This window comes from Peribacillus alkalitolerans (assembly GCF_010882125.1).
Taxonomy (GTDB): Bacteria; Bacillota; Bacilli; order Bacillales; family DSM-1321; genus Bacillus_BN; species Bacillus_BN alkalitolerans.
Window position 1 is genome coordinate 1 of sequence record NZ_JAAGVZ010000025.1, and the last position, 45,785, is coordinate 45,785.

At 37.9% G+C, this 45,785-nt stretch carries 43 protein-coding genes, 1 pseudogene and 2 riboswitches; of the genes and pseudogenes, 19 read left to right on the plus strand and 25 right to left on the minus strand.

The window, feature by feature from the left end; translation table 11 throughout:
• Positions 1-131: 131 nt before the first annotated feature.
• The 3 genes from G3O09_RS19335 to G3O09_RS19345 form a co-directional block, all read right to left on the minus strand.
• Positions 132-371 carry a DUF2164 domain-containing protein gene (locus G3O09_RS19335; protein ID WP_163103083.1) on the minus strand — a complete coding sequence of 80 codons (240 nt, stop codon included), beginning with the start codon at positions 369-371 and terminating at the stop codon, positions 132-134.
• Between the two features lie 97 nt (positions 372-468).
• Positions 469-1,779, minus strand: a complete 1,311-nt coding sequence (locus tag G3O09_RS19340; protein ID WP_163103084.1) for an NCS2 family permease — start codon at positions 1,777-1,779, stop codon at positions 469-471.
• Between the two features lie 285 nt (positions 1,780-2,064).
• Complete coding sequence (locus tag G3O09_RS19345) at positions 2,065-2,544, minus strand: GNAT family N-acetyltransferase (protein WP_163103085.1); 480 nt, start codon at positions 2,542-2,544, stop codon at positions 2,065-2,067.
• Positions 2,545-2,614: 70 nt separating this feature from the next.
• On the opposite strand from G3O09_RS19345, the gene G3O09_RS19350 reads away from it, so the two are divergent.
• On the plus strand, positions 2,615-2,827 hold the full coding sequence (locus tag G3O09_RS19350; protein ID WP_163103086.1) for a DUF3951 domain-containing protein: 213 nt from the start codon (positions 2,615-2,617) through the stop codon (positions 2,825-2,827).
• Positions 2,828-2,950: 123 nt separating this feature from the next.
• Here the strand turns inward: G3O09_RS19350 and G3O09_RS19355 are convergent, their stop codons facing one another.
• The 5 genes from G3O09_RS19355 to G3O09_RS19375 form a co-directional block, all read right to left on the minus strand.
• Positions 2,951-3,367, minus strand: coding sequence for a VOC family protein (locus tag G3O09_RS19355; RefSeq protein ID WP_163103087.1), 417 nt, complete (start codon positions 3,365-3,367; stop codon positions 2,951-2,953).
• A 187-nt stretch (positions 3,368-3,554) separates the two neighbouring features.
• Entirely contained in the window at positions 3,555-4,076 is a 522-nt protein-coding gene (locus G3O09_RS19360; protein WP_163103088.1) for an RNA polymerase sigma factor, read from the minus strand.
• A gap of 24 nt (positions 4,077-4,100) precedes the next feature.
• A complete protein-coding gene (locus tag G3O09_RS19365) occupies positions 4,101-6,074 on the minus strand; it encodes a DUF6449 domain-containing protein (protein ID WP_163103089.1) in 1,974 nt (657 codons plus the stop codon).
• Entirely contained in the window at positions 6,049-6,945 is an 897-nt protein-coding gene (locus tag G3O09_RS19370) for an ABC transporter ATP-binding protein (protein ID WP_163103090.1), read from the minus strand. The genes G3O09_RS19365 and G3O09_RS19370 overlap by 26 nt, the downstream gene beginning before the upstream one ends.
• Positions 6,942-7,328 carry a GntR family transcriptional regulator gene (locus G3O09_RS19375; RefSeq protein WP_163103091.1) on the minus strand — a complete coding sequence of 129 codons (387 nt, stop codon included), beginning with the start codon at positions 7,326-7,328 and terminating at the stop codon, positions 6,942-6,944. Before G3O09_RS19375 ends, G3O09_RS19370 begins: the two co-directional genes overlap by 4 nt.
• Positions 7,329-7,849: 521 nt before the next feature.
• Positions 7,850-7,953: riboswitch (purine riboswitch) on the plus strand.
• 180 nt (positions 7,954-8,133) lie between these two features.
• Between G3O09_RS19375 and G3O09_RS19380 the strand changes: the two genes are divergently transcribed.
• On the plus strand, positions 8,134-9,015 hold the full coding sequence (locus G3O09_RS19380) for a 5'-methylthioadenosine/S-adenosylhomocysteine nucleosidase (protein ID WP_163103092.1): 882 nt from the start codon (positions 8,134-8,136) through the stop codon (positions 9,013-9,015).
• 289 nt (positions 9,016-9,304) lie between these two features.
• Here the strand turns inward: G3O09_RS19380 and G3O09_RS19385 are convergent, their stop codons facing one another.
• Positions 9,305-10,519: an ammonium transporter gene (locus tag G3O09_RS19385; RefSeq protein ID WP_163103093.1), complete on the minus strand. Its 1,215-nt coding sequence runs from the start codon at positions 10,517-10,519 to the stop codon at positions 9,305-9,307.
• 222 nt (positions 10,520-10,741) lie between these two features.
• Here G3O09_RS19385 and G3O09_RS19390 point away from each other — a divergent pair, with 222 nt between their 5' ends.
• Positions 10,742-11,512 (plus strand): potassium channel family protein, encoded by a 771-nt coding sequence (locus G3O09_RS19390; RefSeq protein ID WP_163103094.1) that lies wholly within the window; start codon positions 10,742-10,744, stop codon positions 11,510-11,512.
• Between the two features lie 48 nt (positions 11,513-11,560).
• On the opposite strand, the gene G3O09_RS19395 is transcribed toward G3O09_RS19390, so the two are convergent.
• The 3 genes from G3O09_RS19395 to G3O09_RS19405 all read right to left on the minus strand — a co-directional run bounded on the left by G3O09_RS19395 (position 11,561) and on the right by G3O09_RS19405 (position 14,915).
• A complete protein-coding gene (locus tag G3O09_RS19395; RefSeq protein ID WP_163103095.1) occupies positions 11,561-11,965 on the minus strand; it encodes a YugN-like family protein in 405 nt (134 codons plus the stop codon).
• Positions 11,966-12,262: 297 nt separating this feature from the next.
• Positions 12,263-13,609 carry a glucose-6-phosphate isomerase gene (locus G3O09_RS19400; RefSeq protein WP_163103096.1) on the minus strand — a complete coding sequence of 449 codons (1,347 nt, stop codon included), beginning with the start codon at positions 13,607-13,609 and terminating at the stop codon, positions 12,263-12,265.
• A gap of 142 nt (positions 13,610-13,751) precedes the next feature.
• Complete coding sequence (locus G3O09_RS19405; protein ID WP_163103097.1) at positions 13,752-14,915, minus strand: iron-containing alcohol dehydrogenase; 1,164 nt, start codon at positions 14,913-14,915, stop codon at positions 13,752-13,754.
• A 150-nt stretch (positions 14,916-15,065) separates the two neighbouring features.
• On the opposite strand from G3O09_RS19405, the gene G3O09_RS19410 reads away from it, so the two are divergent.
• Positions 15,066-15,299: a DUF378 domain-containing protein gene (locus tag G3O09_RS19410; protein ID WP_163103098.1), complete on the plus strand. Its 234-nt coding sequence runs from the start codon at positions 15,066-15,068 to the stop codon at positions 15,297-15,299.
• A gap of 43 nt (positions 15,300-15,342) precedes the next feature.
• On the opposite strand, the gene G3O09_RS19415 is transcribed toward G3O09_RS19410, so the two are convergent.
• The 4 genes from G3O09_RS19415 to pruA form a co-directional block, all read right to left on the minus strand.
• Entirely contained in the window at positions 15,343-17,199 is a 1,857-nt protein-coding gene (locus G3O09_RS19415) for a S41 family peptidase (RefSeq protein ID WP_163103099.1), read from the minus strand.
• A 120-nt stretch (positions 17,200-17,319) separates the two neighbouring features.
• Complete coding sequence (locus G3O09_RS19420; protein WP_163103100.1) at positions 17,320-20,364, minus strand: efflux RND transporter permease subunit; 3,045 nt, start codon at positions 20,362-20,364, stop codon at positions 17,320-17,322.
• A 1,129-nt stretch (positions 20,365-21,493) separates the two neighbouring features.
• Complete coding sequence (locus G3O09_RS19425; RefSeq protein WP_163103101.1) at positions 21,494-22,684, minus strand: ornithine--oxo-acid transaminase; 1,191 nt, start codon at positions 22,682-22,684, stop codon at positions 21,494-21,496.
• 21 nt (positions 22,685-22,705) lie between these two features.
• Positions 22,706-24,253: an L-glutamate gamma-semialdehyde dehydrogenase gene (gene pruA, locus G3O09_RS19430; RefSeq protein ID WP_163103102.1), complete on the minus strand. Its 1,548-nt coding sequence runs from the start codon at positions 24,251-24,253 to the stop codon at positions 22,706-22,708.
• A 269-nt stretch (positions 24,254-24,522) separates the two neighbouring features.
• On the opposite strand from pruA, the gene G3O09_RS19435 reads away from it, so the two are divergent.
• The gene (locus G3O09_RS19435) at positions 24,523-25,932 is read left to right on the plus strand and encodes a sigma-54 interaction domain-containing protein (protein ID WP_163103103.1); all 1,410 of its coding nucleotides are present in this window, start codon (positions 24,523-24,525) and stop codon (positions 25,930-25,932) included.
• A 42-nt stretch (positions 25,933-25,974) separates the two neighbouring features.
• Here the strand turns inward: G3O09_RS19435 and yugI are convergent, their stop codons facing one another.
• Positions 25,975-26,385 carry a S1 domain-containing post-transcriptional regulator GSP13 gene (yugI, locus tag G3O09_RS19440; protein ID WP_163103104.1) on the minus strand — a complete coding sequence of 137 codons (411 nt, stop codon included), beginning with the start codon at positions 26,383-26,385 and terminating at the stop codon, positions 25,975-25,977.
• Between the two features lie 526 nt (positions 26,386-26,911).
• Positions 26,912-27,019, plus strand: a riboswitch (TPP riboswitch).
• Positions 27,020-27,145: 126 nt separating this feature from the next.
• On the opposite strand from yugI, the gene tenA reads away from it, so the two are divergent.
• From tenA to thiE, 11 genes are read left to right on the plus strand one after another with little or no spacing between them, the layout of a single operon-like run.
• On the plus strand, positions 27,146-27,859 hold the full coding sequence (gene tenA / locus G3O09_RS19445) for a thiaminase II (protein ID WP_163103105.1): 714 nt from the start codon (positions 27,146-27,148) through the stop codon (positions 27,857-27,859).
• Positions 27,852-28,430, plus strand: a complete 579-nt coding sequence (locus tag G3O09_RS19450) for an ECF transporter S component (protein WP_163103106.1) — start codon at positions 27,852-27,854, stop codon at positions 28,428-28,430. Before tenA ends, G3O09_RS19450 begins: the two co-directional genes overlap by 8 nt.
• 17 nt (positions 28,431-28,447) lie before the next feature.
• Positions 28,448-29,890 carry an ABC transporter ATP-binding protein gene (locus G3O09_RS19455; RefSeq protein ID WP_163103107.1) on the plus strand — a complete coding sequence of 481 codons (1,443 nt, stop codon included), beginning with the start codon at positions 28,448-28,450 and terminating at the stop codon, positions 29,888-29,890.
• Positions 29,891-29,892: 2 nt separating this feature from the next.
• Positions 29,893-30,690: an energy-coupling factor transporter transmembrane component T family protein gene (locus G3O09_RS19460; protein WP_163103124.1), complete on the plus strand. Its 798-nt coding sequence runs from the start codon at positions 29,893-29,895 to the stop codon at positions 30,688-30,690.
• A complete protein-coding gene (gene tenI / locus G3O09_RS19465) occupies positions 30,680-31,336 on the plus strand; it encodes a thiazole tautomerase TenI (RefSeq protein ID WP_163103108.1) in 657 nt (218 codons plus the stop codon). The genes G3O09_RS19460 and tenI overlap by 11 nt, the downstream gene beginning before the upstream one ends.
• Entirely contained in the window at positions 31,320-32,441 is a 1,122-nt protein-coding gene (thiO, locus tag G3O09_RS19470) for a glycine oxidase ThiO (protein ID WP_163103109.1), read from the plus strand. Before tenI ends, thiO begins: the two co-directional genes overlap by 17 nt.
• Positions 32,425-32,628, plus strand: coding sequence for a sulfur carrier protein ThiS (gene thiS / locus G3O09_RS19475; protein WP_163103110.1), 204 nt, complete (start codon positions 32,425-32,427; stop codon positions 32,626-32,628). The genes thiO and thiS overlap by 17 nt, the downstream gene beginning before the upstream one ends.
• Before the next feature lies 1 nt (position 32,629).
• Positions 32,630-33,394: a thiazole synthase gene (locus G3O09_RS19480; RefSeq protein WP_163103111.1), complete on the plus strand. Its 765-nt coding sequence runs from the start codon at positions 32,630-32,632 to the stop codon at positions 33,392-33,394.
• Complete coding sequence (locus G3O09_RS19485) at positions 33,391-34,413, plus strand: thiazole biosynthesis adenylyltransferase ThiF (protein WP_163103112.1); 1,023 nt, start codon at positions 33,391-33,393, stop codon at positions 34,411-34,413. Before G3O09_RS19480 ends, G3O09_RS19485 begins: the two co-directional genes overlap by 4 nt.
• A gap of 15 nt (positions 34,414-34,428) precedes the next feature.
• Positions 34,429-35,241 (plus strand): bifunctional hydroxymethylpyrimidine kinase/phosphomethylpyrimidine kinase, encoded by an 813-nt coding sequence (thiD, locus tag G3O09_RS19490; RefSeq protein WP_163103113.1) that lies wholly within the window; start codon positions 34,429-34,431, stop codon positions 35,239-35,241.
• Positions 35,242-35,276: 35 nt separating this feature from the next.
• Positions 35,277-35,882, plus strand: a complete 606-nt coding sequence (thiE, locus tag G3O09_RS19495; protein WP_240338499.1) for a thiamine phosphate synthase — start codon at positions 35,277-35,279, stop codon at positions 35,880-35,882.
• Between the two features lie 114 nt (positions 35,883-35,996).
• Here thiE and G3O09_RS19500 read toward each other — a convergent pair whose 3' ends face one another.
• The 4 genes from G3O09_RS19500 to G3O09_RS19515 all read right to left on the minus strand — a co-directional run bounded on the left by G3O09_RS19500 (position 35,997) and on the right by G3O09_RS19515 (position 40,551).
• Complete coding sequence (locus tag G3O09_RS19500; RefSeq protein ID WP_163103115.1) at positions 35,997-37,655, minus strand: hypothetical protein; 1,659 nt, start codon at positions 37,653-37,655, stop codon at positions 35,997-35,999.
• Positions 37,645-38,205 (minus strand): RNA polymerase sigma factor, encoded by a 561-nt coding sequence (locus G3O09_RS19505; RefSeq protein ID WP_163103116.1) that lies wholly within the window; start codon positions 38,203-38,205, stop codon positions 37,645-37,647. Before G3O09_RS19505 ends, G3O09_RS19500 begins: the two co-directional genes overlap by 11 nt.
• Positions 38,206-38,884: 679 nt before the next feature.
• Positions 38,885-40,054 carry an aminotransferase gene (locus G3O09_RS19510; protein ID WP_163103117.1) on the minus strand — a complete coding sequence of 390 codons (1,170 nt, stop codon included), beginning with the start codon at positions 40,052-40,054 and terminating at the stop codon, positions 38,885-38,887.
• The gene (locus tag G3O09_RS19515; protein WP_163103118.1) at positions 40,051-40,551 is read right to left on the minus strand and encodes an Lrp/AsnC family transcriptional regulator; all 501 of its coding nucleotides are present in this window, start codon (positions 40,549-40,551) and stop codon (positions 40,051-40,053) included. Before G3O09_RS19515 ends, G3O09_RS19510 begins: the two co-directional genes overlap by 4 nt.
• A 170-nt stretch (positions 40,552-40,721) precedes the next feature.
• Here G3O09_RS19515 and G3O09_RS19520 point away from each other — a divergent pair, with 170 nt between their 5' ends.
• Positions 40,722-41,549 carry an alpha/beta fold hydrolase gene (locus tag G3O09_RS19520; protein ID WP_163103119.1) on the plus strand — a complete coding sequence of 276 codons (828 nt, stop codon included), beginning with the start codon at positions 40,722-40,724 and terminating at the stop codon, positions 41,547-41,549.
• 35 nt (positions 41,550-41,584) lie between these two features.
• On the opposite strand, the gene G3O09_RS19525 is transcribed toward G3O09_RS19520, so the two are convergent.
• Positions 41,585-41,839 (minus strand): DUF1871 family protein, encoded by a 255-nt coding sequence (locus tag G3O09_RS19525; protein ID WP_163103120.1) that lies wholly within the window; start codon positions 41,837-41,839, stop codon positions 41,585-41,587.
• Between the two features lie 118 nt (positions 41,840-41,957).
• Between G3O09_RS19525 and G3O09_RS19530 the strand changes: the two genes are divergently transcribed.
• The gene (locus G3O09_RS19530; RefSeq protein WP_163103121.1) at positions 41,958-43,133 is read left to right on the plus strand and encodes a MalY/PatB family protein; all 1,176 of its coding nucleotides are present in this window, start codon (positions 41,958-41,960) and stop codon (positions 43,131-43,133) included.
• A 59-nt stretch (positions 43,134-43,192) separates the two neighbouring features.
• Here the strand turns inward: G3O09_RS19530 and G3O09_RS19535 are convergent, their stop codons facing one another.
• The 3 genes from G3O09_RS19535 to G3O09_RS19545 form a co-directional block, all read right to left on the minus strand.
• Positions 43,193-43,684, minus strand: a complete 492-nt coding sequence (locus tag G3O09_RS19535; RefSeq protein WP_163103125.1) for a superoxide dismutase family protein — start codon at positions 43,682-43,684, stop codon at positions 43,193-43,195.
• A 126-nt stretch (positions 43,685-43,810) separates the two neighbouring features.
• Positions 43,811-44,029: a hypothetical protein gene (locus tag G3O09_RS19540; RefSeq protein WP_163103122.1), complete on the minus strand. Its 219-nt coding sequence runs from the start codon at positions 44,027-44,029 to the stop codon at positions 43,811-43,813.
• Between the two features lie 162 nt (positions 44,030-44,191).
• Entirely contained in the window at positions 44,192-44,869 is a 678-nt protein-coding gene (locus G3O09_RS19545; protein ID WP_163103123.1) for a YdeI/OmpD-associated family protein, read from the minus strand.
• A gap of 507 nt (positions 44,870-45,376) precedes the next feature.
• Here G3O09_RS19545 and G3O09_RS19550 point away from each other — a divergent pair.
• Positions 45,377-45,618 (plus strand): annotated as a pseudogene (locus G3O09_RS19550) (transposase); the annotation flags it as partial.
• Positions 45,619-45,785 lie beyond the last annotated feature (167 nt).

Consider the following 45,785-nt stretch of genomic DNA (forward strand, 5'->3'; position numbering starts at 1 on the left):
TAACATATTTATCACCTAAGCACATTTTGTAGTACCTTCATTATACAAAAAAAGACCGCAGACAAATCCCCTTTTTGGGGGATTTGTCTACAGTCTGAAAGGAGATCCTTTAAAGGATCTCCTTTTTACATTTATCGAATTGGTCTTTTAAGTGAATGTAGATCCTCTTCTATCCCTACCATTCTATCTTCTACAAGTTTTTGGGAATCCCTTATGCCAGCGTTATAATAATGAGGAGCGATCGTTTCCTTGAAGAAATCCAGGATGTTTTCTGCTACAAATCTAGATAGTTCTTCGTCTCTTTCATGTAAAAAGAAAGTTTGAATATCAGAAATCATTTTTTCATTTTCTTCCCGAGTAATTTTGTACATAATTCCCCTCCTATAAATAAATTTTAACATAATTTTTATTAATAAATGAAAAGGGTGCCCAAGCATGTCTATTGACTGTACTTGAACACCCTAATTGTTATGAAAATGAATGCAGAATAAAGTTTAGTAAGAACAATCCTGCTATCAAGATAAGCGGTAAAGATACTTGTTTTCTTTTTCCAAGTAATAGTTTAATGATTGGGTAAGTGATGAACCCAAATGCGATTCCATCCGCTATGCTATAAGTGAAAGGAATCATCACAATGATTAAGAATGCCGGAAAGGCTTCTGTAAAATCATTAAAGTCAATATGCTTCACATTCTGCAACATTAATGCCCCAATAATAATAAGGATCGGTGCAATCGCACTACCAGGAATGATCTTAATGACTGGAATAAAGAAAAGTGAAACTAAAAACAGCAAACCAGTTGTAACTGCTGTCAAACCTGTTCGACCACCTGCTGCAATTCCAGACGCAGTTTCAACTGTTGCAACAGATGGGCTAGAGCCAAATAGTCCACATAGAATGGAAGAAATTGCAGTTGATCTGTAACCAGATACAAACTTCTCTGGTTTATTGATCATAGATGTATGTCCATGAACTAGGCCGATGTTTTCAAATACTAACACCATGGCAAAAGAGAATGAAGCAACCCAAAATGCCGTCGACCAAATGTTAGACAATGAAAAAGCAAAGAATACATCTTGAAAATCTTTAAATCCAGCAGTGGCTTCTGAAAACGTCCCGAATCCTTCCCATGTCACTAGACCAAACAATGCAGCAATAGCCGTTCCTATCAGCATACTGATTAAAAAATTGCCAGGTACATTTTTAATAAAAAGCGTAACAGTTACAATTAAAGTCAGGATCGTGGCAAGTACAATGGGATTGTTAAATTGACCAATCATAAGGATGGAATGCTCACCAGTTTGGATTAATCCTCCCTTTTCCAAACCAATCATAGTTAGGAATAAACCCAATCCAACGGTAATCGCTTCTTTCAATGATTGTGGAATCGCATCAGACAATAGTGTCACAAGTGGTGTAAATGCAACAATTGCGAACAGTATTCCTGATACAGTCACTACTCCTAAAGCTTGTTGCCAAGAAAAGCCCATGTTCTGGACAATGGTATAAGTGAACATCGCATTTAATCCCATACCAGGCACTAAAATGATTGGCGTGTTCGACCATAATCCAACTAACACACAGCTAATAAAACTAACTAATGCTGTTGCAATAATACCAGCTTCTCTTGGAATACCCGCTTCTGCCAAAATGGATGAGTTGACAGCAATGATATAGACAATTGTAAAAAACGAAACAGCACCGGCAAGGATCTCCTTCTTTAAAGTGGTTTGGTTTTCTACAAGACTAAAGCGCTGTTGAATCCAATGCTGTAGCAAGTAAATCTCCTCTATTCAATTTATCCCTCGCCCACCCAAGTAACTCCTAAGAGGTACGTACCTCCAAAAGCCCTCAAGTTCTCATTATAGAGCCATCAGACCTATTTTTCAATATCCGTATAGGATATAAATGTTGGTAAGGATAGTGAAGGACTATCTTATTGTATACTCTCCACTATTTTGTTCAATAAAGCCTGCGATATTCCTATAGACTGTCAAAAAGCATTAAAAAAAGGTTCGAACAAATTTCTTGTCCGATAATCTTGAATTCATTCATCTCTCTTTTTAATCTCTATATAAATGGTTGATAGATTCCAAGTTCATCGGACGAACCATCCTTTTTTCTGCATCAGTAATACGTTCAAATCCAAATTGACTGTATAATCCATGGGCATCCTTCGTGCTCAGGTTGAAGGATACGCCTTTTAGTTGAGGATGTTCAAAGATGGAGGCGATCAACCATTTACTTAATCCCTTTCCTCTGTATTCAGGTAGTATAAAGACGTCGCCTAACCATGCATATCGTACAAAATCAGTAACCACGCGAGCAAAACCTATTTGTTTAGCTTCCTTTTGTTCTGGATTTCCATCAAACACCCCGTAGCAAATAGGGGTATAATGAACAGTTGCTTCAACTGCTTTTTTAGAAATTCCTTTTGCCCAATATGAATCATCACTTAAAAACTTATGTATTGTTAATACATCAAGATAATCTTTATTTGTCGAAATATAGTACTTACCATTTGAAATAATATGATTCTCCATTAAAATACTCCCTATATTAAAATTAAGTATCATGACATAATAGATAAAAAAGTAGAATAGGAGATTTTCCATGAATCCACTCTCACTAGCTGCCATTTCATTTCCGGTTTGTATCATTCTTCTAGTTCTAATTGGATTTTACAAAGTCTTTATCAAGAAAAAAACGGTTGTAAATTTCTACACACCATTTGACCAAATCACTGGACAAAGTAACGTTGAATTCCATGAAGAACAAGAAGTTTTGGAAGAAGAAAAAGACCAAGGAGACAAGCCTTGGCAATAGTTCCATCTTTTTTATCACTAATCTATAAGACGATACATAAAAGTTTCCGTTTCATTGTTCAACCTTCATTATATGTGAAAATAAAAAGCACAATTCCGTTATGGTTTGTGCCCTTTTTTACAATTATTCTTGATTAACAGCACTTTCTTCCATATAAAATAACTCCCAAATATGTCCGTCTAAATCCTGAAAACTCCAACCGTACATAAAACCATGGTCTATCGGATCATTTGAAGGCTTAGCTCCTGCTTCCAGAGCTTTGTTTACAATCTCATTCACTTGGTCTCTACTGTTTGCTGACAACGCTAGAATAACTTCTTTGCTGTTGGAGGTATCAGGGATATCTTTCTTAGTAAAGCTCTTAAAATAACTTTCCACTAATAGCATTACAAAAATATTTTCACTAACAATCATGCATGTTGCATTTTCATCTGTAAATTGGGGATTAAATTCAAAGCCTAGTTGAGTGAAAAATTCAATAGATTGGTTTAGATTTTCTACAGGTAAGTTAACAAAAATCTTATCAAATTGAGTTCCCATTTTATTCTCCTTTTCCTATAAAAATTATTGCTCTACATACTATTCTCTAATGTTTTCTATTTTCCTTCGATCAAACAATCATTTTGTCTATTAAACACTGAGCTTTAACAAAGCCATCTATTAAATGAACGTATTTTTCTATCCAATAGTCTTAACAAATAGGTAAAATAAAATAAACCAATTAGCATTAAGCTAACTGGCGTTGATGGTTCACAAGTTCTGTTTTTAGTAATCTTCTTGAACGATGGATCCACGTTTTCACAGTACCCAATTTAATATGCAACTGATTAGAAATGTCTTCATCTTTCATGCCATGAAAGGCTTTTAACAAAAACACTTGTCGCCTTGCATCATCCCATTCATTCACACAATCATACATTTTTTCAATGAGTTCTGCATTATCTACAATTTGATCAATGGAGGGTTGTGGAGAAGCTGTATATTCATAGAAATTTTCTATAAGATATGCCTCATTCTTTTTTTCCTTCCTCAAATAATCTATCGCAGTTCGTCTGGCAATCATAGACAGCCATGCACCTGCCCTGTCTGAATGGGTGAGCGTCTCCAATTTTTGATACGCTTTTACAAACGTATCCTGTACAATATCCTCCGTTAAAAAAGGGTCATGAATGATGGAGCGGACAATTCCTTTTAACATCTTTTCATACCGAACATACAGCCCTTCAAAGTCTATTTCAAGTTGATTCATCCGTCATCCTCCATCCTTCATGTTTTATTTCGCGAAATGATTTTTTATAAATTCTGGTGCATATTCCTCTGAAATTGCTTTAACTTCATAATTTTCTTTTCCTTTGTAACGGTATAAAAGCAAATATGGTCCTTTTTCCAGATCCCAATTATCTAGAGTTAAGCATTCATTAATTGGATCCTTATCGGTGATTTTCAATGCTGAACCGTGTTTTATAATCTGTTTTTGTACCTCTTCGTATTCAAAATAACCTCTTTCATCTTTGCTAACTTGATCATTTGGAAGAATAAAAATTTCTTCGATATCATCAGCAGTGATGATCGCTTTGTCAAGTTCCCCTTGCTTTTTGAGTAATGATTGAAGTTCTTCAAAGTACGGGTACATATCTGTATATACTCGTTTTCCATTACTCAACAATAGTTCAATATTAGAAGAGGGCTCAATATTACTTGTCATATTTTCGTATGTCATACCGTACATGTCATTTTTTAACGCATCTAAGACTGCTTCTATCTTTGGTCCTTCTGTTACATTCAAGCGTTTATCGACAGGTCCATTAGGCATGATGGTAATTTTATCAACTTTATCCGTGTTTACCTTCAAGATTGGGTATTGCATTTCTTTATATTCTTTGGATTCATAAATTGGTTTGTTATAGGCGGCGAGATTCCTACTATCCTCTACTCGATACTGTCGAACAAATCTATCACCATTCTTCATCTCGTAAATGAAAAATTTATTAGAATAGTATTGATAATTTGATTGTTTAATAGGATCTAGTTTAGCAACCTCTTTATGAAGGGCTATTACATTTTCAATGCTTTCCTTGCTAGAAAGTAAGGAAAGTTTGCCATGCTCTGTCCCCTCCATGTAGGCTTGGACATTATCACCCATATAAACCTTTTCCACCTCGCTTAATGGAGGCACTTTTTTCTCAAAGCCTGTAAAATCAATTAGGAAAAGTCCATATAGTACTGCAATAGCCACTAAGAAGACGGAATATCTCTTCCATTCTCCAAAATTGAATACACGCCATGTTTTTTCGATGACGCTACGAGCGACAAAATATCCGATCAATGAACCGAAAAAGTATCCAAACATGAGCCATCCAGCACTGTTCTCAGATTCCCCAAAGTACAGGCCTCCCGTTAGCATAAAACAAAATGCTACACCATACGTGAAGATTGGTCTAAGGATTGGATAAGCCAATGCTTGGGATGCACTTTCGATATTTCTCTTTTGGTATAACCAAAGAGCTAATCCGTAAAATACTATAATGGCAATCCCAAACATCCATGCAGCTTGTGTCCCTAAATTCTTATGCCCTAAGTTTGATGCATAGAGGATAGGAGAATATTCATAGACCTTTGCAGACAAATAATAATCATAGGCAAAACCATTTAAGAAATATTTAAGTGAATATACCACCAACATAAATATTCCAGTCGGGAACAACAAAAAAATAGTTGTAAGAACGCCTTGGAATACTGCGATCCCTGTAATGGTTGCGACTAATACCCCTGAAAAGAAGATAAATAATCCAAATAAAATTGTTACACCCATCCACGAAAAAACTTCGTTAATTGTAATGAATTCTTGCAATGATAATGTTGACCTTAAAACTAAAACTAGGATTCCATTAAAAAGTACTGGAACTATGTAAAGCATTACACCCATCATGATGTATTGGTTAAACAATCTAGAACGCTTCACTGGAAGACTGTGAATAAAATCTGCTGCTTGTTTATTATGAAGATACGAAAATAAGAAAATACTTAGAAGGAGTGGTACCACAAGCATCATTACATATTGGATTTCGTACAAGTATGAAAAAGGATTTCGTATATTGTCATAGTAATAGGGTTCTGAGTCCATCATGATCATCTTTAAAGGTACTGAAAAGAACAATCCTATAAAGTAGATAATTCCTACCCAGCCGCTACTCCTAATGACTTGTTTGGCTATTTCTTTATTAAACGAGAAGGTTGCCGATGGCATATCCTGCTTCCCCCATTTCGTAAATGAATATTTCTTCTAACGTTAAAGGAAGCATGTCAAACAAAACTGGATGGAGAGATCGGAAATGTTTTTCAATCTCTTCCTCTTTGCCTCGCACCACACATAATATGACACTTCCTCTTTTCTCTTGATGAAGGACTTTTAGTCCTTCGAAAATTTGCGTTGGGTCCTCTTTAAATGCAATTTGAATTTTATGAACATCCGATTTTAAATCGTCTAGATCTTTTTCTAACATCATTTGCCCTTTATGTAAAATTCCGATGTGGTCACAAATATCCTCGACTTCCCGTAAGTTGTGAGAAGATATTATGACCGTCATTTCACGATCGGCTACATCCTGGACGAGCATATTCTTAACTTTTTTCCTTATTACTGGATCTAAACCATCGAAAGGCTCATCAAGAAGCACTACATCCGGCATAGAGGAAAATGCCAACCAAAACGCCACTTGTCTTTGCATTCCTTTTGAAAAACGTTGAACCTTTTTATCTACATCAATATCAAACATTGCTTTTAATTTCTCGAATCTTTCCCAGTCCCAATGCGGGTAAATCGTTGAATAATAATCCGCCATTTGCTTAACGGTGTAATGGGAGAAGAAGAAAGGGATGTCAGGCATAAAGATTAGCTTATTTTTTATAGCTAAATTTTCAAATACAGTTTCACCATTTATTTCTGCTTGACCTGTATCTTGCTTATAAATACCGGTAAGCATCTTCAATAGCGTTGTTTTTCCTGCACCATTTGATCCTAGCAGACCGTAGATTGACCCTTTTTGTACAGAGAAAGAAACATTATCCACCACAATATTATCTTCAAACTTTTTCGATAACTGATAGATTTCGATCATACTTCCTGTGTCCCTCCCAGGGAAGCATCGAGCTCCCGTACGATAGAAATCACATCTTCCGCTTTCAATCCAAGATACATAGCTTCAGACAATACTTTTACGAGTTCTTTCTTCACCGTTTCTAACTTCTCTGAATTTATGACAAGACTATTTGGGTTCACAAAACTTCCCCTCCCTTTCACGGAGTATATATATCCTTGCACTTCTAATTCTCGGTATGCCTTTTGTATGGTATTGGGATTAATCGTCAACTGCTGTGCCAATGTCCGTACAGAAGGTAGCTGTTCATCTACTTTCAATACTTCACTGATGATTAGTTCCTTAAGCTTATCCACAAGCTGCTCATATATTGGCTGCCGGCTTCTCATATCTAATTCAAACAACCGTTATCACCCTCACTCTGTACTGTGTGTATTACGAGTATTAGTACACTTAAATCATATTACATTCATTTGAAAAAAGAAAGCATTTTTTTCCATTATTTTTCTACTATCCAAAAATCATATTCCCACTAGAAAAAGCACCGTTTAATACCGGTGCTTTGGAGTAGTTGCTTTATTTTAACTCCCTCTGTTGATCTCTTTATTTAAGAGAACAAAAGAAGCAGATTTCTTTTTCTCAGGATTGGAGTTTTCTTTTTCCATTTGAGGAAACTTTTCGTTGGAAGCGCAATTACAACAAGAATAATAATTTGTGTAAATATGATTTTGGAATTATCTACATTTATATACGAACTAATGATAGGACCTGTCAAGAACATGGTAAGTATAATGGCCGGAATATAATTAAAGGGAAGGGAAAAGGCTTCACGTTTACCTAAAACACGAACATTAATTAAACATTTTTAATTAATGTTCATACTTTAGTTGATTATCTATTATTATTCTGCTATATTAATAAAGTAATAATCATAAATAACATTACTCGTATATACTCGGTAATATGGTCTGAGTGTCTCTACCTGGTTCCCAATGAAAGAACTAGACTACGAGTTAAAGTATTCGATTGTTCGGCTTTTTTAGCCGTTACCATTTTTAATTTAGCATTTCCTTCATTTTTTGCTAAATTATCGATACTTTAACTTTCGTAGGTCTAGGAGGTAGAAATCATTCTACATTTTCTAGACCTTTTTCATTGGGCCAAGTTTTCGAGTGTATCAAACAACAAGAGAAAAGGGGAGTTTAATTTATGAAAAACAACATGCTAAAGAAATACACTTTATTAGCAGCGCTTGCTGTACTGTTAATATCTGTATTTGCAGGATTTAATTCAACTTTTCTAAATGAAACAGAAGTAGAAGGTGCACAAAGACCTATTATCATTCAAGGTCCGATGCCTATTGAAGCTGAAAAATTTGCACAAAAATTGGAAAATGTTAAAGTGGAGAAATCAGGAACTTTTGTCTTTTACAAAGGTAAGCTGAACAACTATCCTGTCATCGTTGCTAAAACTGGTAAGGGAATGGAAAACACAGCAGCTGCTACAGCAGTCGCGATTGAAAAATATAATCCTATCGCTATCATCAACCAAGGTACATCAGGCGGACATGATCCAAGTTTAAACGTATATGATATTGTTTTAGGTAAAAGAACTACAAATCTAGGTTCATTAAAAACAGCAAGCATGGAAGAAAACCAAGGAATTGATCCAACGAAATGGATCCCAATGGACTTAATGGCTTCTGAAGGAAGTGCGGGAGAAGATCCTAATGCTGAAAAAATCCGTTACTACGAAGGAGATAAGGATTTGCTCGCTGCTGCTAATGCAGTAAAAGATAAATACACTAAGGGTAAGGTCGTCGAAGGTACTATCGGTTCAGCAGACGTTTGGAATAATGAAGTGGATCGAATTAAATGGTTCCATACTAAGTACGGTACATCTGTAGAAGAAATGGAAGGTGCCGCAGCAGCACAAATTGCCAAAGCTTATGATATAAAATTCCTAGGTATTAGAGTACTGTCTAATAATAAAACCAATGGCGGTAAATACGATCCTAATACAGCAGCAGCAAATCAAGATTATGTTTTTGAAGTAGTTAACAAATATATATCTACGATACAAAGCAAATAACACGGAACAATTTTTTGTTCCCTATTAAACTAAAAAAATAATTAACCCCCAACGCCATAACCTCGGATTCGACCATCTGTAGGTAAAAAAAGTGCCCTCAATTTCGGCGGCTTTAGTTGGGGAACCTAAGAGCTGTTTATACAGCTCTTTTTTTATGGAACATGACTGCAAGCAGTCTATTCTATTAAACAAATATCAACATTAAAGTTTATCAGACCCAATAATAAAAAAGCAGAGCAATCTCTATTGAGAGTCTCCCTGCTTTCCTTGAACCTTTATGGGCTATATTTTAATGATATGCCTTCTCGCCATGCAGAGTAAGGTCAAGACCAACCTTCTCCTCTTCTTCGTTCACTCGAATTGGAACAAATACATGGATTACTTTCACGATTACATATGTTACTACCGCTACAAATACGTAAGTTGCAAGCATCGCAACAAGCTGTTTCCATATAAGGCTTGCATCCCCATAAAACAAACCATTTGCACCAGCTTCGTTCACCGTGGTTGTTGCAAATAAACCGGTCGCGATCCCTCCCCATGTACCTCCAATCCCATGAAGTCCGAATGCGTCTAGTGCATCATCGTACCCTAATTTCTTCTTTAAGAAAATGACACCCCAGAAACAAACAGCTCCACTGATCAAACCGATAATTATAGAAGATGCTGGTGTAACGAATCCACAAGCAGGCGTTATGGCAACAAGGCCAGCAATCGCACCAGAAAGTGATCCAACCATGGTCGGCTTACGGTTGATCATCCACTCAACTAGAATCCATCCTAAGATCCCAGCAGCGGCCGCAATAGCTGTATTGATAAATACAACCATGGCAACTTCATTCAGGGATAATGAACTGCCGACATTAAAACCATACCACCCAAACCAAATTAACGTAGCACCTAGGACAGTCAAGGGAATATTATGAGGACCACTCTCATTGGCTTCTTTTCGTTTCCCTAGCATCACTGCTAATACTAATCCTGTTACACCCGAGGAAATATGAACTACATTACCACCAGCGAAATCTAACGCTCCTAATTCACGCAACCATCCTCCTACACCCCATACCCAGTGGGCAACAGGAGCATATACTAACACTGACCAAATGATGGTAAATAAAATAAAGGCTGAAAACTTCATTCTTTCTGCAACCGCACCAGAGATGATGGCTACTGTTAACACCGCAAACGTCATCTGGAACATCATAAATAAATTGTGTGGGATTGTAGCACTGTAGTCAGGATTCGGTTCAAAAGTCACTCCCTTTAGTCCCATCCAATCAAAATCCCCGAAAAAAGCATTTCCTCCTGTAGAAAAGGAAATGGAATAGCCCACTAAAACCCACAAAATTGAAACTACAGCCATTGGTGCATAACTATGCATGGTGGTACTTAGTACGTTTTTACTTTTCACCATCCCTCCATAAAAAAGAGCAATCCCAGGCGTCATAATCCAAACAATTAAGGTTGCAAAAAACATAAAAACGGAATCCGCCATTTGCATTTCTTTTCCTCCTACCATTCATGTTAGAACTTCTCACATGAATTTCTTGTTTTTCTTATATTATTATTGATTATCTAAAAAATCAACTGATTTATTTAAAATTTTAGAAAATTTTAAATATTTATGTTAGAAAACCTTACATTCAATTTATTTCCTTTTCACATTATGTTTTCTGTAATATTTGAACATAATGGGGACATGTAAGTTGAAGGTGGAATGGCAATGTTAGGATTGGTAAGATTTATCACTTCAAGAGTACCTACTCTATTACGTCTGTTACTCATTGTTTGCATCGTGATTTGTTCTTTTGGTGGGATCATCCATTATATTGAGCCGGAGAATTTCCCTACCTATTGGGAGGGGATTTGGTGGGCAGTTGTCACTACCTCAACTGTTGGATTTGGCGATTATGCTCCTAAAACTATGGCTGGGCAAGTGGTAGGGGTGCTATTAATCATTTTGGGCGCTGGATTCGTGACCACTTATTTCGTAAGCTTGGCTGCAATCGCCGTGAAATCGGAGGAGAGATTTTTGCACGGAAAACTTGAATATACAAATAAAGATCACACTATTGTTGTAGGTTGGAACGAAAGGTCACGGGTTATTATTGACGCCTTACTCGAAAGGCAATCACACCCTTCCATCGTATTGATAGACCAAACTCTTCAGGACCATCCGATGCGAAATAAGGACGTACATTTTATCCAAGGTAACGCCTCTTCAGATGAGACATTAAAAAAGGCAAATATCCAATACGCCTCTAGCGTGATGATAACCGCAGACTTTCTGCAAAATGAATTCCAAACTGATATGTTCTCCATACTCACCCTACTATCTGTAAAAGGGCTTAATCCGAAGGCTTTTTGTATCGTGGAGATTTTGACTACAGATCAGCTTGCCAATGCATATCGAGCAGGTGCAGATCGGATAATCCAAACTAATTCAATCAGTAGTAAGGTTATGCTTGACCAATTAAAAGAGCTGACCAATTAAAAGAGCCACTAGCATCCTTTTTGCTAGTGGCCTTGTTGATGAATCAAATTAAGCACCTAGTAACGATTCAAGCTCTTTCACGAGTTCCTTACCAAGTTCAATATACTTTTCAGGAAAGGTTGCATCAGGATCCTGGGGCTCTGCGAATTGATTGAAAGAGGCAGAAAAATTCCCAGAATCCGCATGATCATCTATGCCAATCTGATACTGATGTGACAATAATAGTGGGCGCCCCATTTTCACAGTAGCCCCCCTTGAGTCCAATTGGCCATCGATTGATTTAAAAGGTACCCTTAAGTATTGGTAGCCCATTTCATTATCAATTTTATAATCAAAGTATCCATGGTCATAATCCCAGTTACCACCTATATCATATCCTGCTGGCTTTAGTTTCTGTTCCAGATCATATAGGGTATAAGTTTTCCCCTCTATCTTTGAAGGAATTTCAATCACTAAGCTCACTCCTTGTAGCATTTTCCCTTAGGATAACCAAAACCCATGAAATCAATCAAAGAAAACTCTTCAAACTAAGAACTTGGTGGGGATCAATAACTGAAATTGTTACTGATATTCCCGAGTTCCAATCCTATTTTCCCGACTTCACATCTTATTTTCCCGACTTTCTGTCATTTAATCCCGACTTCGGGACCCTATAATCCCAACTTGTCGAATTTCCACAAAACACTACGTTCTTTCAGCATGTAGTAAATTAAAAAAGGGAACTAGGGTTTCCCCTAATTCCCAAATCCATTATAGTCGTTTTTCTAATTCTGCTTTCTTTTCTTCATAGCCTGGTTTTCCAAGCAACGCAAACATGTTCACCTTGTATTCTTCTACACCTGGCTGGTCAAATGGATTGACCCCTAATAAATAGCCACTCATCGCACATGCTTTTTCAAAGAAATAAACCAAATAGCCAAATGTGTATGCATCCATAGATGGAATGCTTATTATTAAGTTTGGCACTCCACCGTCAGTATGAGCTAGCATTGTACCTTGGAATGCTTTGTTATTGACGAAATCCACCGTTTCTCCTGCCAGATAATTAAGCCCATCCAGATCATTTTTCTCTTCTTCAATCGTTAATTCATGACGTGGATTTTCTACTTTAATAATCGTCTCGAATAGGTCTCGTCTTCCTTCTTGTACGTATTGCCCTAATGAATGAAGGTCAGTCGAGAAGTTTGCAGATGCAGGGAAAATCCCTTTTTGGTCTTTTCCTTCTGACTCACCAAAAAGCTGCTTCCACCATTCTGAGAAGTATTGTAATCCTGGCTCATAGTTAATCAGCATTTCAATCGTTTTTCCTTTATTATAAAGGGCATTTCGAACAGCTGCGTATTGATATGCTGCATTCACTTCTATCTCAGAAGTGCTATATTCTTCTTGCGCTTCGCGGGCACCATCCATCATACTCTTGATGTCCGCCCCACTTACTGCAATCGGAAGCAAGCCTACTGCTGTCAATACAGAATACCTTCCTCCAACATCATCTGGAATGACAAATGTTTCATAGCCTTCTTCAGTAGCTAATGTCTTTAGAGCCCCACGCGCTTTATCTGTTGTTGCATAAATTCGTTTACGCGCTTCATCAACACCATATTTTTCTTCAAGCATCTTTTTGAAGAGACGGAATGCAATCGCAGGTTCTGTCGTAGTTCCTGATTTAGAAATAACATTAATAGAAAAATCTTTATCCTTTAGAACATCCATCAAATCCTTCATATAGGAAGAGGAGATATTATTGCCTGCAAATACAATTTGAGGCGTTTTACGTTGTTCTTTGGAAAGGGCATTATAAAAACTATGCTGAAGCATTTCGATTGCCGCTCTTGCTCCTAAATAGGATCCGCCAATACCGATAACAATTAGAATATCAGAATCACCCTTAATTTTGTCTGCAGCCTTTTGAATACGCGCAAATTCTTCTTTATCATAGTCTGTAGGTAGCTCGATCCAGCCTAAGAAATCGTTACCAGCCCCTGTTTTTTCATGTAAAGAGTGATGCGCGACCTTCACGGCATCACGCAAATATGTAAGTTCATGCTCACCAAAAAAAGACAATGCTTTAGAATAATCGAATCGAATGTGCGTCATGAATATCCTCCCACTATAAAGATTTACATAATCACTTTAACGAATGGTTCATACTTAATCAAGAAAACACCTTAATTTTTAATCAAAAAGGATGGTACGAAATTGAAATTTCAAAGTCGTACCATCCTGCTGCTCGTTTATATTATAAAGAAGCTCTAAAAATGGCTAGAACATCGTCACGAGATAATTTTTTAAAATTACCAAATTCTCCATAAACCATAGCTTTATCTGCCATAGTATCCAAAGTGGATTCATCGATATTGTAATCCGCTAATCGAGAAGGGGCTCCTAATGAACTCCAAAATCCACTAATTTTATCGATTCCTTCTAATGCAATTTGTTCATCCGATTTCCCTTCTGGTTCAACACCCAAAACTCGGACTGCCAATTGAGCGAAACGCTCAATCCGTTCATGCATCGTATGCTTCATCCAGTTAGGGAATAGAATCGCCAATCCACCTGCGTGAGGGATATCATGAATGGCAGAAACAGCATGCTCTATATTATGTGTTGCCCAATCTCCTCGAACACCTACCTGAAGATAACCATTTAGGGCAATCGTACCCGAATAAAGAATTGTTTCACGATAATCGTAGTTTTCAAGATCATTCAATAGCTTAGGTGCCGTTTCAATAACCGTATTTAGTACAGCTTCACACATACGGTCTTGCAGTGGTGTGTTTGTTGTTTGGTGGAAATATTGTTCAAACACATGGGACATCATGTCGACGATGCCATAAATCGTTTGATCCTTTGGTACTGTGAACGTATGTGTAGGATCTAGGATAGAAAATTTCGGATATACAAGTGGGCTTCCCCAACCATATTTCTCTTGAGTTTCCCAATTAGTAATGACTGATCCAGCATTCATTTCCGAACCAGTCGCTGCTAACGTCAACACAGTTCCAAAAGGCAAAGCATCTTCAACTTCAACCTTCTTTGTCACGATATCCCAAGCATCACCTTCATATTTGGCACCTGCAGCAATAGCTTTCGTACAATCAATAACACTGCCGCCCCCAACCGCTAATAAGAAGTCGATTCCTTCACTCTTACAAATCTCTACCCCTTTTCGGACAGTAGAAATTCTTGGGTTTGGCTCAACTCCAGCTAACTCATACACTACAGTATCAATACTCTGAAACTCTGCAATCACCTTATCATACAATCCACTTTTTTTAATGCTTCCTCCTCCATATACAAGAAGGACTTTTTTTCCGTATTCAGGAATTTCATTCTTAAGTTCAAATAATGTATCTTTACCAAAAATTAATTTAGTCGGATTTTTATAAGTAAAATTTTGCATTATTCTGCACCTCCACTTCTCATTATGTACATCTAGCTTATCATTTACAAAAAATATGACCTGATAAAAAATATTTCTACCATGCATTAAACTTTACCCTTATATCCATGCTAAAAATGAATGAAACATTTTCAAGGAGGATTTCTCAACATGAGTGGAATTCAACGCATTGCACTTGTACTTACTATAGTCGGCGCAGTAAATTGGGGATTGATTGGATTCTTCCAATTTGATTTAGTGGCTGCCATTTTTGGGGGTCAAGATAGTGCTTTTGCTCGTATCATTTATGGTTTAGTCGGGATCGCGGGTCTGATCAATCTTGGCTTACTGTTCAAACCAAGTGAAGAATATGCACGCGAACCAGAAGCTAGACCGTCCAAATAATAAAATGCAGGCTGATTCCTCAGCCTGCATTTTCATTTATTTTCTATTGGATGGCATCTAACCAAGGATCTGATTTTTCCAGCAACGATGTTTTTGTCCATTCAATTTCAACATCTGGCTTGATAGGGACATTTTGTTCATTTGGAGGTAATGGAGCCCTTGCATGGCTAGTAGGAATTACAACCTTAAATCCACTTTGTTCTAAATATACGTTATGAATGTTACCACCGAAGGATCCATTGTTACCTGGAGATTGCCCGAGTATCTCTCCAAGGCTATTTGCTTTAATAACTGTTGCAAAATTCGAACCAGCACTGAAGGTCTTTTGGGAAGTAAATATGTACACTTGACCATCAAAACTCTTTATATCTGGGACCTTTTCATTTGGTGTTAAAATATCCCCAATATTTTTATACTGATCGACATTCAGATGGGCTATGAACCAATCAATAGTCAAATCTGAACCACCATTGTTTTCTCGCAAATCTACAGCTATTTTCTTCACTTTCCTCATTTGCACTTCTTTAAAAAATTCTCTCAGCGACTCTCTATAACCCTCAGAGGCAACACTCTGATTAAGCGTGAAAATACCCATACCTTTTTTGATTTTCCAATGATAAGGTGGTTTAACTTGTTGAGAAAATAACCTTTCCTCCAAACTACTATCGCTAACTTTACGTTCTTTTACGGAAATCTCTTTTATTTTTTTTCCCCGTTTTACCACAATAGGAAGGTTTGTTTGCTCTTTAGAGATTAATCCTTTTTTCACAGCAAATTGTTTAATAGTCAGTCTTTCAAACCCAACTGCATAAATCCATCCTTCGTGATCGGCTGGTACTATTTGTTTAGCCAACAGAAACAATTCTTCCTTTGTCTTACCTCCAACAGATATAATTTCATCACCTTTACGAAAATCCCCATCATCTTCAGTAACCAGGATTCCATCTTTCCCCCAAAAAACTTTCGGGATATCAAAAGCTGTTGTACTAATTCCTGTAATATTGGTATGACCATCATGAAGGGTCACCAGGATGTCGGTAATAAGATGGAAAAAGTCCAACTTTGACATAGGTTCAGTTATCTTATTTATGGATTGTTGCTTTAGAATTTCATCAGTTCGCATTTGATAGACATAGTGTTTCTGTTCTAAAGATTTGAACAATAAATCTAAATCCTTTTTCATGTCTTCTGGTTGGAGCAGTTCTTCCGTTTTATCTTCTTGCGTAAGATTTCCACTATATAAAACAGGGAGTGCCATCCCGCTACTGACCACTCGCGCAAAAAATTTCACTCCTTGAGGTGATTCTTCCACGTTCACCAAGTCTGCTGGTGCAACTAATTTCAACCTACTTCCTTCTGGTAAATTCGCTGCGATTGCTCCAATTTCCGAAACGAGAATATATTCCCCATTAAGGTCTAATTTGTCTAGTTGAACTGAAACGTTCCCTTGTTCAGTCTTTAGGTTTAATTTTGTAATACTAGGCAAAGATGCCCACCAGTTTCCCTTTTTAATGGTTCCACCAATATCCTGGATGGAGGTAGGGACTAATATTGTTATATCGGCTTTACTTTGCCCCTTTTGACCAATCAGAATTTGATTCCCATTATCTTTAATAGTAAAAAACGCATCTGACTTCTCAGACCTATCTGTCAGATTGACCACTAGCTTGTTATTGGTTGAGGGTTTGATTTCCACATTTCCAATCCAATTTTCTAAGAATAGTCCGGTCTCATCCTTTAAGACGTACTCATGTGTTACGTAACTAGTTTCTACAGAATCTATTGGAACAGAAGCTTCCATTGATGGAGGAGGGTTATCTCGTTTCTGGAAAAGCATGACCCCTCCTGTCAGTGACAATAAAACGATAAATAAGAAAATAGCATTCTGTTTATTTTTCATATGTACCATTCCGTTTCTAAATACTCTATTCGTCTATTTATTCCATATTGCGTTACATATTCCCTTCATCGGAAATAAGAAAAGGAGCACATCAGATTCAATCTAATGGCCCCTCTATTATTAGACTGCTTTTGGCAAAGACTCCTCAACAATCTTTTTTTGTTTCTTTTGCGGATGGAATAAACTGTATAAAACTGGAACAATGATTAACGTCAACATAGTTGAAGTTGCCAATCCCCCTATAACTACCACCGCAAGCGATGATGAAACGATTCCTGCATGACTTGACACTGCCATAGGAATCAGTGCTCCAACAGTTGCAACAGCAGTCATTAAGATCGGTCTTAATCGAACTGCTCCTGCTTCGATGATGGCTTCTCGACCGAATATTCCTTTTCGCTCATTCTGTTTCACACGATCAATCAGTACGATCGCATTTGTCACAACAATCCCATTCAACATAAGCAGCCCAATCATCGCAGGCATTCCAATCGGCTCACCGACAGCATATAAGCCTAACAACGCCCCAATGATTGAAAACGGAATGGCGAACAAGATTACGAACGGGGCTTTTCCTTCTCCAAAAGCAATAACCATTGTGATGTATACGAAGAAAATACTGACTCCAATTGCCAAAGCCATATTAACGAAGCCTTCCTCCATAGCTGCGGAAGCCCCCTCCTTATAGTAGGAGACACCTTTTGGGAGCTTTAAACTCGCTATAGCTTCATCAGCATTTTTCGTAACCTCTCCAGTATTTGCATCAGTAATTTGGCCAACGACCATAACGTACTCATTGCCATTCAAATGGGAAATGGCCATTCTATTTTCAACTTTTTTCAATGTTCCAATATCCTTAATTTTCATAGGGGCACCGAAAGCATTCTTAATGGTAAGTTCTCCAACATCATCAAGAGAGTTTAACTGATCCATTTTAACCGTTAAAGCAATATCCTTCTTCTCATTTTGGATGTTCATCGTCGAAATGGTATCCCCTACAATTACCTCACGTAGTCCCTTTCCAACTAAAGCTGGCATCAAGCCATTTTCTTTCATTTTCTCTTCATCCATATCCAATTCAATCTCAGGTTCATCGCCTTCCATTGAAGTACGCACATCTGCCATTCCTTTAATATCTTTTAAGGACTCTGAGATTTGATTGCTTGCTGTTTGAATATCCTTCAAATCTGAACCTTTTACTACCAAAACAAATTGCGACTCTCCGCCACCCATACCCCCAACACCAGTCAAGGATACTTCATTTGCCTTTTTATATCCCTTTAATTCTTCTCTCAAATCCTCTATGAAACCATTAACATCTTCGATGGAATCCTTCACTTCAAAGCTGATAAGCGCGCTTTCGTATTCACCATTCACACTCGTGCTAATCTTTTTTATTTCTTTCTTCTCTAATAATGACTTTTCAATATCTGCAGCTACATCACTAGTTGTTTTTGGAGCTGTGCCTTTTTCCATCGTCACATTGATATCATAGTTAACAACCTTCTCCTGTGGTAGGAAGGTTGTTCCTAACTTAGGAGCTATGAAAGCAACTGAACTAGCAAGTAATATTATCGCAACCGCTAACGTGACCAATCTATGATTCAATACTTTATTTAAAACGTATCTGTAGCCTTTTTGCAGGAATCCTTCTTTGTGCTCCTTTTCAGTAATCTTCAATAGGAACATTTTTGAAAGTAAAGGAACGATTGTGATGGCTACTAATAACGAAAATAGTAGTGATATTACAATAGTCCAAGCTAGAGGAGCAAACATTTTCCCAACAATGCCAGGCACAAAAGCCATAGGCAGGAACACCGCTACTGTAGTGATGGTTGATGATGTGATGGCTGAGGCAACTTCCCTCGTTGATGTTTCAACCAATTCTTCATTTCTTTCTTTGGAAGCACGGACTCTTCTGAATACGTTTTCGATTACAACAATGGAGTCATCCACCACACGACCAACCGCAACAGCGATGCCGGCAAGGGTCATGATATTTAATGTGTAGCCAAGCATATTTAGGAATGTCAAAGAAGCTAGTATGGATAACGGAATGGAAATTACCGCTATCAATGTAGAGCGAATGTTTCGCAAGAATAATAAAGTGACTAATACAGCCATTCCAGCCCCTAGCATCGCTTCTCTCAACATGGCATAAACAGATTCTTTAATCTCTTTAGACTGATCACTTAGTGTTTCAATATCAATGTTTTTAGGGACCGACAAATCTTTTAATTCTTTTTTAACATTTTCTACGATACCTACAATATTCGCCCCTGTTTCAGCTGTGATCCTTACTCGCAAGCCTTCTTTACCATTTATTCTTGTAAAATTCATGCTGTTTACAGGCCCATAGGCTACTTCAGCAACTTCCTTTAAACTAATATTTGCAACAGTAGGTTTTCCTTCTGCGTTAGGAGCGCCTGCTGCAAACAACGTAATGTTCTGAATATCTTCCACACTGGTTAGTTCTTTACTAACACGCACAGGTAGAACTTGACCTGAAACGGTTACGTCCCCTGTAGGGATTGATAGGGAGTTTGCTAGGATGGCATTTTTCACATCGTCCATCGTCAATCCTTTTTCGGATAATTTTTCAGGTATAACACGAATGAATACTTTTTTATCAGTGATGCCATCCGCTTCAACTTTATTCACACCTTCAATCCCTTCCAATAAAGGAATCATTTTGTTCTTTACAAGTTTTTCTGTTTCCTCTTGGGTTCCTCCATACACACCTAATGTATAAATGGATGGATCAGGCTCAATCCCTTCTTGTCTTACTTCAATGTCTTTTGCCCCTTCAGGCAGAATGACCTTTTCTGCAGCTGTACGAACTACACTTTCTACTTCCTTCATATCCACACTCATGTCAAATTCTATTGTGGAGTATGCTGCGTTCGCTACGCCATCTGTATAAATATTTTCTACTCCATCCAACTTCATTAACTCTCGTTCCAACGGCTCACCTATATCCGTAATGGATTGTTCTGGAGATGCTCCTGGATACGGTACAATCACCGTCATATAAGGGATATCCACATTCGGATATTTTTCGATGTTAATCATTTTAACCGAATATATGCCTCCCCCAATGACCAAAAATGTTAACAACAATAATGCCACAGTGTTTTTCAAACTGAATCGAATAATTGATTTCATTTCATGATCTCCTTTAAATACAGGTTTTCCTTTACCTTGTTTATCTTAACTGAAAGTATAAAAGGAATAAATTGGTACTAGAGGTCATTTTTATCTACGTCTAGAGACCTAGAAGAAACTGAGTACTTTGTTTTTTTATGAAATGGTAATCCATTTCATTCTCATTTTTTAAAAATAATCATTAGATTAGCTCAATTTCTTCTAATTTCTGCTTCTTACTCGAAATTTGTGCATCTTGTCGGAGATTTCCGCTTTTTACTCAGAATTTGTGCACCTTTGCGGAGATTTACGCTTTTTACTCAGAATTTGTGCACCTTTGCGGAGATTTACGCTTTTCACTCGAAATTTGTGCTTCTTAGCGGAGATTTACGCTTTTTACTCGAAATTTGTGCTTCTTAGCGGAGATTTACGCTTTTTACTCATGATTTGTGCTTCTTAGCGAAGATTTACGCTTTTTACTCAGAATTTGTGCATCTTTGCGGAGATTTCCGCTTTTTACTCAGAATTTGTGCACTTTAGCCAAGATTTCCGCTTTTTACTCATGATTTGTGCAACTTAGCGAAGATTTCCGCTTTTTACTCAAAATTTGTGCTTCTTAGCGAAGATTTACGCTTTTTACTCAGAATTTGTGCACCTTAGCGGAGATTTCCGCTTTTTACTCAGAATTTGTGCATCTTTGCGGAGATTTCCGCTTTTTACTCAGAATTTGTGCACCTTAGCCAAGATTTCCGCTTTCTACTCAGAATTTGTGCACCTTAGCAAAGATTTCCGCTTTTTACTCAGAATTTGTGCATCTTAGGGAAGGTTTCCGCTTTTTACTCAGAATTTGTGCACCTTAGCGGAGATTTCCGCTTTTTACTCATGATTTGTGCTTCTTAGCGGAGATTTCCGCTTTTTACTCAGAATTTGTGCACCTTAGCGGAGATTTCCGCTTTTTACTCATGATTTGTGCATCTTTGCGGAGATTTCCGCTTTTTACCCAGAATTTGTGCATCTTAGCCCAGGTTTGTGCACTCAAGGATGCATTTGCGATTTTTAGCAAGGCTTTGTGCATTTTAAGTTACGTACAAAAAAATAAAAGCACCAAGGGATCCACAAATGGATTCCTTGGTGCTTTAAATTCCATATATTAACCTAATACTTTTTGAATTCTTTCAATCGCCCAATCCAGCTCTTCTTGTGTAATAACAAGCGGCGGAGCAAAGCGAATTACAGTATCATGAGTCTCTTTGCAAAGTAAGCCTTCTTCTTTCAATTGCTCACAATATTTACGAGCAGGCTCATGTAATTCAACTCCAATGAATAAACCACGACCACGCACTTCTTTAATAATAGGGTTGTTGATTTCCTTTAATTTTGAAGCAAAATATTCCCCTAACTCTAGAGAACGATCAGCCAAGTTTTCTTCTACCAATACATCAAGAGCAGCTAATGAGACCGCACATGCCATTGGATTTCCACCGAATGTTGAACCGTGGGAACCTGGATTGAAGACACCCAATACATCTTTGTTGGCAACCACACATGAGATTGGGAATACTCCTCCACCTAGTGCTTTTCCTAGAATGTACATATCAGGATCAACGTCTTCCCATTCGCAAGCAAACATTTTACCAGAACGTGCTAAACCTGCTTGGATTTCATCCGCTATAAATAGGACATTGCTTTCTTTACAAAGCTCGAATGCAGTTTTCATGAAGCCTTCTTTTGGAATTACAATACCAGCTTCTCCTTGGATTGGTTCAATCAAGAATGCGGCTGTATTTGGAGTGATTGCTTCTTTTAATGCTTCCAAATCACCGTAAGGAATTAATTTAATTCCTGGTAGCATTGGACCGAACCCTCGCTTATACTCTTCTTCTGAAGATAGGGATACAGCAGTCATCGTACGGCCATGGAAATTCCCGATACATGCGATGATTTCTGCTTGATTATCCGCCACGCCTTTTACATCATATGCCCAACGTCTTGCAGCCTTGACAGCTGTTTCAACCGCTTCAGCACCTGTATTCATTGGCAATGCCATATCTTTTTTCGTTAATTCACATACTCTTTCATACCAAGGACCTAATTGGTCATTGTGGAATGCACGGGAAGTTAGTGTCACACGGTCTGCTTGGTCTTTTAATGCTTGAATGATTTTAGGATGACGATGCCCTTGGTTTACTGCTGAATAAGCACTAAGCATATCCATGTATTTCTTGCCTTCTGGGTTCTTGACCCAAACACCTTCAGCCTCAGAGATAACGATTGGAAGTGGATGATAGTTATGTGCGCCATATTTCTCTGTTTGGACAATTAGTTCTTCGCTTCTATTCATTTTTGGTTTCCCCTCTCTTTTTTAGAACATTTCAGAAGTTGTCTTACCTTGCATGTGTTGTACTAGGTAGTCTGGTCCGCCTGCTTTAGAGTCTGTACCTGACATGTTGAATCCACCAAATGGTTGGTATCCAACGATCGCACCTGTACATCCACGGTTGAAGTATAGGTTACCAACATGGAACTCTTCACGTGCTTTTTCGATGTGTGCACGGTTGTTAGTAATAACTGCACCTGTTAAACCGTATTCTGTATTGTTCGCAATCTCAAGCGCATGGTCGAAATCCTTCGCTTTTGAGAAGCCTACTACTGGTCCAAAGATTTCTTCTTGCATTAAGCGAGCTTTCGGGTCAAGGTCCGCAATGATGGTTGGTTGAACGAAGAAACCTTTAGAGTTGTCTCCTTCTCCACCTGCCATCAATTTACCTTCTTGTTTACCGATTTCAATATATTCCATGATTTTCTTGAAAGAGTTATTATCAATAACTGGACCCATGAAGTTACTTGGATCTTCTGGGTTACCCATTTGTAGTTCTTTCGTTAATTCAACAGCACGAGCTAATACTTGATCGTACACATCTTCAACGATGACTGCACGAGAACAAGCTGAACATTTTTGTCCAGAGAAACCGAATGCGGATTTCACGATCGATTGTGCTGCTAACTCAAGGTCCGCGTCACTGTCAACCACGATTGTATCCTTGCCGCCCATTTCAGCGATGACACGTTTCAACCAGATTTGGCCCTCGTTCACTTTAGAAGCACGCTCGAAAATACGGATTCCGATATCACGTGATCCTGTGAAGGAAATGAAACGAGTGCGTGGGTGGTCGACTAAGTAGTCCCCAACTTCAGAACCATTACCTGGTACGAAGTTTAATACGCCGGCAGGAAGACCTGCTTCTTCCATCACTTCTACGAACTTAGCCGCAACGATTGGCGTTGTGGAAGCTGGCTTTAATAGAACCGTGTTTCCAGTTACAATCGCGGCTACTGCAGTACCTGCCATGATTGCGAACGGGAAGTTCCAAGGAGAAATGATAATGCCCACACCAAGTGGAACGTAGTTATATTGGTTGTATTCACCAGGACGGCTTTCAACTGGAACACCATCTTTTAGCTTCAACATTTGACGAGCATAGAACTCTAGGAAATCGATAGCTTCCGCTGTATCAGCATCTGCTTCGTTCCAAGGCTTACCTGCCTCTTTTGTAAGTAACGCAGAGAATTCATCCTTACGGCGACGAATGATCGCAGCAGCACGGAACAGGATATCAGCACGAGATTCCGGCTTCACTTTTTTCCAAGTCTTGAATGTTTTATCCGCAACGCGCATTGCTTTTTCGGCTAGCTCGCGGCTTGCTCTAGAAACACTTCCGATCACTTCTTCTTTATTTGCAGGGTTGTATGAAACGATTTTATCGTCAGTCGTGATTTTTTCTCCACCAATTACCAATGGATAATCCTGACCAAGATAGGATTGTACTACTTTTAAACCCTCTAAGTATGCAGCTTTATTACCTTCTTCTTTGAAATTTGTAAATGGTTCATGTTTGTATTGTAGTACCATGTCTTAAACCTCCTGAATTATGAAGACTAATTTCACTTGTTGAATTAATATGCAAGTTATGTGCCAAAAAAATCCTTGTAGTATTGTGACCAGAACGCTTCTTGTCGCACTAGCCTTCAATTCATTATTATTTACTAATTCACCATAACAAATCCGAGAATGAACGCAAAATATTTTTGCACTTTTGTTATTTTCCAAGTGCAAAAAAGCAAAATATTCTTGCACCTATCCAGAAACATCGATACTATAAACTTGGATGAGGTGACAGGATGACTTTTTCAGAAAAAGAAAATAAGCTCTTAATTATTTATCAAAAAATTCTAGATGAGATTGATGTTGGTGTCCATGCTATTGATGAGAGTGGAAGAACCATCGTCTACAATAAAAAAATGATGGAAATAGAAGGAATGAACATAGAGGATGTTTTAGATAAGAATATCTTGGACGTTTTCACGTTTCATACTCACGATGATAGTACCTTAATTCATGCTTTGAAAAAAAATCATACGACCCAAAATGTAAAGCAAACTTATTTTAATAATAAGGGACAAGAAATTACCACCATTAATGCTACGTTCCCCATCTCTTATGAAGCCAAAACGGTCGGGGCAATAGAAATAGCTAGAGACGTTACAAAGCTAGAAAAAATGATAAGAGACAATATCTTTAAACAAGGAAATACGAAATATACATTTGAAAGCATCATTGGTAAAAGTGACGCCCTCCTTGAGGTGATCGAAGCAAGTAAAAGGGCGACTCGAACAACCTCCTCGATTTTAATAACAGGAGAAACGGGTACAGGAAAGGAATTGTTCGCCCAAAGTATCCATAATGGAAGCCCAAGGTCATCTGGACCTTTTATATCTCAAAACTGTGCAGCTATCCCTGATACACTCATAGAGGGAATATTATTTGGTACTAAAAAAGGTGCATTTACTGGCGCGATAGAACGCCCTGGATTATTTGAACAAGCTGAAGAAGGAACGTTACTTTTAGATGAAATTAATTCATTGAACCCATCCCTTCAGGCGAAATTGTTACGTGCCATTCAAGAAAAGTCCATTCGACGGGTGGGGGATACAAAAGATATTCCTGTGGACGTACGGATTATCGCAACTATAAATGAGGATCCAATAGATGCCATCGCAAATAATCGGTTACGAAAAGACCTTTATTACCGCTTGAGTGTAGTATCGTTATTCATACCACCACTTCGAGAGAGGAAAGAAGACATTGAAGAGCTAGTACATTTCTTCCTAGAAAAATACAATCACCTATTTGGTATGAATGTGCTGGGAGTAGATGAAACTGTCCTAACTCACTTCAAGAAATATGATTGGCCCGGAAACGTAAGAGAGCTAGAGCATATTATTGAAGGCTCAATGAATTTCCTTGATCACGAGGAGAAAATCTCATCTAATCATTTACCTATCTCCTTCCGAAACAAAGCCATTTTTAAAGAAAACCGAATCGAAAAGGCTGACATCGTTCATTTGTTGATTCAAAAGGGGAAAAATGTAAAACCACTTCATCAATATATGGAAGAAGCAGAAATATATTATTTACGCAAAGTCCTTCAGCATTACGATTTCAATGTCACTAAAGCGGCAGAATCATTGGGCATGAGTCGGCAAAACCTTCAATACCGGATGAGAAAATATGTTATTGTTAAGCAATAAAAAAACGGATCAGCATTAGCCGATCCGTTTTGTATTTACATATTATTTTTTAACTTCTTCGCGTTGAGATTGGTCAATCCACTCTTGAAGTTTATCTTTTAATGTATTGAAACCTTCAGTTGAGTCTGTATAAGAAGTCATTTGTTTAGAAGCTGCTGGACGTTTCTTTGCAGCTGGCTTTTTAGGTTGAGCTGCTGGACGCTCTGGAGCTTCTTCCGTAGCACGGATAGAAAGACCAATTTTGCCTGCTGCTTCATCGATAGAAAGAACTTTTACATTTACCTCGTCGCCAACTTTTAAATGGTCATTGATGTCTTTCACAAAACCATGAGTGACTTCGGAAATGTGAACTAAACCTTGAGTTTTTTCATCAAGAGCAACAAACGCTCCGTATGGTTGAATTCCTGTGACTTTACCTGCTATTACTGAACCTACTTCGATCTTTTCTGACATGCAAACACTCCTAAATATAATGTAATTTCGTCTCTTTTCACACAATTATATATTATAGCACAAAATATAGAGTATATCAAAAAAACATGAATTTGAATAAGAAAAATTGCTAATATACAAGCCTTATCGGAAATTTATGTTTAATTCGTGAGGAAAAGAGTTAATATTCACTTATTTACAATAACCATAATCACTTCTCCGTAGAATTCCTCCAAATTATCCAAATATCCCTTTATCCCGAAAAATAATCTTTAAAAAGTGACCTTTTAATCCACACTAGATCCATTAATCACTTAAATTGGGATATTCAATAGCATTCACCCTGACCCGCTTTATCCATTTTCCAGAGCAAAAATTCCTCACTCCTTTTACCTTTCACCTTAATATTTTTTTTACATTGTAAAAACCTTGCTATTAAAGACTTTGTCATAAGAAAATCATTCCTATTCCATAAAAAATTAAAATAAAGTAGTTTGACAATTCATATATTCATGTTAGGATTACATCGAAAATAAAATTACATATGACGATCCACTAGGGGTGCCTTTTTAAAGGCTGAGATTAAAGTTCGACTTTAAGACCCTTTGAACCTGATTTGGTTAATACCAGCGTAGGGAAGTGGTGTTTGAAGGATACATAAATGATTTTTTATGTACTGATCTCAAGCCACTTTCTGTATGCTCTTGCATCATAGAAAGTGGCTTTTTTGTTTCATTAGAAACAAAATTTGTGGGTCGTCTAAGAAAAGGAGAAATCGATTATGTCATTTTCAGCGTATTTAAGAAAAGAGGTTAATGAGATTTGGGAAGCGAGTTTTAACCATCCTTTTGTTAAAGGGATTGGTGATGGAAGTCTACCTTTAGAAAAATTCAGGTATTACGTTCTCCAAGATTCTTACTATTTATCCCATTTTTCACGAGTGCAAGCGTTAGGTGCTGCTAAAGCAACAGATTTACATACGACTGCTAGAATGGCTGCTCATGCTCAAGGAACAAATCAGGCTGAATTATCGTTGCATGAAAAATTCTCAAGGCAATTAGGTATTACAGAAGAAGAAAGACTCCAATTTATACCCGCACCAACCGCTTACGCTTACACATCACATATGTATCGAGCAGCTCAATTCGGAGGTTTAGCAGACATCCTTGCCGCTATTCTTCCGTGTTATTGGCTTTACTATGAGGTTGGCGAAAACCTAAAAAACTGTTCTCCAGAAGAAACCATCTATCAAGAATGGATTGCCGCTTATGGAGGAGAATGGTTTAAGGAGCTTGTAGAAGAGCAAATTAAGCGCTTGGATGAGCTCGCTGAAACAATGACTGAAAGTGATCGCAACCGATTAAAAGAGCATTTTATGCTGAGTAGTATTTACGAGCTGCAATTTTGGGAAATGGCATACCAGTTAGAGAAGTGGCCTTATGAAAAGAATGTTTTTCATTCAAGTTTTATTAAAGCAGGTGAAGTCCATGTCTAAATTAAAATTAACAGACATTTTAGTAACCGTTGTTATTTCAATAGGATTTGGAATCATTTATAAACTGTGGGGGCCTCTGTATTCCTTGGTTAAACCGTTTGGGTTGCATGCTGATCAGCTCATATATGGAATGTGGTTCATGGCTGCTACGGTTGCCTTTTTAATCATTCGAAAGCCAGGTGTTGCATTATTAGCGGAAATCGCTGCATCATCAGGAGAGTTTTTAATGGGGTCGGAGTGGGGCCTAGAGGTATTGATATACGGGCTGATTCAAGGATTATTTGCTGAAGCCATATTCTTCATGACTGGGTATAAGCGTTCAAACATGCTGATTATTTGTATGGCTGCCATGGCTTCTTCTATCGGCTCTATCTTTATGGACTATTTTAAAGGATATATTGAGGATTTAGCATTTTGGAATCTCTCACTGTTTCTCGGAGCTAGAATCTTAGGCTCAATCCTTATCGCGGGAATTGGAGCTGTTTACCTTGTTCGAGCTTTAGAAAAAACAGGGGTGACTAGTTTAGTTAGACCAGTAGCTCAACAGGATTATGATGATTTGAATCACTAAAGAAGGAGGACATAGGAATGAATGTTGGCAATCTTCGCCTCAAATTTCCTGGTCGTAAAAAATTATTATTTAGAGACCTGTCACTTTCTATAAAAGACAAAGAGAAAGTTTTACTTTTGGGGCCATCTGGATGTGGCAAATCAACTTTGCTTCAAGTGTTATCTGGAATTATACCTAGATCTGTTGAAATCCCAATGAGAGCTACAAATCAACAGCTTCCTCTTTCATGGGGGTATGTTTTTCAAGATCCTGAATCCCAATTTTGCATGCCCTATGTGGATGAAGAAATTGCTTTTGTATTAGAGAATTTACAGATTCCTAGAGAAGAAATGATTGAGAGAATACAAGATTTATTGAAGATGGTCGATTTACCCTTAGACCATCTTCATACAAACATCGCTAGTCTCTCAGGTGGTATGAAACAAAAGCTAGCAATCGCCTCTGTGCTTGCCCTTAACCCGGATACTTTATTTCTCGATGAACCGACTGCACTTTTAGATGGTGCTGGTACACAAGCTGTCTGGGACACGGTTAAGAAAATAAGCACCGATAAGACATTGGTCATAGTGGAACACAAGCTAGATCATGTACTTGATTTAATTGAAAGGATAATACTCTTTAACGATCAAGGTGAAATCATAGCAGATGGTCCAAAGCAATTGATTTTATCAAAATATAAGAGGGTTTTGAAATCACAGGGAGTTTGGTATCCAGGTGCATGGGAGGATTACCTTCAAGACCATCCACCACCTCGGATTACGCCTTCAACCCATTTCATAATGGAATTAGAGAATTTCAAAGGATTTATCGAAAAAAAACCTAAAATATCGATTCAAAAAGCAAATGTTGCAGCAGGAGAATGGATTGCCATCGTGGGGAAAAATGGGGCAGGAAAATCAACCACGCTTCACAGTTTCATGCAATTTATTAAAACAACGGGTAAATATGAACTATTTGGTCAGCAGGTTCAATCAAAAAAAGTACCTACACAGTGCACATTTGTTTTTCAAAACCCTGAGTTTCAGTTTGTTACGAATTCCGTTTTTGATGAAATTGCCTATAGTCTTAGACTAAAGAAACTGGATGAAAAATCGATTACTGAACAAGTGGAAGAATTGTTGAAGCGTTTTAAGCTGAACGATCATCAGAATCAACACCCCTTTCAGCTATCTATGGGACAAAAAAGAAGACTTAGTGTTGCAGCTTCCATTGTCAACAATCAAGATTTGATTTTATTGGATGAACCTACTTTTGGACAGGATTCAAAAAATACCTTTCAACTATTAGAAATGCTACAGGAGTATCAGAAAGCAGGTTCAACGATTGTAATTGTGACCCATGATGAACATATTGTAGAGCATTTTGCTACAAGAGTTTGGACTATTGAGGATGGAAAACTAGTCTCAGATCAGCTGATCCAGCCAAATATTCATAATAACGTGAGGAGTCTCGTTTTATGAATATGGGATGGAGTCTTCAGGAAACTTGGATATATCGAATCAATCCTAGCTTCAAATTATTTGTGCTAATGGGGTTGTTTATTTTCATCCTTTTTGTTCATGTTTTAAATTGGTTAACCTATTTAACTATCATATCCTTCATTTTGTTATGGTTCTTTTCAGGTATTTCAAAAAAAATGTTATTTGTGCTGGTTCTCCCTTTCTTTATTGTATTTATTTCGACTGCATCCTCCATGATTTTGTTTGGCAAAGGCGAAACCATTTGGTTCCAATGGGGGCTTATTCAAATCTCAGAGGAAAGTTTTTATCGAGGAATACATCTTGGTTTTAGAGCATTTATCTTTGCAACATTAGGGTTACTATTTGCTCTTACAACTCGACCAGTTATGCTGTTTTACTCGTTAATGCAGCAGGTTCACCTTAAACCCAAATATGCTTACAGCTTTATGGCTGGATACCGATTAATCCCGATCATGGTCGAGGAATTTTTTACAATACGAAACGCCATGAAGGTCAGGGGTATTGCACAGAACAAAGGCTTAACAAGCTTTTATCATAAACTAAAAACCTATTCTATTCCTCTTCTTGCTGGGAGCATTCGAAGGGCTCATCGGATTGCCATTGCCATGGAGGCCAAACGGTTTACAGGAAATAAGCATCGAACCTATTTTTATGAGATTCGTTTTTCAAAGTATGATGGTTTCTTTATTGCGTTAATAATGGTCATCATTTTCGTAAGTTTCTATGTTTCAACTATTCTTCCAATTTTCCCAGTAGGAGATGTCCGTTATGGAAAATAGTAAGAATTTGAATGGTATCAAGAACCAATTACACGTCATATCAACAGGGCAACAATCTATTCAAAAGCTCGTGGACATTGCTGGTAGCATCCATTCTTATATTGATGTGCTTCACATTCGCGAGAAAAGCTGGACCGCCAAAGAAATTGTGATGACCATAGAAGCTCTAGGTAGTGCTGGTTTCCCTCTTGAGAAAATCATGGTCAATGACAGAGTGGACATCGCCTATCTAATGAAAACAGGAGGAGTTCAACTAACTCACCATAGCATTGAAGGTTCTCTAGTTAAACAAGTCTTCCCTACATTAAAAATGGGCTCATCGATTCATTCAATGGAAGAAGCGAAGCATGCCTTTCAACAAGGAGCAGATTTTCTACTGTACGGGAACATCTTCCCTACCCTTTCAAAAGAGGGTAAACCAGGAGTAGGAATCCAAAAATTGAAAGACATCGTGCAAACTGTCCCCATTCCTATTGTCGCGATTGGAGGAATCACTCAACAGAATACGATAGAAGTTTTATCATCAGGCTGCAACGGAATAGCCGTATTATCTGGCATTTTACAATCTGATAATCCGTTAGATTCCGCAAAGCTTTATAGAGAAAAATTAGATCAGGTGGTGAGTCGAGTTGAAACAATATTATGACGTCATCATTGTTGGCGGAGGAGTAATTGGAAGTTCAATTGCTTATCAACTGGCTAAAAGAAAAAAGAAAGTGCTGTTAATAGAAGAAAATCAGATTTCGAGTAAAGCTTCTAAGGCTGCAGCAGGAATGCTAGGTGTTCATACCGAGTTACATAATAACGAGCATCTATTCTCATTAGCCAAGGAAAGTCGAGATATGCTCCCGATACTTTCTGAGGAATTAAAAGATATTTGTGGAATAGATATTGAACTTATTCAAAATGGGATGATTAAGCTTGCACAAACTGAAGGAGAAAAAGATAAACTTAAAGAGATGTCTCTCCAAAGCGATCAAGTTGAATGGCTGTCACCTTCCCAATTGTCAAACTTTGAACCGAACCTATCGCACAGTAGCTACGGTGGATTACACCTCCCAAAAGATGGAAATGTATCTGCTCCAAATCTTACTAAAGCATTTGCAGTGTCAGCTCAACGTTTAGGAGCCGAGATAAAAGAATATACATCCGTTTATGATTTTATAAGAGAAAGTAAAAGGATTATTGGAATCAAAACATTGACGGAATCCTATTTTGCAGATGAAGTCATAGTTGCAGGCGGAGCATGGAGTCAACAATTACTGAAACAGGTTGATATTGAGGTAAAAAGTTATCCAGTCAAGGGTGAATGCTTCTCTGTATATGATAGTGAAAATTTGATAAAAAGGACCATCTTCACTAATGGGTGCTACATCGTTCCAAAGGCTGGGGGGCGTCTTCTAATAGGTGCCACTGAACATCTTCATACTTTTGATGAATCCGTTTCACTAAAAGGAATTTCTGGTTTAATGACTAGAGCTATTTCTCTCGTCCCCCGACTAGCCAATGCTAAATTGGATAGAGCCTGGGCAGGCATACGCCCCCGAACACAAAGTGGCTTACCTCTAATGGGAAGATGTGCAGATTGGGAAGGTCTATCCATTGCGACAGGTCATTATCGTAATGGCATCTTATTGGCACCCATCACCGGTGTAATCATGGCTGACTTAGTAGAAGGAAAGGAATCTCATCTTCTATTAGCATTAAACACACTTAAAACAAGGAGTGAAATACGTGGAGTTACGAATTAATGGTCAATTCGTTCAAGTACCCAATTCCATTTCCACCATTTCAGATTTAATAGAGCATTTTAATTTAGAAAACCGAGTAGTCATTATCGAACAAAATCATGTGATATTGGAAAAACAGGAACATCAACATACAAAAGTTAACGAGCAAGATTCCATTGAGATTGTACAATTTGTAGGAGGCGGCTGAGATGCTAAATATAGGAAAACACTCATTTCATTCTAGATTACTGTTAGGTACGGGGAAGTATCCAAATTTCGATATCCAACAATGTGCTGTAGAAGAATCAGAGACAGAAATATTAACATTTGCGGTTCGACGTATGAATATTTTCGAACAGAGTCAGCCTAATTTCTTAGAAAAATTAGATATAAAAAAGTACTCATTGTTACCAAACACAGCAGGTGCCAAAACTGCACAGGATGCTGTTCGACTTGCAAAATTAGCGAAAGCTTCCGGGTTATGCGACATGATAAAAGTTGAAGTGATTGGGTGTGATAAAACGCTACTACCTGATCCCATCGAAACATTTAAAGCCACTGAAGAACTTTTAAAAGAAGGCTTTATCGTTCTTCCTTATACCTCGGATGATGTTGTACTTGCAAGAAAGCTAGAAGAGCTCGGGGCTCATGCGATTATGCCAGGTGCTTCTCCAATTGGATCTGGCCAAGGAATCATCAATCCTATCAACTTAAGCTTTATTATCGAACAAGCTAAGGTACCTGTAATCGTTGATGCAGGGGTAGGTTCTCCTGCTGACGCCGCTTTTGCAATGGAATTAGGTGCTGATGCAGTACTTTTAAATACTGCTGTTTCATCTGCTAAGGATCCCGTAAAAATGGCAATCGCAATGAAACTGGCGATTCAAGCTGGCCGACTAGGGTTTGAAGCAGGAAGAATTTCTAAAAAGCGATATGCTACTGCAAGCAGCCCAATGGAGGGGTTAAGCGTTTGAATGGAAGTCGATATTCACGGCAAACACTTTTCCAACCAATTGGAGAAAATGGGCAACACAAACTTTTACAAAAGCATGTGTTGATTATCGGTGCAGGTGCGTTAGGAACAGGGAATGCTGAAGCATTTGTGCGAGCTGGAGTAGGAAAAATAACGATTATTGATAGAGATTATGTAGAATGGAGCAATTTACAAAGACAGCAGCTATACTGTGAAAACGATGCTCTAAATCGCATACCAAAAGCAGTAGCAGCTAAAGATCGTCTCCAGAAAATTAATTCTGAGGTAGAAATAGAAGCTCTTATTATGGATGCAGCACCTAAAGAGCTCCTCCATTACGGAAAAAATGTCGACCTCATCATAGATGCTACGGACAATTTTGATACTAGGATGATAATCAATGATGTATCACAAGCATATAACATTCCTTGGATTTATGGAGCCTGTGTAGGTAGCTATGGTATTTCCTTTACGATCATTCCAGGAGTGACTCCTTGTTTACACTGCTTAATGAACCACATTCCGATAGGAGGGTTAACCTGTGATACAGCAGGCATCATAAGTCCTGCTGTATCAATGGTTGTCTCCAATCAAACTGCTGAAGGCTTAAAAGTTCTTGTAGAAGATTGGGATGCATTAAGAAATGGAGTGATTTCATTCGATTTGTGGAAAAACGATTTTACACGATTAGATCTGTCCAAATTAAAAAAAGACGATTGCCCCTCATGTGGCAATCACCCCACATTTCCTTATCTTCAATTTGAAAATCAGATGAAAACTGCCGTCCTGTGTGGAAGAGACTCCGTTCAGATCCGCCCTGCTTCTCCACAAAAATTAGACCTCGAGGAGGTTGCAGGTAGATTAGAAGGGAAAGGTGGCAATGTTAAACAAAACCCTTACCTCATCTCTTTCACAATTGGAACTCAAAGGATGGTTTTATTCCAGGATGGTCGGGCCCTAATACATGGAACAAAGGATATTAAGGAAGCAAAGTCTTTCTACCATCGATATCTAGGATGAAACGGAGGAAAGAACATGGTACATAAAGCATTGACGATTGCTGGCTCCGATAGTGGTGGAGGTGCTGGGATTCAAGCAGACCTAAAGACATTCCAAGAGCTAGGGGTATATGGCATGTCTGTCATAACTGCTATCACAGCCCAAAATACAAAAGGTGTCCAAGGAGTATACCCGGTTGAACCTGCAGCTGTTTTAAATCAGTTATCTTCTATTGCCGATGATTTACCTCCAGAAGCGGTAAAAACAGGGATGTTATTTAGCTCTGATATCATTGAAGGCGTGGCAGATTTTATTTCATCCCATGCATGGTCAAAGCTGGTTGTAGACCCAGTTATGATTGCAAAAGGCGGGGCCTCTCTTTTACAAAAACAATCCGTGCAGGCTCTAATAGATAACCTTATACCATTAGCCTATGTTATTACACCAAACATTCCAGAAGCTGAAGTATTAACAGGATTGAAGATTCAATCGGATTATGATCGCAAAGAAGCTGCCAAGAAGCTATTTGATATGGGGGCAAGGCATGTCGTCATTAAAGGAGGTCATGACACGTTCTCTTCTAGCAAAGAAGCTACGGATCTCCTTTTTGACGGGAATGAATTTTATGAGTTTCGTAGTATCAGAGTTAATACTAAGCATACACATGGAACTGGATGTACCTTTGCATCCGCCGTCACCGCAGAATTAGCAAAAGGACATAGCGTTTATGAATCGGTGCATACCGCCAAGCTGTTTATTACTTCTGCTATCCTAAATGAAATAGGGATTGGCAATGGACATGGACCAACCAATCATTGGGCGTTTAATAAGGCAGGTGTGCGTGTGTGATTAACTTAAGGGACAGTTTACAGGTTTATTTAGTTATGGGGAGTACTAATTGTATTCAAAATCCAACCGAAGTTTTAAAAGAAGCTTTAAACAACGGAGTAACTATGGTTCAGTTCCGTGAAAAAGGCATCGGATGTCTACAGGGTGACGATAAATTAAATTTAGCAAAGGAATGGCAATCCCTTTGTAAAAAATATCGGGTCCCCTTTATTGTCAATGATGACATTGAATTAGCATTATCAATAGAAGCAGATGGGGTACATATCGGACAAGAAGACGGTAATATGGATGGAATTAGGAAGCTAATCGGTAACAAGTTTCTTGGTGTCTCTGCACATAATGTCGAGGAAGCACAAAATGCCGTAAAATGTGGGGCGGATTATTTAGGTATCGGACCCATGTTCCTTACTCATACAAAACCAGATATTAGAGAAGTTCAGGGTCCTACTGTTATTCAATCAATCCGAGCATCAGGGATAACAATCCCATTAGTAGGAATTGGGGGTATAAGTACAACCAATTTCTCTGAGGTTCTTCATGCAGGTGCGGATGGAGTGGCAGTTATTTCTGCTATTTCTACCAATCCAAAGAATGCCTCCACCCTTTCTAAAATGGTAAAACATCTGATTCAAAGTAAATAACTTCCAATTATAATAAAATCCCCTCAGGTAGAACTTTAAGAGTTATTTGCACTCTTTCAAGATCTACTTGTTGGGGATTATTTTTACGAGCAAATAATATGATCAAATATTGCTCTATTGAAAAGGCATAATTTGTACTTTCCAAACTCCGTTGACTTCATCCATTTGGAACACTTTACTTTGTTCGCCATTACTGTAGAACAATTCAATTCCGACCATTTCTCCATCCATCCAGTATTCTTTGGCATATCGATAACCCTCTATACTGGATGGTCCATTGAACAATGGATTGGAACTCTCTTCAATATATTTTTCCTTCGATACAAAATCATCTGGTTTATTTAACAGATCATACTGTGTCCCATAATCTTTTTCATTTTCCGCATGAAAATATAGCCTCATGACATCAAATGCCGATAACCCATTCAGAATTTCTTCCTTGCTGGATGCCTGAAATTCATCATATTTAGATTGCAGTTGTGTTGATAGAGGTAAAATTGGTTCTTCAATGATCTCTTGATTTTGATTATTCGACACTCCATCTGAAATCGAAAATTCAGGGTATGGTACTTCACTTGTTTCGAATTCTGCTGGCTTTTTCCATTCGTTTTCCTTTAACGGAGTAATAAAAGTTATGGCAGATTGAGCAGTTTGTGAAGTGGAATCACCTTCCATTTCTCCCCAAGCGTGTTTGATATCTTCATTCATCTTCCCATTCCAATCAAACACGGGGTCATTTGGCAAACCTAATAAATAGATCGCAAAAAATAACCGATAATCATGTTTCAATTCTTCTTTCAAAACTCCTTCTTCCATACCAAGAATGGTTTCTTCGCTTAGTAATAGATAGTCTCCTATTTCATGCCAGCTTCCAGAATATGACCCATCGTTTAATTGTGGTTGGTCGATTTTCAGATTTAGATACTGAGTAATTTCTTGCCCAGCAGAAGCTCCAATTTTGTCAGCAATGGATATATAATTGATGTTTAGCTCCAAAAAACCTTCTTTCGTTGAAAAAGAATAGCCACTTTCTTTCAAAGCTTTCACAAAACGTGTCGCTTCATCGCTTCCGTGATACAAGCCCTCGTTCATTTTTGCTACAATACTGACGATATCAGACATGTCTTCGTTAGAAAAAATGGCTGATATTTTATTGTGTAGGATAGACTGGAGTCGCTTCATTTGACTCATATAATCATAAAACAGAACCTCTTGCTCTTCTGATTCGAGATTTGATGATAATTTTTCAAGATAATAAGAAGGGGCTGTTAAAAAATAATCCACTTCCTCCTTAGTGGCTTGAATGGACTCAAGTACTTGTTCCTCAGTTTTTAAATCCTCTTGTTCCTTTAATGAAACGATTCTACTTCGGATTTCATTTACAAGATCGCTATCTTTAAAGTCTGTATAGCCAAGTCTTTCGGATGTTTCAGCAACCTTTTTCTCAAAGTACCTCTCTAACTCCTCATAACTCTTTAATCGATAGGCATTTTCATTCGATTTCTTTTCCTTATCCGGCGGCACAACTGTATCATTTGGATTTTCTGAATGAAGATTATCTTCCTTTGTATTTTGAAGAATCCCCATCAACAATATCCCAACAATGATTCCTACACCAATTAAACTGGCCACATAGGGAAACGCCCATTTTTTCACTGGTTTTGTTTCACGAATCACTACTTTTGCCAATCGGTCGTAATCTGTATTCGTTGGGATCGACTCATAGGCATCGCCCAGCTGCTTTAACCTTTTTTCTAACTGGTTATCTTCCATCTTGTCCACCCTCCTTCCTATTGTCCTGTTCTAGTCTTTTCTTTAATTGTTCCTTCCCTCTTAATAGGCGTGTTTTGATGGTGGATAGATTCGTATTTAAAATGTCTGCTATTTCGTCATACTTACAATCATGAAAATAATAAAGAATGATGGGTATACGGTATTTTTCATCTAATTCTAGAATGCATTGGTGTAAATATCGATCTTCCTCACTTTGTAGAACTCCCTCTTCTGTACCTGGCTCAATAACCACATTTCTCTGTCTTTGGAAAAAAAATAGTTTCTTAGTTTGACTTTGTTTTTTCCTGTAATAGTCCTTTGTGACATTCAAGGTTATTTTATATAGCCAAGTGGTGAATTTAGCTTGTGAAAATTGATTTATAAAGCGAAAGACTTTAATGAAAACCTCTTGAGTAATGTCCTCAATATCATTTCTTGAATTGCCCATTTGATAGGCGAATTTCTCCACAATAGGTGCATATTGACGAATCAATTCCGTCATAGCCGTCTTGTCTCCACGTTTCGCACGACTGATCAATTCTTCTTCCAAACGTCTCCCCTCCTTTACCTAGGTAGAAATACTTTAAAGTTGCTTATAGAACGTCAGCCAATGCGAATTTGTTTCATAAAAAATGCAATTCACCAAGAAGATTAGAAAAAGGGTGCTCTAAAAGTCGTTAAATAAAGAACTTTTTGAGTCACCCTTTTCTATGTATATATTTCTTGTATATGGGACATAATGGGAATATAGCTTTCCTACTAATCTTAGGATTAGTACAGGAAACATTAATTGCCGAAAAGGCACTTCTTGTTTTCTGAAGTATTCCCCCCTTTTTGACGGACAAAGGAATCCCTTTGTCCGGTTTTTTATTGCAAGGCTCTTTTTACAAAGAATGTTGATTTAGACTATAAAATTTGGTCCGTTGATTGCAGCTAGGGGCACTTGCTATCCGCGGGGAGGGACGGGAGCCTCCTGGCGTTATCGCCTGTGGGTTCTCCCACTTCCCTCTTTTTCCCGCAGGACATTGAATAAGCTTCCTCGATTAAACACCGCACGAAGGAAATGCGAATGCATTTTCGAGGAGCAAGTGTCCTCCTCTACAATCAACTCAGAAAGTTAAATTAAATTAAACTAAAAAAGCAACAAACTTTGAAAACAGCCTTTTTTTAAAAGGGGAATCATTTTCAAACTTAATTCTTTTTCGATTAATTCTTCTATAAGGAAAAGCTTACTTCTCTAAATTAGAAATGAAGCGTTGAATTCGTTTAACAGCTTCCTGTAAGTTTTCAATGGAAGAAGCATATGAACATCTAATATGGCCCTCGCCACTTTCTCCAAACACGTTACCTGGTACCACCGCTACCTTTTCTTCCATCAACAATTGCTCAGCAAATTGTTCTGAAGTTAAACCAGTTCGCTCAATGGATGGGAACGCATAAAATGCTCCTCCTGGAATGTGGCAGTCCAATCCCATTTCGTTAAAGGACTTCACAATGTAATTCCGCCTAGCTCGATAACTGTTCCTCATTGATTCCACATCGTTCATGCCATGCTTCAATGCCTCTAGCGCTGCATGCTGAGCCATCGTCGAAGCGCACATCATGGTGTATTGATGGATTTTCAACATGGATTCTGAGATGTAACGAGGAGCACAAACAAATCCTAATCTCCATCCCGTCATTGCAAACCCTTTTGAAAAACCATTGATTAGTATTGTTCTTTCCCACATACCTTCAATTGACGCAAAACTTGCAAACGGTTCATCATATGCTAACTCCGCATAAATTTCATCAGATAAGACGATTAAGTCATGTTTTTGCACGATATCAGCAAGACGTACAAGCTCTTCACGATTTAATTGAGTTCCAGTTGGATTGTTCGGTGAACAAATTAAAAGAGCCTTAGTTTTTGAAGTGATGGCTGCCTCGAGTTCTTCAGGCATTAGCTTAAAGCTGTTTTCCTTTTTTGTTTGGATAGTTACCGGAACTCCTCCAGCTAACGTTACTAATGGAGTATACGATACGAAACTTGGTTCCACGACAATCACTTCATCACCTGGATTAAGAATTGCTCGGAAAGCAAGGTCGATCGCCTGGCTTGCTCCCACTGTCAAAATCACTTCTGTTTCCGGATGATACTCGACATTAAATGACTCTTCCACATATTTGGAAATTGCCTTTCTCAGCTCTATTAGTCCAGCATTTGCAGTATAAGATGTATACCCTTCTTCGAGTGATAAAATGGCTGCTTCCCTTACATTCCACGGAGTGACGAAATCAGGTTCACCTACCCCTAATGAAATGACTCCTTCCATATTGGCAGCTAGGTCAAAAAAACGACGAATGCCAGAAGGCTTTAAATCTCTTACGGTTTTGGAAAGGAAATTAGTCTTGATCATGGTGACACCACAATTCTTTTATCCTCATCATTTTGTTCAAAAACAATTCCATCATGCTTGTACTTTTTGAGGATAAAGTGGGTTGTAGTGGATATGACAGAATCAAGTGTAGACAATTTTTCAGAAACGAATCTAGCCACTTCGTTCAAGGATTTCCCTTCAATGATTACCGATAAATCATACACACCAGACATCAAATAGACTGACTGGACTTCGTTGAAACGATAAATCCTCTTTGCTATTTCATCAAAGCCAACACCACGCTTAGGAGTCACCTTGACTTCTATCATGGCAGTAACGCCTTCGTGCTCTGAAACCTTTGACCAGTTGATAATGGTCATATACCTTACAATGATTTTTTGTTTTTCAAGTTTAGTTAATGTTTCTTCTAATTCTTCAACTGGGAGATTCACCATTTTTGCTAAATCATTTGAATCGATTCTGCCATTTTCTTCGATAATCTTCAGAATTTCAATTTCTTTGTCATCTAGATGCATGTTAATCCCCTTTCGAAATCATAAAACTGCACTAATTATATCAAAAAAGTTTCCTAAACGTAGTAGTGTTCTAAGAATTTTATTAAAATTTGAATAAATTTATTAAGACTTTTATTTTTATGTAAGTTGGGTAAAATACCTATATATTTTTAGACTTGAGGTGAAGAAATATGACTCAAATGGTCTCACAGGAGTTAACAGTAAATGGGAATAATGTATATTACGAGTTATATTCTAATCCTGCCTCTTCCCATACACTGGTCATGCTGCATGGCTTTCTATCATCTTCCTTTAGTTATCGGAAACTGATTCCTCTTCTTGTAAAGGAATATTCTATTTTGACTGTTGATTTGCCACCGTTCGGAAAGAGTGGCAAGGATATTTCTTATAAGTATTCTTACGAAAACTTAGCAAAAACAGTCTTACAGCTAACTACCAATTTGAGTATTAGCCATTTTTCGGTAGTAGGGCATTCAATGGGAGGACAAATTTCTCTGAATATGATGAAACTTGAACCTGAAAGGGTGAATAAAGGCGTGTTATTATGTAGTTCAGGATATTTAAAAAGAGCTAACCGTCGCCTAGTATATTCAAGCTTCATTCCATACTTCCATTTGTACGTAAAGCTATGGTTAGCCCGTTCAGGAGTTCGGAAAAATTTGCAAAATGTCGTTCATAACCAAGCGCTCATTGACGACGAGATGTTATTTGGATACTTACAGCCATTCTTAGAAGATGATATTTTCAGAGCTTTGACAAGGATGATCCGCGATCGCGAAGGTGATTTGTCTCCTGAAATGCTTAAAACCATTTCGACCCCTTGTTTACTTATTTGGGGTGAACATGATCGAGTCGTTCCACTAAGAACTGGAAAACAACTTCATAAAGATATCCCAAATTCCAAACTAGTCGTTTTAAAAGAAGCAGGACATCTCGTCCCAGAAGAAAAACCTGAAGAAGTGGCGAGTCATCTAAGAGAATTTTTGCTTGCTCAATAAAAAAGAGGCCGGTACGAAATGTACCGGCTTCATGCTTATGAACAACTAGATTGCTCTTTAAGTAGTAGTATTTCAGCAGCTATTTTTTTTGCGTCTTCGATCTTAATGACTTCCCCGAATGAAAATTCATATATATTAATGATTTTTGCAGACAATTCCTCTACTGAATCGACCTCGTAAATCGCTTGCATGCATTCCGCAATTTCTGTCTCGTATCCATCCGCACCGACCTCAAATGGATCCCAATTTTCTAATAGCTTTTGCACTTGTGAATATAAATCTTCCGCCATATGATTTTTCTCCTGTTTTTTTTCTGGTAATGAAACATTTATCCCCATTATAGTATCATAAAGAAAAACTACATTCAGTATGACATGCTTTATTCCAAAATATTTTGGTGGTGAAATCATGGTACAGAATCAAAATCTTTTCGACCAGTACATTAAGCGTAATAACACAGGGTCCATTAAATGGGATATGACACAAGAGTTTTTTGGTACAAAGGATGTTCTTCCAATGTGGATCGCTGATATGGATTTCCCTTCTCCCCAAGCGATCACGGATACACTTATCGAACGCACTAAGCATCCCATTTACGGTTATACTGCACCGACCTCCTATACTTACAATTCCCTTATCAATTGGATGAAAAACAAATATGAATGGGATATCGACCGAGATTCTATTTTTTTTAGTGCAGGCGTGGTTTCTGCGCTTGGGACGTGCATCCAAGCTCTAACAAAACCTGGTGATCGCATCATGATCCAGTCTCCTGTTTACACTCCATTTTTTGACATGATTCAAAAAAATGATAGAGAATTAGTTAATAGTCCACTTGCAATTAGTGAAGGTCAATTTCGTATTTCTTTTGAAGATATCGAGTCAAAAATGCGTAATGGGCTCAAGATGTTTATATTATGTAGTCCTCATAACCCCGGTGGTAGGATATGGACGAAAGACGAGTTATGCCAACTTGCAGAACTGTGTTTAAAGTATGGGGTGAACCTGTTATCTGATGAAATTCATGCGGATCTTGCCTTACCAGGCCAAAAACATTATCCAGTAGCTAGTCTTGATGAACGGTACACTGATATGACCATCACCTGCATGGCTCCAAGTAAAACTTTTAATATTGCTGGTCTTCAATCGTCCGTCCTCATTGTCCAAAATCACGAGTTGAAGAAGAAAATTAAAGAAACTCAATATGCCCAAGGATTCCATGGTCTGAATATTTTTGCCATAGATGCTTTAACAGCAGCCTATAACCATGGAGATCAATGGCTTACTGAGTTACTGGATTATATTGAGAAGAATGTAAGAACCAGCCTCCAATTTTTCAAACAGAATCTCCCAGCCATCAAACCAATGGTTCCTCAAGCCTCTTTTTTACTATGGCTAGATTGTAGAGAACTAGGAATTTCTGACAAGGAACTACAGAAAGTCCTAGTTGAGAAAGGTAAGATTGCCTTGGAACCTGGAAACAAATATGGTCCAGGAGGAGAGGGATGGATGAGGATGAATATTGGCTGTCCCCATGATGTACTAATGGATGGACTAAATCGAATAAAGAAAGCACTTTCTTAAAAAAATGGTGTTCAAAAGGACTGAAACCAACGACCTTCTGAACACCTATTTTTTTTGAATTATTTTTTCTTTTTACTAATTACACCACATGCAATCCTTTTCCCAGAGTCTCCAGCTGGTTGCGTCATGCCATCATCTTTCTTGCTGGTAATGACAATGGATGTACCTTCCTTTCCGAGCAAGGAATTCTTCTTCCCTTGACGAAGAGTGACAGTCGGAGCAGAAATTTTCACTTTTACACTTCCATCTTCTTTAACAATTAAGTTAGGTAAATCGCCTGCGTGAGCCCCTTCAGGATGCAATAAACCGTGCTTTTTCTTTTCAGGGTCATAATGATTGCCAGCTGACTTGAATTCAGGTGCCTCACATTTAGGTTTATCATGAATGTGAATCGCGTGCTCTCCTGCTTCCAGACCTTCTAAATTGATATCCAGCTCGATTCCTTTTGACTTTTCAGTTAACTTGATCTTTCCAAGTGAATCTCCGACTTCATTATGCATTTCCACATCCATTTTAGTGGGATTCTGATTTTGCTGGGTACATCCTGCCATTAAAAGTAAAGCGCTTGCTACGAACCATTGTTTCTTCAACTTTTCCACCCCAAAGACATTTTGTCTTTATTTTGTCTATTAAAGAAAAAAAAATACCCATATAAGGGTATTCATAAACCATTCATTCTATTGATTTTCAGAAGCGCCTTTCGCATTCTTCCCAAGAATCTCTTCTTCAAGTTTTTTTGCTTTCATAGCCTCTTTTTTTGATGTTTTAATGATAAAACGCATAGTGATTATGGAAGCAACTAAAAATATGAACGTGGTAATTCCCGCTGGTATATATTCGCTTTTATCTTCTGGAAAATAAAGGAATAATCCTAAAATGGCTTCGACGACTAGCATAAGCTGTTCATCCTTTCATTATAAGCTCTAAGTAAAGTGGTACTGGTCATGAATGAATTTCGTTCAACCATACTATCTTAACACTTTTCAAAGCTAACACCAATCAAGAAGGCACGAATTATCCTCCGGACAAATAATGGAAACATTTATAAAAGTAATATCTTATTTCTTTTTTCTTCTATATAAATCAATCGATTTATAACCTTCTCCTAAAATCATTTCCATTTCTTGCAATCGTTTTTCCTGTGTTTCTTTTCTTTTGGCACTAAAAACATAACGTGCCCAATCCTTTTGATATCCAAATGTCAGTTCATTATAAGCCTTCAATAGATCCTCTTTAATTGCCAAATGCAGTTTAATATCTTCAACATTTTCAATATAGTCATCCACACATTGACTCTTTTGGGTACTAGGGGTATTTTTGGCTTTTTTCGAAACTTCTTTCAGCCCGACGACTGTAAATACATCATTGAGACTAATCATTCTAGAAAATTTTATGTTACTACCAAGTACAAAACCTTCTTCATCCGCCTCTATATTCTGAATGAACGCGTCACGTTCTATGTACTCTTTATATTGTGGATTATTCTTTTTCGGATAGGCGAAGTACAAATACCCGTTTTCATCAACTAATTTTTCCTCAATCACTAGCTTTAGATACTTTGTAAGATTCTCTAAACTAAAAATAAAAATAAAAACTAGGCTATACTTATCATTTTCAACCGATGAATGATACTCTATTTCATTAAAGTCCTCAATATCATCGGGTATATTAAGAATTAATTTTGTAGGGTATTTACTAAAATTCAGTTTGTCACTCACACTTTTTGTCGAATTCAAAATTAAAACCCTCCCGTCTTTTTTCCTTCCATTTTATAATTCGTATCTCCCATTATCAACGTAATTTAACCCTAACATGCACAATTGCAAGAATATTAGAGTATTAAAACCTCGCAAATTGACGAGCTTTAAGGCTAAGACAATGACGAAGAAAGATTTGTATATTGCCATTTTTTTCATGGTTCTCTACTTCAACTTTCACAATGCTGCCAATATATCCAAAAGGAAAAAAGACAGCTAAGAACTAGAAGTTGATTTCCGATCCGGGCGAACGCTTTCCGCGGGCGTGGCTTGAGCCTCCTCCTTCGCTACGCTTCGTGCAGGGTCTCAAGTCTCACGCTTTTCCCGCAGGAGTCGTCGCCCTCCTCTCCAATCAACCGTGCTCGTACATAATTTTAAGGTGATAAACGATGATGACTAAAAATCAAATCATTGAACGTGAACATTTAGAAATGCTGGCTATTGAACAATTTGTTCCACAAGACCACTTAGTACGAAAACTCGATGCAGCGACATATTTGGGATGAGTACGTGGAAGAAGCGAACCATTTAAGACATTTTGATGAAATTAAACAAATATATGCGAAGCGCAAGGAAACGATTGAACGTGTTTTTGCGAATGCCAAAGAAAAGCATGGTATGCGATTGACAACCCTATGAGATCTAAAAAATTGTCCATGCAAGCGATGCATACTTTTGCATCCATGAATTTAAAGAAACTGGCAACTTGGACATGGAAAGTTACTTGAGGATGTTTGATAAAGCTTAATTAACAGGTTTTTTAGTTGATTTTTCAAGGACACTGGTTGATTGGAGTGGAAGGCGCTTGACTCCTGGGGGATTAGCGTTACAGGCGAGACCCCGCAGGAGCGGTAGCGACGAGTTATCATGAACGAAACTAGCTCCTTACTCGTAA

What these genes read in the sequence shown, in the direction of transcription:
- G3O09_RS19345 (WP_163103085.1), bottom strand. Translation starts at nt 2,544, where the DNA reads ATGGAGAATCATATTATTTCAAATGGTAAGTACTATATTTCGACAAAT.
- G3O09_RS19520 (WP_163103119.1), top strand. Translation starts at nt 40,722, where the DNA reads ATGACTCAAATGGTCTCACAGGAGTTAACAGTAAATGGGAATAATGTA.
- yugI (WP_163103104.1), bottom strand. Translation starts at nt 26,385, where the DNA reads ATGTCAGAAAAGATCGAAGTAGGTTCAGTAATAGCAGGTAAAGTCACA.
- G3O09_RS19370 (WP_163103090.1), bottom strand. Translation starts at nt 6,945, where the DNA reads ATGATCGAAATCTATCAGTTATCGAAAAAGTTTGAAGATAATATTGTG.
- G3O09_RS19450 (WP_163103106.1), top strand. Translation starts at nt 27,852, where the DNA reads ATGTCTAAATTAAAATTAACAGACATTTTAGTAACCGTTGTTATTTCA.
- G3O09_RS19540 (WP_163103122.1), bottom strand. Translation starts at nt 44,029, where the DNA reads ATGCTAGTCGTCGAAGCCATTTTAGGATTATTCCTTTATTTTCCAGAA.
- G3O09_RS19515 (WP_163103118.1), bottom strand. Translation starts at nt 40,551, where the DNA reads ATGCATCTAGATGACAAAGAAATTGAAATTCTGAAGATTATCGAAGAA.
- G3O09_RS19425 (WP_163103101.1), bottom strand. Translation starts at nt 22,684, where the DNA reads ATGAATAGAAGCGAAGAACTAATTGTCCAAACAGAGAAATATGGCGCA.
- G3O09_RS19420 (WP_163103100.1), bottom strand. Translation starts at nt 20,364, where the DNA reads ATGAAATCAATTATTCGATTCAGTTTGAAAAACACTGTGGCATTATTG.
- G3O09_RS19480 (WP_163103111.1), top strand. Translation starts at nt 32,630, where the DNA reads ATGCTAAATATAGGAAAACACTCATTTCATTCTAGATTACTGTTAGGT.
- thiD (WP_163103113.1), top strand. Translation starts at nt 34,429, where the DNA reads ATGGTACATAAAGCATTGACGATTGCTGGCTCCGATAGTGGTGGAGGT.
- tenI (WP_163103108.1), top strand. Translation starts at nt 30,680, where the DNA reads ATGGAAAATAGTAAGAATTTGAATGGTATCAAGAACCAATTACACGTC.
- G3O09_RS19365 (WP_163103089.1), bottom strand. Translation starts at nt 6,074, where the DNA reads ATGCCATCGGCAACCTTCTCGTTTAATAAAGAAATAGCCAAACAAGTC.
- G3O09_RS19500 (WP_163103115.1), bottom strand. Translation starts at nt 37,655, where the DNA reads ATGGAAGATAACCAGTTAGAAAAAAGGTTAAAGCAGCTGGGCGATGCC.
- G3O09_RS19405 (WP_163103097.1), bottom strand. Translation starts at nt 14,915, where the DNA reads ATGCAAAATTTTACTTATAAAAATCCGACTAAATTAATTTTTGGTAAA.
- G3O09_RS19390 (WP_163103094.1), top strand. Translation starts at nt 10,742, where the DNA reads ATGTTAGGATTGGTAAGATTTATCACTTCAAGAGTACCTACTCTATTA.
- G3O09_RS19525 (WP_163103120.1), bottom strand. Translation starts at nt 41,839, where the DNA reads ATGGCGGAAGATTTATATTCACAAGTGCAAAAGCTATTAGAAAATTGG.
- G3O09_RS19380 (WP_163103092.1), top strand. Translation starts at nt 8,134, where the DNA reads ATGAAAAACAACATGCTAAAGAAATACACTTTATTAGCAGCGCTTGCT.
- G3O09_RS19455 (WP_163103107.1), top strand. Translation starts at nt 28,448, where the DNA reads ATGAATGTTGGCAATCTTCGCCTCAAATTTCCTGGTCGTAAAAAATTA.
- G3O09_RS19360 (WP_163103088.1), bottom strand. Translation starts at nt 4,076, where the DNA reads ATGAATCAACTTGAAATAGACTTTGAAGGGCTGTATGTTCGGTATGAA.
- pruA (WP_163103102.1), bottom strand. Translation starts at nt 24,253, where the DNA reads ATGGTACTACAATACAAACATGAACCATTTACAAATTTCAAAGAAGAA.
- G3O09_RS19355 (WP_163103087.1), bottom strand. Translation starts at nt 3,367, where the DNA reads ATGGGAACTCAATTTGATAAGATTTTTGTTAACTTACCTGTAGAAAAT.
- G3O09_RS19415 (WP_163103099.1), bottom strand. Translation starts at nt 17,199, where the DNA reads ATGAAAAATAAACAGAATGCTATTTTCTTATTTATCGTTTTATTGTCA.
- G3O09_RS19460 (WP_163103124.1), top strand. Translation starts at nt 29,893, where the DNA reads ATGGGATGGAGTCTTCAGGAAACTTGGATATATCGAATCAATCCTAGC.
- G3O09_RS19530 (WP_163103121.1), top strand. Translation starts at nt 41,958, where the DNA reads ATGGTACAGAATCAAAATCTTTTCGACCAGTACATTAAGCGTAATAAC.
- G3O09_RS19510 (WP_163103117.1), bottom strand. Translation starts at nt 40,054, where the DNA reads ATGATCAAGACTAATTTCCTTTCCAAAACCGTAAGAGATTTAAAGCCT.
- G3O09_RS19410 (WP_163103098.1), top strand. Translation starts at nt 15,066, where the DNA reads ATGAGTGGAATTCAACGCATTGCACTTGTACTTACTATAGTCGGCGCA.
- G3O09_RS19385 (WP_163103093.1), bottom strand. Translation starts at nt 10,519, where the DNA reads ATGCAAATGGCGGATTCCGTTTTTATGTTTTTTGCAACCTTAATTGTT.
- G3O09_RS19435 (WP_163103103.1), top strand. Translation starts at nt 24,523, where the DNA reads ATGACTTTTTCAGAAAAAGAAAATAAGCTCTTAATTATTTATCAAAAA.
- G3O09_RS19350 (WP_163103086.1), top strand. Translation starts at nt 2,615, where the DNA reads ATGAATCCACTCTCACTAGCTGCCATTTCATTTCCGGTTTGTATCATT.
- G3O09_RS19535 (WP_163103125.1), bottom strand. Translation starts at nt 43,684, where the DNA reads ATGGCAGGATGTACCCAGCAAAATCAGAATCCCACTAAAATGGATGTG.
- tenA (WP_163103105.1), top strand. Translation starts at nt 27,146, where the DNA reads ATGTCATTTTCAGCGTATTTAAGAAAAGAGGTTAATGAGATTTGGGAA.
- thiE (WP_240338499.1), top strand. Translation starts at nt 35,277, where the DNA reads ATGGGGAGTACTAATTGTATTCAAAATCCAACCGAAGTTTTAAAAGAA.
- G3O09_RS19400 (WP_163103096.1), bottom strand. Translation starts at nt 13,609, where the DNA reads ATGACGCACATTCGATTCGATTATTCTAAAGCATTGTCTTTTTTTGGT.
- G3O09_RS19335 (WP_163103083.1), bottom strand. Translation starts at nt 371, where the DNA reads ATGTACAAAATTACTCGGGAAGAAAATGAAAAAATGATTTCTGATATT.